Consider the following 57,671-nt stretch of genomic DNA (forward strand, 5'->3'; position numbering starts at 1 on the left):
ATCCGGGGCAGGTTGTTTACGCGTTACGCACCCGTTTGCCACTGGCATTGCTGCCCGTTCGACTTGCATGTATTAGGCCTGCCGCTAGCGTTCATCCTGAGCCAGGATCAAACTCTCCATTGTAAATTAGTGTGCCTTCAGTAAACTGAAAGCTGTCTTATTAGCCTATTTAGTGCTATCCTTATGATGTCAATATGTCAAAGAACAGGCTCCCTTTCGGGATGGTGGTCAACCGTTGTTGACCCGTTTTATTGATTTGGGACTGCAAAGGTAGTAGGTTGAAAAACTAATTGCAAGTCCTGTTTCAAATTTTTTTAGTCGGTTTGTAAAAAAGGGTACTCGTAGCGAATGGGTGGCACAAACGTTTCTTTTATCGTTCTGGCCGATACCCAACGCAGCAAGTTCAGCAACGAACCGGCCTTATCATTAGTTCCTGATGCGCGCGCTCCACCAAAAGGCTGCTGACCAACCACTGCACCAGTTGGTTTATCGTTAATGTAGAAATTGCCGGCCGCGTTACTGAGCTTCCTGGTGGTTGATTCAATAACGTACCTATCCTTTGCAAAAATTGACCCTGTCAGGGCATAGGGAGAGGTCTGGTTCACTACCAACAAGATGTCTTCATAAGCCGATGGTTCATACATATAGACAGATAAAACCGGACCGAAAATTTCTTCGCACATTGTTCGGTAAGACGGGTCTTTCACCAATAGTATGGTTGGTTCGATGAAGTAACCTTTAGTTTTGTCGTAGTTCCCGCCAATGATCACCTCTGCTGCATCGCTTTTTTTAGCTTCGTCGATGTAAGCCGTTATTTTATCAAAGGCCCTTTCGTCGATCACGGCGTTTACAAAATTTCCAAAATCTTCTGTTCCTCCCATTTTGATTTCAGCGAGATCGGCTCTGAGTTTTTCCTCAACTGACGGCCATACTGTTGACGGTATGTATGCTCTGGAAGCGGCTGAACATTTTTGACCCTGGTATTCGAACGCTCCTCGAACTAATGCAGTAGCTACCTCTTCTGCATTAGCTGATTCGTGCACAACAACAAAATCTTTTCCACCTGTTTCGCCCACAATACGTGGATAACTTTTGTACTTGTGGATATTTTCCCCAATCGTTCTCCAAATTTCCTGAAAGACTTTTGTGCTTCCTGTGAAATGAATTCCGCCAAAGTCGGGGTGACTGAAAATACGGTCGCCTGCTATAGGGCCATCAACGTAGATCAGGTTTATCACGCCATCTGGCAACCCTGCTTCTTTTAGTACTTTCATGATTACGTTAGCTGAAAGCACCTGCGTATATGCTGGTTTCCAGATTACCGTATTTCCCGTCATTGCCGGCGCTGTTGGTAAGTTGCCAGCAATTGCGGTGAAGTTGAACGGTGTAAGCGCAAATACAAATCCTTCTAATGGTCGATATTCCTGCCTGTTCCATACGCCGGGAGCTGAGTTTGGCTGTTGCTGATAGATTTCGGTCATGAAATGCACATTGAACCGCAAGAAATCAATCAGCTCGCAAGCAGAGTCAATTTCAGCCTGATAAGCATTTTTAGATTGACCCAGCATGGTAGCAGCGTTGATTTGTGCTCTATAAGGACCGGCAATCAAGTCGGCAGCTTTGAGAAATATACTGGCACGGTGTTCCCACTGCATACTTGCCCATGCTTCTTTTGCTTCAAGAGCTGCCTCTATTGCCAGATCAACATGCTGAGCGTTTCCTTCATGAAAATAACCTAATGTATGCTGGTGATCGTGTGGAGGAGCTATTCGAATTTTTTGTTCGGTTCTTACTTCCTGACTGCCGATATACATTGGTATGTCGGTCTGTGTCGATCGGAAGTCGGCCAACGCCTGTTTTACTGCTGCTCGCTCGGGTGAGCCGGTTCGGTATTCTTTAACCGGTTCGTTGACTGGCGTTGGTACGCTGAAAAAGCCAAATGACATAATGAAGTGTTTAGTTCATGCAAATTTACGGATTGCCAATTTTATCCACTAATCCACATTAGTTTTCCACATTTCAGTTGATTTTCTACAGTATACCCATTTGATTTTCCGTACTTTGTGTCTCTATCTTTTCGTTTATGCGCTTTTACAGTACCAATAATCCACAGGTAACCGTATCGGCTGAAGAGGCTTTGTTTCATAGCATGCCGGCGGACAAAGGGCTTTACATGCCATCCTCTTTACCTTTTCTAGGTCCTTCCTTTTTTGATTCAATAGCAAATCAGTCGTTGGCTGATATAGGCTTTGCTGTAAGCCATGCTCTTTTCAACGGTGCGATTCCAAAACCGGCTCTGGAACAACTCATTCATCAAGCCTTTCCATTTGAAACACCCGTTGTTGAACTGGATGCCGGCCGATTAGGTGTTCTTGAGTTATTCCACGGCCCTTCACTGGCGTTTAAAGATGTTGGCGCCCGGTACATGGCCGCTCTGATGTCGTACTTTGCACGCAATACGGACAAAGAAGTAAACATATTGGTAGCAACCTCTGGGGATACTGGCGGAGCCGTTGCCATGGGGTTTCATAATGTACCGGGAATTCGCGTATCAATCTTGTATCCAAGGGGTCGTGTAAGCGATTTGCAGGAAAAACAGCTGACTACGCTGGGTGGCAATGTTCAGGCTTTTGAAGTTGAGGGTTCTTTTGACGATTGTCAGTCTCTGGTAAAGCAAGCGTTCGTGGATGCAGAGTTGAACCAGCACTTATCCCTTTCTTCGGCTAATTCGATCAATATCTTCCGATTAATTCCGCAGAGCTTCTATTACGTGAGCGCGTATGGTCAGGTACGTTCGTATGGAAAACCCATCGTTTTTTCCACACCAAGTGGAAATTTTGGCAATTTGAGTGCCGGCGTATTGGCTCAGCAGATGGGATTACCTATCGAGCATTTTGTTGCTGCTACCAACCTGAATCATATTGTTCCCACTTATCTGCAAACTGGCCTTTTTGATCCGAAGGCATCCGTTGCTACCATTTCCAACGCAATGGATGTAGGTAATCCAAGCAATTTTGTACGCCTTACCCATTTGTTTCAAAATTCCTTAGATCGGCTAAAGCAACACGTATCGGGCTACTATTTCGACGATGAGGAAACACGAATTGGTATGCAAGAAGTGTTTAGACAGTACAACTACGTTACCTGTCCTCATACAGCCATTGGCGTTCTTGGGCTGCAGGCATATATCAATACCTCGGATCAGGACATAGTTGGATTAGCTTTAGCTACGGCTCATCCTTCGAAATTCAAGCCGTTGGTTGAAGAGGTGATTGGACAACCAATTGAGGTTCCGGACCGGCTGGCTATGTTAGCTTCGCGGCAAAAGCACAGTATCGTTATTCCCGCAACTTATTCCGCATTCAAGGAATCTTTACTTCAGACCGTCTTATAAGCAAAAAACCAGCATTAACGCTGGTTTTTTGCTTATAAGACGGTTGTATTTACTTTAATTAACCGTATCTCCTCTGAGCGTTCTGAACCGTTTGCGTGCTTCAGCTCCATAAATACTTCCTGGATACTGAGTTAACACTTTCTGATAGGCATCCATCGCGGCAGCCTTATCTTTCAAACGCTCCTCGTAAATTTTTCCCTGGGTAAACTGAGCATCGTCTCCGAGAATATCATACGGATACGTTGCCGTTATCTTTTTTAAATCTTCAAGTGCTTCGTCGTTTTTGCCTTGTTTCAAAAACGTATTTGCGCGCAGCCACAGAATCTCATCTGCCAAACTGTGGCCTTCAAACGTTTTCAACATTTGATTCAACTTATCCACAGCCTCATCGGTCTTGTTCTGGAAAAGCAGCAAATCTATGGATGCATATTCACGCATGGCTGCTTCGGTACTATCCATGCCTGTGTTATCCACAATCAACAGGCTTAATGATTCAGCGTCGTTGGCAATTTCCCGGGACGTAGCGAGCTTTAGAATATCAAGCAACTCCTTGGACAGGGTAAACTCACCTTTGTAGTAGTGAAGTTTAGCATTTTTCAGTTTTGCTTCGTAGCCCAGAAACTCTTCCTTTTGAGACTTCTCGACCTGCGAATACAGCAACGTAGATTCCCAGGGTTCGCCCTTCAGGAGATAGATATCACCTTTATCCAGTTTACACCGATCGACAAAATTCTTGTCGGTCTTACCCAGATCCACAGCAAGATCCAGAACCGTTAGCGCTGTATCCTTGCTGTCGAGGTAATAGGCGTACAGGTTTGCCGTACTACGTAAGGCCTCCAAAGTTTTGTTATTGGTGCCAATTTCCTGTAGCATTTTCTGGTAGTCGCTGATCAGCTTCCGGATTTCAAGCTTATCGACAGGAAATGTGTTTTTAACCTGCTCCTCCCGGGCGTTGATTACCAGCCGTCGGGCAAAAGGATATAGTTGTCCTTGTGGATAAGTCGTGACAATGTATTCAAAAGCTTCGGCCGCGGTCTTGTATTCTTTATTATTCAATGCTACCATGCCCAGATCATACACTCTCCCACCATTCAGTTTTAATCGTTTGTCGGTGGCTTTCTCCTGTAGCAACGCCCGGCTGAATTTTTGCTTCTGGATAAAATACCAGATCAACAGTTCGTTGTAAGCCAGTTCCCCGGGCTCTGCCTGAATTTTGGTGTACAACGCTTTTTCTATCAGTGGTTCGTCTTTCGTATTCAGATACCCTTGAAGTGCTGCCAGTACCGTTTCTTTTTTGTCAGACTGCTTACTGGTGTTGATTGCTTCGTCGATTGCTTTTTCTGTCTGGCCGGTGGCTTTGTACAACGTCATTAATTCGCTGCTGTACGATCCGGATTCTTTGCTGACCTCCCGTGCCATTTCAAGCGATCGGATCGCCCAGCGGTTCTCCCCTAGCTCTACAAAGGCATCAGAAATTTTTTCCAGCTTTGGTATAGACGATTTGGCGGATTGCAGTGCCTGTGTGTATTGGCTCTTCGCCAGTGTGGTGTCGCCCTGCTGGCTGGCCAGCTGTCCAGACAACAGGGCATAGTACGCCCGGTTCGCTTCATCGGCCTTTTCCTGTTTACGCAGGAACTTGACTGCCTCATCGGCTTTGTTGCTTTTCTGCAAACTGTACATGTAGCGTGAGAGCCGCAGCCAGTTGACCTCCGTTTTTAACAGCTTGCTGTATTCGTTCGCCGACTTTTCAAATTCGCCCGCCTTGAAATACTCGTCAGCCAGGGTTGCCCCACTTTGCGCGATACTCTGCCCCACAAACGTTAGCCACGTTAACAGAGTAATGATCGTTGCTCTATTAATCATTTTATAATTAATGTCTTTAAAAGAAACGTTATTATAATCATTATGGGTGTGGAAATGTGAACAAATATGTTGTCCACTTATTTTCCAACCCTATGTGGACAATTCTCAAGTCTTATCAACAGCCCCGTTCACGGTTATCCACGCGTAATTTATTATCGATTAGCTAATTAACACTTTTTCCACAGTTTTGTGTTGATCTCTCTGTGGGTTTGTGCGTAATTATTTCCCACAGCTAACACTATGGAAATTGTGTTACAATTTTATTCATAACGTCCAGTTTATTCTACAGCTGCCGGCCTTATATTGGCCATTGTTAATAACCTATTAAGTAGTCAACATTGGTGCTGGACGTTGTTCACCTGTTTTCCACTTAATCTTACTACTTATTCACAGGGTTATTCACACAATTATTTCACTTTTTTAATTTAGGATTGACCTTTTTCCTATTCTTCAAAAAAGCCTCCCTTTTCAGGCTTTTTACCCATCTCAGTTATTGGAAAATATAGATCAGGCTTGAGTAGTCGCCCGACTGCCTTGCTTTGCTGTTCGACTGCAAGCCAATCCGAACGCTTTTGAGGTAATCTGTAGTGCCGGTTTGATAACGTGTACTTAAAAGGCCAATGTAGAATGCGTCGAAGAGCATCGGTTTTTTTTCGACCAGTTTTAAACCATGCTTTTTGAAAAGAGCCTCAATGGTTCTTGGGGTGAAGTGGTACAAATGTCTGGGAAGGTCATAAGCTGCCCAAAATTGATTGAAGTACTTAGCGTCGAACGAGTCGGAGTTTGGTACTGCTATCACAATGGTGCCTTTATCAGCAAGCAGCGATTTAAGAACCTCTATTGTGTGGTTAAGTTCGGAGACATGTTCGAGAACATGCCACATTGTGATAATGTCGAACGTTGTTTGGTTTGCCAGTACATCCAGCGACGGCTTTATTTCATCCCCTAACTTCTGGACTGCAATGGCTCGTGCGTCTTTATCGGGTTCGGTGCCACTTACCGACCAGTCACCCTTTTTGCACGTTTCAAGAAAAGCGCCGGTTCCACACCCAACATCAAGAATACGGCCTGGTTTTTTATTCAGCCTATTTACCAGGGAAAGCTTAGTACCAAGCGTGTAATTTCTAACCAGTCGATAACCCGAATTAATTAAACCGGCTCCTGAATCATTGTGGGAGACGTAATCAGCCGATTTGTAATAGTTTCCAATGACGTCAGCTTCCGGCCGCGGATTCGTGAATCTAAACCCACATTGCTTACATTGCTGGATATTGAATGGTTCTTCGCTGACCAGATAATCTGTACAGGTAATAAATGACTCGAATTGCCCACTTTCACAAATCGGGCATTGCGTTAGTGTCTCCAAAACTATTGCGCTAAAATTTTGGGTCGGTATGAACTACCGACCCATATAGACGAGTAAAATTGAAATATCAGATGGGCTTACCCCACTGATTCGTGAAGCTTGACCTATTGTTGCCGGTTTCAAGCGTTTTAGCTTTTCCCGGCCCTCGTATGATAATGCCTTTAGGCGGTCATAGTCAAAAGCCTGATTGATCTCCAGCTCTTCCAGCCGATTCAGCTTTTCAGCGTTTAATTTTTCACGGCTGATATAATCTTCGTACTTAATTTCAATGACAGCCTGCTCAAGAATTTCTTCGCTCACGTTAAACGAAGAGTCCTCCCCTAGCAAAAAGCGGACGTCATTCTGATCGATCTCAGGCCGTTTTACTATTGTGTACAAACTGGTTTTTTCCCGAAGTAGCGCACTACCTTTTTCTAAAAGCCACGGATTGACAGCCTCTGGCTTATGCTTCACTGCTTTTATGGTATTCAGTAGTGAAGCAATACCTTCGCGCTTTTCTTTCATTTTTTCATAGCGTTCGGACGATGCCAATCCGATGGCATACCCTTTTTCCGTGAGTCTAAGATCGGCATTATCCTGACGTAGTAAGGTCCGGTATTCAGCGCGCGAGGTAAACATCCGGTATGGCTCCTCGGTCCCTTTCGTAATTAAATCATCGACAAGAACACCCATGTATGCCTCTGATCGCTTGATTACAAAATTTTCCTGTTCGTTAATTACGCGATGAGCGTTTATGCCCGCCAGCAAGCCCTGGCAGGCTGCTTCTTCGTAGCCTGTAGTTCCATTGATTTGACCGGCAAAGAACAGGTTACTCACTAATTGGGTCTCAAGGGTATGGTTTAGCTGGGTTGGTGGGAAGTAGTCATACTCCACGGCATACCCTGGCCTGAACATTCGAACATTTTCGAAACCCGGGATTCGTTTCAGCGCATTGTATTGTACGTCTTCCGGCAATGACGTTGAAAATCCATTTACATACACTTCGACGGTGTCCCACCCTTCTGGTTCGACAAAGATTTGATGCCGATCCTTATCAGCAAACCGATTGATTTTATCTTCAATGGAAGGGCAGTATCGCGGACCGAGACCTTTGATTCGGCCTGTGAACATAGGCGATTTTTCAAAGCCGGTTCGAAGCACATCGTGTACGTCGTCGCTTGTATAGGTTATCCAGCAGCTACGTTGTTTCGATAGAGCTTGGGTATTGAGGTACGAAAAACGGCCTGGATTTTCATCACCCGGCTGTTCTTCCATGGCGTCGTAGTTTAGGCTGCGACCATCCACACGCGGTGGCGTACCTGTTTTCATTCGACCCGCTTCAAACCCAAGTGAAACTAACTGTTCTGTTAGACCGGTTGACGCTCGCTCAGCGGTTCGTCCGCCACCGAATACTTTATCGCCGATAAACATCTGGCCGTTCAAAAACGTACCGTTTGTCAGTACGACTGCTTTGGCAGTGAAGCTTATTCCCAACGCGGTTTTAACACCTACTGCTCTTTTATCAGCAATAAGTACTTCTTGCACCGTGTCTTGCCAAAAATCAATATTTGAATTTTGCTCGAGCGTTTTACGCCATTCCCATGCGAAGAGGTTTCGATCGCTCTGGCACCGTGGGCTCCACATAGCTGGGCCTTTTGAGCGATTCAGCATACGAAACTGAATCATGCTCTTATCGCTAATGATGCCCGACATTCCGCCTAATGCATCGATTTCGCGAACGATCTGCCCTTTGGCTACCCCACCCATAGCCGGATTGCAGGACATCTGGGCTATGGTTTGCATATTCATTGTAATGAGCAGGACCTTTGAACCCATTGTTGCGGCCGCGTGTGCAGCTTCACAACCGGCATGTCCTGCCCCTACTATTATCACGTCGTAACTCAAATGCATTTTTGTATTTTTTATAAAATGTTTCACGTGGAAACTTTTACAAAAATGCTGAAAGTCGCTGAAAAGTTCAGATGGTCAGCCGTATCATTTGCTGACTTTCTGAAGATACTGATTAGCTTCTTTCTTATAAAAGAGATTATAGTTAGGACTCACTGACCGCAGAACTTCGACTTGTTTTACTTTTTGCTGCGTACCAACAGAATCAAAAAATGAAGGGGTACTGCGTTTTGTTGTCTTTGCAGTTTCGGCCTGACGTTTTGGATCTTCTTCTTGCTGCTTCAAAGCTTTCTCGGATTCAAGCAGGCGCGTAAGAATTTCGTTCTGACGATTAATGGTGTTTTGATTGACCCGTTTATTTACGAGATCCGTTTCAGTCTCATCCATTTTCTCCATCAAATCCTGAATTTGCTTTTCCTGTTGTTTGCCAACTTCAGTACCTTTTGCATTTTCCTGAAGCTTTTTCAACATGTTACGAATCATAGCCTGCTCAGACGCTAATCGGGATAACTCCTCAGAAAGTCCCCTACCCGACTTACCGCTTTGCTGAAGCTGTTTCATCTGGCCATTGAGCTGCTTCTGCATCTCACCCATGCCCTCAGATTGTTTGCCCTTACTTCCACCTTTTCCAGCACCGGGCATTGCCATGGCATTCATCTGCTGCTGCATTTGCTTCAACACATCGCTCAACATAAGTGCCAGGTTATTGATAGAAGTCATAGCAAACTGTTGCTTCGAAGCAGCCATGCTTAACCGACGTTCCTTAAGTTGCTGAACACTTTCATCCATATACGATTTCATGTTCGTCAGTTCACGTGTCACAAACGATTGAATCTGTACCACACGGCTGGCTAAAGCATTTAAGCTATCTTCAATTACTTTGGCGTCATCCTGAAGTTTCAGCTGGTCCTGAGAGAGTTTAGTAACGCGTGGATCCTGCAGACTCATGCCTTTAAACTCTTTCATCACGCGCTCCTGGCCAAATGAAAGCGTAATCAGATTTTCGAGCAGATTGCGAAGGTCGTCCATGTTCTCCTGCATTTCCTGCATTTCCGCAGACTGCATAGATTCTTTCAACGCCTTGCTCATGCTACGCATAGATTTGGCAGTTTTGCTTTGCGATGAAGACGCTTTCTTGTTCTGCTTCTGTTTCATTTGCTGCATAGCCTGCTCCATCTGCTGTTCAATCTCTTTTTGAAGATCCTCCTGATTATCGGGCTTACTCAGTTCTTCTTTCTCAGCTTGCTGTTCGAGTTCTTTGAGTTGCTCCTGTGTGTTCTTAAAATCTTCCTGAGCTTTTTCCTGCTGCTTTTGCTGCTCTTCAGAATTAACATCTTTGCTGTTGTTCTTCTCGGCCTGCTCTTCTTGTTGCTGAGCCTGCTTTTCCAGATTTTCGGCAACGTTATTAACTTTCTGCTCCAGCTGCATCTGCTTGAATAGCTTTAAAGCACGCTCCAGATCACGTTCCAGATTGCGTTCTTTGCGACTCAGCTTATTGAGCAACTCAGACGCTTTCTCGTCTTGTTTGCGCTCTAGCATCTGCTTGAGCTGTTCGTAAAGCTGCTTCGATTCAGGGTCCATCAACTCGTTGAAAAGCTTCTGGAGTTGCTCAAGTTTTTCCTGAACGGCCTGGTTCTGCTCAGCAAATCGCTGTTGCGTATCGTTCGTTTTCTGGAATTGCTCCTGAAGCTTCTGAACTTCTTTCAACAGCTCATCCCGTTTTTGCAGGAGATCCTGAAGCTGTTTCTTATCCTGGAAATCGGACGATTTTTTGGTACGAAGGCGATTTTCCATCGCGTTCAATTCCTTCTTGATCGCCTGGGTTTTATTGAGTGCGTTATCAATTTGTTGTTCGGTTTGCTCAGCCGATTTGTCAACCTGTTCCTGAATTTCCTTATTTGACGGAATCACGAAGTTCAATTGATTAGACCGGCTCGACTTAGGGCCACTGACGCCATCGTTGTCCCAAACCTGAACGTAATACTCCAGCCGATCTTCCTGCCCCAACTTCAGGCTGTCAAGGGACCAGTTATACACAAAGTTCTGCGACGTAGTGGTTCGATTTATGGCTATGTCGCGGGAGTACAAAGGCGACTGCTTACCATTGCGATTTACCCGATAGTTCAGTTTCATGCGGGTGAAACCGTAATCGTCGGAGACAAGACCGGACAGCGAGATATAATTATACGTAACGGTGTCCTGAACCCGATCCACCGAAATCTGCGGGTAACGATCTGGAATAACCTGTGCATTGTATTGAATAGACGATGGCGAAGCCACCTGACCGTTCTTGAGCGATACGGTATACGTAGCGTTCTGCATCAACCGACGATTCACCGCGAAACTGTTCTCTTCAACCTGCCGGGCCAGGACCGGAGCCGGGTCATTGTTGAAACGAAGCGAAAGCGAATCTGTATGATCAGCAATAAATTTCCAGTGAACAACCGTTCCCTGAGGTACCAGGAGGTTGCCGACATTAGACAGCTCCTCGGATGGTTTGTTGAGGTAAGCGGGATAATCCAGCCGCACATCGAAGGAAAGTACCGCCGGCCGGTCAATCAGGCTGACGCGATAAGACGACGACTGAAAACCGGACGCTTCCAGATAGAAGTCCATATCACGCTGAAGGTTGTCAAACGTGTACTGAAATTTGTCGCCAACCTGATCCAGTTTAAAGCGTGTCCCGTTGGCAACGACGTAGACGGCCTGAGGAATTGCCTCGCCTGTCAGTTTTACAGCAAGGGGGAAATCTTCGTTACGGAAGGCTTTCATAGCCTTATTCTGAACGACAAACTGAAAAGGAGCCTCCTCTACAAAATCCTGGTTATAATTAACAATACGGGTCGACGACTTTGTAAAAAAAGCAGGGTTGATAATCAGGATGACGAGAATCAACACCAGAGGAGGAATGGCGTATTTCAATAACTGGCGGTTGCGACTGATCTGAATTGCGTTAGCGAACCGATTGATCAGAAGCTGCTGCGACCGCTGGTTTAAGCTGGCCTGTAACAAATCACTCTGTTGGGCCGTAATCCGCTGCAGCTGCAGAGTGTTTAACAACTTATCCCCTACCTCCGGGAAAAAGGTACCAATTTGTCGAGCTGCCTCATCGTTTGTAAGCGGACGGCTGAGCCCATAAAGGCTGAAGAGAGGCCGAAAAACGAGGAGGTATAAGCCGGTCAGGAGGGTGAGCACGAAGCCAAAAAAGAGCGCTCCCCGACCAACCGAGTTGAAGCGGCCGACAAACTCGGCCGTATTGATAAGCAAGTAAAGGCTGCCAGCCAGGGCGATAAAGAACAAACTACCTTTCACCAATTGATTCAGGTAGTACCGTTTCTTATATTCTTCAATGCGTTGCAGCAAGACGTCGTATGAGTTCTGCGAATGCATAAAATCAGTTAGTTTCAGTTTGAATGATTATACCAATTCAGATTCAAAATAGCGAATGATGTGTTCCTTCAGTAAGTCTTCCTGCCCCAGCAAATCGTCGTGTGGAATTGGTTTGGCAAGTGTCCATTGTGGCCATCCGTCTTTGTCATAGCCCTCAAACATATAGTAGCCCGATTGACTAAGAACGCGACAAACGGCCAGATGCATCAAGTCCTGCTTTTGTTCCTTACTGAAGCGTTTGGGGCCTTTGCCTAGCTCCTGTACACCGATCAGAAAGAGAACCGCATTTAAATCTCCGGGGCGTTTTCCGACCAGGGTTTGGAGCCGGTCAAGCAGTTGATCCCAGGCTTCGTCAGTTGATTTTTCCTCCACGCGCTACAACCCATTTATCTTCTCTCTAAATTACAAACTTTTATCTTTAAACGAACGACCTGCATGTTTCGGTTTATCCGATCTGTCATAGCAGATTTTGCCGATCTGCTTTTTCCAACGTTATGCCTTAGCTGTAATAGCGCGCTACAGGAAAACGAACAAATATTATGTACGGATTGCCGAATAAGCCTGCCGGAAACGGGTCAGCATCATGAACCTAACCCCCAAGCTCTGAATAAGTTTGCCGGGAAAGTGCCGATTCAGTTTGCCGCTTCGTATCTGTACTATACCAAAGGAGGAACAGTTCAAAAATTAATCCACCACATCAAGTACAAAGGCAAAAAAGAAGCAGCAAGGGAAATAGCCGGCTGGTACGGTTACCAGCTTAAAGACACGAGTAATTGGCTAAACGTTGCAGACCTGATCATTGGTGTTCCGCTTCACAAAAACCGCCAGCGCCAGAGAGGCTATAATCAGGCCGACTGGATTGCCGAAGGATTATCAGAATCGCTGGGTATACCTTTCCGGACCGACGTACTGATTCGTACTAAATTTCTTAGTTCACAAACCCGTAAGAATCGAATTGAGCGGTGGGAAAATGTAAGCTCCGTGTTTGCCGTTCAGAATGCAGACGTAGTAAAAGACAGAAACATCGTTGTCGTAGACGATGTCTTAACGACCGGGGCTACGGTAGAAGCCTGTGCTGCTGAATTACTGAAAGCTGGGTGTAAGTCGGTAGGTATACTAACAATAGCGGCCACCCATCGCTGAGTGGCCGCTATCGTCGGCAATGTTACCTGAAAAGATTACCGGTTCCGGCCAACGCCGATCATGGCGCAACGGAAACCGATCATGGCCGTAGCAGAGTCCTGATCCAGGAACCGGCGCGTACCAGGTGCGAGCCAGTAGGATACGTCATTCCACGAACCACCTTTGTATACACGCAGCCGGTCGTCGATCAGTGACTGGTTGCTCTTCTTGTCGTAATTTTTGGCATCGTCCAGATAACCATTCCGGCGAATTGGGTTCAGATCGTTTACGTCCTGATAAGACAGAGGACGATACACGTCATACACCCATTCGTTTACGTTACCCGCCATGTTATACAAACCAAAGTCATTGGCCGGGTATTTATAAATTTCCGTTGTGATGATGGCGCCATCGTTCGACCGGCCGGCAATACCAGCGTAGTCACCGCGACCCCGCTTGAAGTTTGCAAGCATCTGGCCTTGCTTACGGCCTTTACGCGGGTTACGTACCGATGAGCCATCCCAAGGGTAAATCCGCTGGTTGATCTGGTTTTCGTCCATGTATTGCGTTCCGATCAGGGCTTTAGCCGCATATTCCCACTCGGCTTCTGTCGGCAAACGGTAATCGGGCAGCACCAGTCCGCTTTCCAGGCTTGGGCGCGGGGGAGCAGCCGATGCAACCGGATTACCGGCCGAATCGGTAGCGGCTGCTTCGGCAAGCGCAGGCTCCTCTTGTTTCGACTTACGCTTCAATGAGAAGCCACCTCCTTTTTTCTTGCCCTCTGAGCCACCTTTGCGAGCCAGTTCGTTGTTTACGGCGTTGGTCCGCCAGATAGCATAATCATTGGCCTGCACCCACGATACGCCAACCACCGGATAATACCGGAAAGCCGGGTAACGAAGATACTGAGTTACGTATGAATCGTTGAACGACAGTGGATTAGCCCATACGGTTGTGTCAGGTAAAGCTGCCCGCACTACTTCCTCCGACGAATCGCGCTGGATGGCATTCAAGTATTCGAGGTAGTGGATGTTGGCAATTTCAGTTTCGTCCATGTAGAACGATTGAATACTAACCGTCCGCTCCCGGTTATCGCGGGTGTTCATCACATCCTCTTCCAGCGCTCCCATCGTGAACCGACCGCCTTCAATGAAAACGAGGTTCGGACCACCATTCTGCCCCGCAAACTTCTTTACTTGATAACCGTCTTTCTGGTTGTAAGCAATACCCGTCGCCGTACTCTTCTTACCTGGCTTCACGCTGGTTGGGTGCTTGGACTTACAGGATGCCAGAGCCGCCACCGCCAGCAACACATAAGCCGCTCGTTGCAGGTGATTCTTTTTAATCATTGCGCTATTTGTGTAAATCGTAGTAACAAAGTTGGTTTAATCAGTTAAAGCGCCCAAAACATCATTCAGCTCGTCAACCGTCGTCACCTCATTATGCGTGAAAACGGGCCGGTTCTTCGATTCTTTTAACGAACATTTAGACGGGTTTCGCTTGATATAGTCAATTACCTTGCCAAACTGGTCGGATGTAAAGAACGCGTCGTTCCCGTTAGAAACGAAGTATCCTTTCAGGATATTATTCTTTAGCGTCAGTTTTTCAAGGTATAATCGCTCAGCTTTCCACCGGACGTTGACCATCTTGATCAGGTTTTCGACTTCTTCGGGCATGGGGCCAAAGCGGTCGAGTACTTCCTGCCTAAACGCCTGAAGCTCTTCGTTGTTCTGAATACTGTCTAATCGGGTGTACAAAGCTAATCGCTCCGAAATGCTCGATACGTATTTTTCCGGAATCAGGACCGGTAGATCGGTTTCGATCTGGGTATCGGGCAAAGCCAGTTTCAGATCGCCGGTTTTGGGTTCGAACAGATCTTTAAATTCATTCTCCCTGAGTTCCTGGACGGCTTCGTCAAGCACTTTGTGGTACATCTCGAAACCAAGGTCGTTGATAAAACCGCTCTGTTCAGCACCCAGCAGGTTACCTGCCCCCCGAATATCGAGGTCACGCATGGCAATCTTGAATCCTTCGCCCAGATCAGAGAAATCTTCAAGGGTTTGCAGTCGCTTTCGGGCGTCAGCTGTCAATACCGACGGCGGAGGAGTCAGTAAATAGCAAAACGCTTTCCGGTTCGAACGCCCTACCCTACCCCGCATCTGGTGCAGGTCAGACAGACCAAAGAAATGCGCCTGATTGATAATAATGGTATTGGCATTCGGAATGTCCAACCCCGACTCGATGATGTTCGTTGACACCAATACGTCGTAGTCGCCTTCAATAAACCGGGTCATTACGCGCTCCAGCTTTTCGCCTTCCATCTGGCCGTGTGCTACGCCAATTCGTGCTTCAGGGACCAGGCGCATGATCAGGTTGCCGATGGATTCAATATCATTAACGCGGTTGTGTACAAAGAATACCTGACCGCCCCGACGGATCTCGAAACTGATAGCATCACGAACGACAGCTTCATTAAACGCGTGCACCTCTGTCGTTACCGGCTGGCGGTTGGGCGGGGGCGTTGCAATGACTGACAAGTCGCGCGCACCCATGAGCGAAAAATGCAGGGTTCGGGGAATCGGTGTCGCAGTCAGCGTTAATACGTCCACCTCCACACGCATTTCTTTAAGCCGATCCTTTGTTTTTACGCCGAATTTCTGCTCTTCGTCAATAATCAATAAACCCAAATCCTTGAATTTGACGTCTTTGTTGACGATCCGGTGGGTACCGATCAGGATATTAACTTCGCCCGACGTAACACCTTTCAGCGTATCTCTGATCTGTGCCGTAGACCGGAATCGGTTGATGTACTCAATACGAACCGGAAAGTCGGCCATACGTTCTTTAAACGTATTGTAGTGCTGCATGGCCAGAATCGTGGTCGGGACGAGCACGGCTACCTGTTTGTTATCCGTAACGGCCTTGAAAGCCGCCCGAATGGCAATTTCAGTCTTGCCAAAACCAACGTCGCCACAAACGAGCCGATCCATAGGGTGCGGCCGCTCCATGTCGTCTTTAACATCGTTGGTCGCTTTTGCCTGATCGGGCGTATCTTCGTAAAGAAACGATGATTCCAGCTCGGCCTGCAGGAACGAATCGCGGCTATACGCAAAACCCGGTGCATTCCGACGCTTGGCGTAGAGAGCAATCAGCTCGCGGGCGATGTCTTTTACCTGCTTGCGGATCTTCGACTTTTTCTGTTCCCACTCCTGCGAACCGAGTTTGCTCATAGTCGGCGGACCGCCTTCCTTGCCGCTGTACTTCGCGATCTTGTGCAGGCTGTGGATACTGACGAGCAGGATGTCGTTATCGCGGTAGATCAACCGGATGGCCTCCTGTTCATTGCCACCTACCTCTACCTTTTCCAGCCCCGCAAACCGACCGATTCCATGATCAATGTGCGTGACGTAGTCGCCCGGCTGGAGTGTCTTCAACTCACGTAGTGTGAGGGCTTTTGACTTGGAAAATTTGTCCTGAACACGGTACTTGAAGTAGCGGTCAAAGATCTGGTGGTCGGTGAAGCAGGCAATTTTCAGTGCATCATCGATGAAGCCTTCCCGCAGGCCAATGTTCATCGGCTGAAACTTCACGAACGGGTCAAGCTCTTCAAAAATAGTCCGTAGCCGCTCGAGTTGTTTGAAGGATTCAGCCGCAATAATGTTTGTAAAGCCTTTCGACTGGTTTTCGCCTAATGTATCGACCAGTCGCTTAAAATCCTTGTTGAACGATGGCTGTGGTTTGGAATTATACTGCTGGCGACCTTCGGTTTTGAAATAAAATTTACGGCCGAATTCAACCGTTCGGAACTCCTTAAGCCGGTTCAGAAACGACCGCCGGGTTTCAAACAAGTCGTTTGGGTCAGAAACGACTTGGATACCCCCGCTGCCGGCCAGTACGGACGCAAAGCTCTGCTCAGCTTTCTCGAAGCATTTTTCGATGATCTCCAACGAAAAATCAGTATCCTTCAGCCAGATGGTTGTGCTATTGGGCAGAAAATCCAGAAAGGGCTCCCGGGTCTCTTCGATGAGCTTGGTCTGAATATTTGGAATGATGTTAATGAAATCGACCGGATCGGTTGAAAGCTGAGATTCAGGATTGAATTTCCGGATACTTTCTACCTCATCGCCGAACAGATCGATCCGGAACGGAAACTCGCTGGCAAACGAAAAGACGTCGATGATCCCCCCCCTAACCGAAAACTGACCCGCTTCATAGACAAAGTCAGTTTTCTCAAAATCGTAATTCTGAAGCAGTTCGGAAACGAAGTTGGTATCAAGCCGATCGCCCACCCGAACAGTCAACGTATTGGCTTGCAGCGATCGTTTGTTGATTACTTTCTCTGACAGCGCTTCCGGATACGTTACCATCAAAAGGCCGTCTTTAGGCGCCGGATTCAGTTTATTGAGTACTTCGGCCCGCATCAGTACGTTGGCGTTCTCTATTTCTTCGTACTGATACGGTTTTTTGTACGACATCGGAAACAGCAGTACCTCACGACCCATCAGGTTCTGGAGGTCGTTGAAGAAATAAGCCGCTTCTTCGCGGTCGGTCATCACGTAGAGGTGGTTTCCTCCCACCGACCTGAAAATAGCAGAGGCCAGCACGGCATCCAGGCTACCAGCCAATCCCTTGATTTGCAGGCGCTGCGGCTCGGCTGATTGCCGGCTAAACGGTTCAGCCAGTAATTTTATGAAGCTATCGTCGGCGTAAAGACCGATTAATTCGTCTGGTTTCAAGCAAGATCAGGTTGTAAAACGTAAACACGAAAAGCCGCTGAGAGGGTTTCTCAACGGCACGATGAAGTAACAGCGGGTGAAGGAAATTTGTTGCAACGTAGCGGTGGCTTCGACCCGTAATTACTGAACGGAAACGATAGGGTTCAACCAAACGCCTTCTGGCCCGGATTATAATCAGAGTTCAGCAAAATCAATGTTCTCTTTTTCGAGCAGCGTTCTGATTCGGGCGCTGTCTTCAAACACAAGCACCAGTTCTTTTTTATCGACAAGATCGTCGTCGTCGGCCCACTTCCAGTCTTCTGCCGTGGCATCCAGAATATTCAGCACACTGCTGAGTTTGGCCGGGTCGCGCTCTTTGCTGATCAGATCCGTAGTGTTCGTGAAGTAGAGCACAATCCGGTCGTCTTCGAGCCATTGAAGGTCGTTGAGCGCATCGTTGAGCGCGTCGAGGTTGAAGCCAAAGGTTGGAAACTCCAGCAGATCGGCAATTTCCTCATAAAACTGTCGAAGCGTAACGGTCTTCTGGCCGTCGATGTGGGCGATGAAGTAATCGGCAAAACCTGCTTCAAGCTGGCTTTCAGACGTTGATAGAAATACGTTTGGCATCAGTCGATTTCAATGAAAGTGTTGTAATGATCGCGCGTGAAGTAGGCCCGGCCGTCGGAACCCGTAACCAGCCGTTCGGCCCCACGATTGCGGCCCTGTATCTTCGGGTTCACATCCCATTCCTGGTAGTCAATTCGTCGGCCCGATAGATCCTGTCGGGGCAGATGACCTTCAAAATTACCAAATCGTCGACCACCTACGTACCCACTCGGGGCGCGGCCGTACTGACGAACGTAAGTCAATACATCATATACCTTTTTCGGAATTCGGGGCGATTGGGCTTTGGGCCGAAGTTTCTGCTGGCGGGAGTCATATCGGTCCGACCGTTGACTCTGGCGATTGGGTTGCGGAGTCTGACTGACTTCCTGCGACGATCGGCGATCGTCGTTGCTGCGGCAGGTACTGCCGGTAAGCAGGGCGGTCAGGAAAAGAAACAGGTACCCAAAACGGCGAAAGAAAGGTGCAGCCATAGCGATTGACGTTCAATGGCCAAAAATACGGAAAGGCATATCCAACAAAAAAGCCCCGCGAACGAGGCTTACTTGCTTAATTTAACGAAAAGAGCGGAATCCGCGCAGCAACCATATTGTGGAACATGAGTTCGGTAATAGACGGACTCAGGTAGTTGATCAGCGGAAACTCCGAAATAGCTTCCATTACCTCAAGTTCAGAATCGGCTTTGCAGATACACCAAAGCTTCTGCCGATCAATTGAGAGCGAATATGATAGAATGATTCCTTTCTCCATAAGTTCCTCCACTTTAAGCCGCTGGGCCGGAATCCGGTTTGCAAACCCTTCGTCCATTGTGGCTGGGAGGTCAAATTCAACCATGTATTGGCTCATAAGCGATGTTGTTAGGCTTGAACCGGATACGCTATTTGTTCTGTGGCGTACCGGCTATCAGCAAGTTAACAACGTTTAGCTCATCTTCGTTGATTGAATGCGGGAAATTTGGATAGAGTTTAGCCGTTACGTCGGCACCCATTGACCGAAAGACCTGCTCTGATTCCAGAACCCGTTCTTTCGGTACGTGGGAGTCAACATCGCTACAGCCCAGGAAAACCGGGGTGTTACTAAACGAACCTTCGTAATTGCGGGGCGTATTGGGCGGACCGATTAAGCCCCCACTGAGTCCGAAAATACCACCATATTCCATGGCATTCCGGGCAACGAATTCCAGCATCAGGCAGGCGCCCTGCGAAAACCCAAGCCAGTAGATCTGGGGCAGTTTAAAATTGTAGTCCGACTGCAACCGTCCCCGAAGGCTGGTTAGAACCTGCAAAGCTGACGACAGATACGGCTCGTTCTCCTGCATCGGCCGGAGAAACGAATACGGATACCAGGTGTTATTCTGAGCCTCAGGCGCTACGAAGGCAAAATCGCTGTCGTTGATGTACTCGGAGAGCGACAGTATATCGCGGGCTGATCCTCCTCTACCATGGACCATTACCATCACTTTGGTAGCTTCTTCTAGGGGCTTCCCGGCCGTTACTATGTTGTTCGGGTTGTGTATCATAACGGTTTAAACGCAGAGGGCGCAAAGGATTCGCAAAGAGCGCAGAATTTACTCTTTGTTCCTCTACAAATCCTTTGTGTCCTCTGCGTTGACATTTATTTAACAGTTATTACTGGCAAATCGGCTTCAATTTTGGCCCGGCGAGGTTCATACCATTCGGGTAATTTCAGGTGCGTTCCTAATTCTGAAACCGGCTCATCGACCGCAAAACCCGGAGGATTGGTCGCTACTTCGAACAAGATGCCACCCGGTTCGCGGAAGTAAATGCTGTGGAAGTAATTCCGATCTTGGACCGGTGTTACGTGATAGCCAGCTTCAAGCAGTTTCTCCTGAATGGAAATCTGGGTTTCGTCGGTATCGGTTGAGAAAGCGACGTGGTGTACGGAACCCGCGCCCTGCAACGACCGAACATTGTCAGGCGAATGCAACACGTCAACAAAGTTACCGGGTCCACCTTTTCCGGCTTTGAACCGGAAGCGTCCTTCTTCTTCAGCTACCAGCGTATGGTCCATCAATTCGGTCAGTAACTTCACGGTACGCTCTGGATTTGACTCATTCAGCGTTACTGTGTGGAATCCCCGAACGGCGTAATCGACCGGAATTTTCCCGTTATCCCAGGCCGAACGCTGATCGTCTTCATTAAAGACCAGTTCAATACCCATGCCATCGAAATCCTCGAAACGCAGATAGGTTTCGTTGTACCGTTTGTATGGACCGGCGTACGGAATGTTGTATTGATGCAACCGGTCCATCCAGTAACTTAAAGCGGCTGTAGGCACTGAAAATGCCGTATACGTCAACTGCCCCGGCCCTTTGCGCCCCCGTGGCAGTTGGCCGTAGGGGAAAAACGTCAGGATGGTACCAGGGGAGCCGGTTTCGTCGCCATAGTAGAGGTGATAGACATCAGGAGCGTCAAAATTGATCGTCTTTTTGACCAGACGAAGCCCTAAAATGTCAGTATAATAGTCAACGTTGCGTTGGGCATCGCCAGCTAATGTAGTAACGTGGTGCAGTCCATTAATCAGGGTTTCCATGTCTTTTTAAATCGAAATGAAGGTGAAAAGTTTTAATTGTTATTACATTTAATGTATATACAATTAAATTTCAGAGTTAGTTCAAAAATAAATGCCCGAGGAGTCAACCCCGGGCATTTGCTAGTATGCTGTGCTGCGTAACGCTATTCCGTAAGATACGGATAATCTTTCTGGACGTACACATCTTTAAACGCTTCGTCGGGCGAAGGATACGGCGACTCCTCCGCAAACTTCACGGACTCATCGATAATACCTTTTATCTTCTGGTCAATGGCACTCAGTTCATCTTCTGAAGCAATACCCTGCTCAAGGATGCGTGCTTTAACCTGCTCGACCGGGTCGCGCTGCTTATACTGCTCAACCTCTTCTTTCGTACGGTATTTCTGCGGATCGGACATGGAGTGACCGCGGTAACGATACGTACGGAACTCCAGATACGTTGGTCCTTCGCCGGCCCGGGCCCGCTCAGCAGCCCGGCTAACGGCTTCGTAAACCGCTTCAACGTCCATAGCATCAACCGGCTCCGAAGGCATATCATACGCTTCGCCGAGGGTGTACAGATCCGTTACGTTCGACGTACGGGCCACCGATGTACCCATGGCATACCCGTTGTTTTCTACCACAAAGATTACGGGCAGTTTCCACAGCATCGCCATGTTGAAGGCTTCGTGGAAAGCACCCTGCCGTACGGCTCCATCGCCCATGAAGCAGATGCACAGGTTCTGCGTCTTGTTATACTTTTCGGCGAAGGCAATACCGGCACCCAGCGGAATCTGACCGCCCACAATGCCGTGGCCGCCCATGAAGTTTACGGACTTATCAAAGATGTGCATGGAGCCGCCTTTACCCTTCGACGAGCCGGTTTGCTTGGCAAACAACTCAGCCATTACGGCTTTCGGGTCAGAGCCCAGAGCAAGCGGGATACCGTGGTCGCGGTAAGCTGTAATCCATTTGTCATCTTTGGTCAGGGCAGAGCAGGCACCTGATGAAGCAGCTTCCTGACCGATGTATAAGTGGCAGAAGCCACGAATTTTTTGTTGTCCGTAAAGCTGGCCGGCTTTTTCCTCAAACTTCCGCTGCAACTGCATGGACTCGTACCAGTACATGTACCGCTCTTTAGGATGCTGGGTTTTAGCGGCTGCGGGCTTGTTATTAGTTTGTTTTGCTTTCTCTTTGACGCTTGCCATGAGGAGTGAGTTCTGTAAAATCAGCAATCGTTTTCGTCGGTCTACTAACCTAACAAACCGACCGTATCTTTGTTGCCAACTGAAACAGTTTGTAGTTCGTAGTTTAAGGTTTGTAATTAACTAAGCCCAAACACAGACGTTTAATCGACTATAAACCACAAACGTTGAACGATAAACCATATTGACGGCCGCGAAATTACGCAATATCGCGTTAAGCACCACACGTATGCACCTTGAAAAGCTGAGCCTTACCAATTTTAAGAATTACGAAGATGGGCGGTTTACGTTCGGGCGGCAGGTTAACGTGATTGTAGGGCCAAATGGTAGCGGTAAAACGAACCTGCTCGACGCGGTTTACTTTCTGTCGCTGAGCAAGAGTGCGTTTCAGACACAGGATGCTCTCAGTATTCAGCACGAGTCAGATTACTTCATCATAGACGGTGTTTTCGACGAAAACGAAGGCTCAGACCATGAGCGGCACGTTCAGATCACGATTAGTCTGCAACGGGGCCAGCGTAAGGTCCTGATGGCGGATAAGAAGCCGTACGAACGCGTGAGTGAGCATATCGGGCGCTTTCCGGTCGTGCTGGTAGCCCCGAACGATACGGATCTGGTCCGGGAGCATAGTGAAGATCGCCGGCAGTTCTTCGATGGGGTACTGTCGCAGCTGGACGCTGATTATCTGCGCGATTACCTGATGTATCAGCAGGTTTTGAAGCAGCGAAACAGTGTTCTTAAACTCTTTACCGAACGGAGGCATGTGGATCATGAACTACTGGATACGTATGATGAACCACTGCTGGCCATCGGACAACGCATTTATGAGCGCCGGCAACGGTTCGTAACCGAGTTTCTGCCGCAGTTTCAAAACCACTACACGTACCTGAGCGATGCCCGCGAAGCTGTGACGATACAGTACGACTCGGATGTAGGCAAGCTGGGATTCTCGGATATGTTTCAGCAGAATCGATCGCGGGATGTGCTGCTGCAACGCACAACGATGGGCGTTCACCGCGATGATTTTGAATTCCAGATCGACGGCGTTGCGTTGAAGCGCTTCGGTTCACAAGGCCAGCAAAAAACGTTTGTAATCGCCCTCAAGCTGGGTCAGTTTGAGCAGATTCTGGCCGAGAAGGGAATTAAACCCATTCTTTTGCTGGACGATATTTTTGATAAGCTCGACGACCGCCGGATTGGCAAGCTGGTGGAGCTGATGGAGCGTCAGACCTTCGGTCAGACGTTTATCACCGATGCCCGTCCGGAGCGTACGGAAGAGCTGCTCAGGGCAATTAATGCCGACGTCCAATTTTTCCGGATTGGCGAGTGATCAGTCAGGCACCCCAATCGTCTGACCGAAGGTCTGACGATACGCAACAGTCAGCAAGAGATTGCGTCAGACCTTCGGTCAGACGGCCGGATCGAGCTGGAAGCTTCGAAACACCTCAAATATCGGGTAGATTTCTTCCTCGTTGAGTAATCCCCGCGGGCCATGCGTCTCGAAGTAAGTGACGGAAGCAGCCCCAGCCCGGCTTAGTACGTCGAGGCTCTGGCGTGTCCATTCGGCGTTGAATTCGGTTTTGTGCCGTGAATCGGTGGGTGGTATTCCGCGCCCTGCTCCTGACGTAGCGCTGGAGTTGAAACGTGGAAGTAACGTAATAGCTGAAATGTGCACAGGTTTGCCACCCGACACCTGTTGGGCCGAACGTACGGCATCGGCCTGGGCCGCTACGTTTTCCATCAGTGTCTGATCGTCGATGGCATGAACTTGTGGATTGACGGCGAACGTCACGAAGTCAACCTGACTGTAGTCGAAGCGATTACGATTAAATTCGGCGAAGTTGGCATCTGTGCCGCCCCCCAGCCTAACGTCGGGCAGATGATCGCGAAAAACCGGAATAACCTGGGCCAGAAGCTTATCTGACGTCGTCCATGTCCCTGATTCAAACAACAAGGCTGACAAAACGGGTGCGCTTTGATCCTGCAAAAAAGCGACGAGCTGCTGTACATTAATCGCGGGTTCTGAGCCGAAAAACAAAGCTAATTCCAGGGGTGTTCCCAATGCCTTTGCATCCAGCAGGGCAGTGGTAAGGTTCAGTGGCCATTGATCATCGGTAAAAAATACGTCTACCCGCAGGTGGGACAGATTCAGTGGTTGCAACTGCTCCACTTCAATCGATGACAAAGGAGCGCCATCAGCGCGATACCCCAGACCAATGCGTGGTTTTAAGGCAGACGGCCCAGTTGTCAGGTCAGGCTGAGAGGTAACGGCCTGGAACGATGTTGCGGCATTTAATTCGACCGGTCGGAACGTAACCCGCTGACGAATCTCTGTACCTGCCTGCACTTCGGCGGGAAACGGGCGTTCGAGCGGGGTGGAGTAGGTTTTATACGAAGCATCCGTCCAATTGCGCTGATCCTCGGTTTCAAACACGTCGCCTTCAAATTCAAGCTGCAACCAATGCCCGGTTGTTGTTGCCCAGGTCATTGCTCTGATGTTGAGGAACGGCTGATGCGGGCTGATCTGGTCCGGAAAAGTTGATTCGGTTTGCTGCTCGTGCGGACTGTCGATCAGGCAGGGTTGCCCGGCTACGCCCTCAATCGGATGCAGTACGCAGATGCCGACCCGGTTGCGCCAGAACGTATTCAGCGCTTTGCCGTAAAAATCGAACGTAACGCGGCCGTCGGTATGCCCGTCGATCTGGACGTTCCCCGCCATCTGAATGCCCAGATCATTGACCTGCCAGTTGTATCGAATGCCGAACGAATCGTTTTCGTTAACGATGGTCTGGTCCGACAAAAGGATCTGGGCTGTTTGCCAGTCGCGGTCGCGAAGAGCGAAGTACACCATTCGCAGAACCTCCTGGCCTCTGGCCGTTAGCGTACGTAGGAAACCGTTTTGGTACATTACCTGAATAGGACCGGCAGTCAGCAGCATAGCTAAAGGGTATTGAACGGACAAAGATTACAACGATCGGGCGTTAATGAGTAGCCAGAGCCATAATTTGTTCTTCTGTGGCTTCAGAACCGTTCAGTTCGCCACTCAGCTGCCCCTCCCGAACAACCAGAATCCGGTCCGAAAGCGCGAGCAATTCGGGTAGTTCGCTGGAGATGAGCAGAACGCCTTTGCCCTGCGCGGCTACGTTTCGGAGCAGGTCATAAATCTCGGCTTTGGCTCCCACATCGACGCCGTGCGTTGGCTCATCCACAATGAGCACGTCGGGGTTGGTCCGGAGCCAGCGAGCCAGCACAACTTTCTGCTGATTTCCCCCGCTGAGGTTAGCCATTTTCTCAGAAACGGATGGTGTTCGGATGTTCAGCTTCTGGCGGTATTCCTCGGCATTGATTCGGCCGGCTTGGACATCATACCAGCCGGTTTTGCTCGTTGGCGGGTCGGAAGCCAGCAGATTATCCGCTACGGAGCGATCAGCGAAAATGCCTAGCGTTTTACGTTCTTCCGGCAGATAGCCAATGCCGAGTTTGAAGGCGTCGGCGGGGTGTTCTACGTGTATCGATTCGCCTTTCAGCCGAACAGTGCCGCTGTGAGTCCGATCAGCCCCGAAGATCGCGCGGGCAATTTCCGTGCGTCCCGCACCAACCAGACCCGCTAAGCCCAGTATTTCACCCCGGCGAAGCTGAAAACTAATATCAGTAAAGCCGACGCCCGACAAGTTTTCGACGGCGAGCAGCACCTCATCCGTTGCCGAAGAGCGGGTTCGCGTGGTGGTTATATCACGGCCAACCATGTGCCGGATGAGTTGCTCCGACGTAATGTCGGACACGGGCCACGTTCCCTGATACCGACCGTCTTTCAGCACCGAGACACGGTCAGCAATAGCGAAGATTTCGTTCAGTCGGTGCGAAATGTAAACGATCGCTTTCCCCCCCGCTTTCAGTTGGCGAATCAGTTGAAACAGCGTCTGGGTTTCGCGCTCGGTGATCGAGGCCGTCGGTTCGTCCAGCAGTAAAATGTCGGGGTTCTGCGATAACGCTTTGGCAATTTCGACCATCTGCTTTTGCCCCGGTGATAGCCGACCTACTGCCGTCTCGGGTTGTATGTCGGTTACGTTCAACTGCTGCAAAAGATCCCGCGCTAAATCGTTCAGCGTCCGGTAATCAACCAAACCCCAGCGATTATGCGGTTGCCGGTTGGCAAATATGTTTTCGGCCACCGATAGTCCATCGATCAGGCTCAACTGCTGGTAAACGATGGCTAACCCAAGCCTGGTCGCGTGAGCTGGGCCCGTTATAGTTACAGCCTCGCCGTTCAGGTTGATACTACCGCCGTCTGGCTGAAGGTTTCCCGTCAGAATATTAAGTAGAGTGCTTTTACCGGCACCGTTCTCACCACACAGCGCGTGAACTTCGCCCGGCCGAACGTCAAATGATACACCATCCAGCGCTTTCACACCGGGAAACTGCTTGCTGATGTCGACGAGTTGAAGCATACCTTAAAAGTGAATCACCCTGTTTTGAGCCGCTGAATCATACGCTGCATAAACCAGTTCGACCGTCTTCAGATTATCGTCGCCGGTTGTTTCGGCTTTGCCATCGCCTTGTAAATCGTTCAGGATATTACGATTACAGTCGACAATAGACGAGTGAACAACGGCATAAGCCGGGTCTGCCCAGGCGTAAGCCGGCGGATTGGCGATCCGCTGTTCGGTCTTGCGCTGTCCGTCTGCCCCACGAGTAGTCGTTTTGATCACAAAGTCGTTGGTCAGCAGCACGGAGCCGAGCTCACCCTCTACGCTGACCAACGTTTGTGGAAACGCTTCCTTTTCGAGCAGGGATGCATACGACATCTCGGCGTAACAGGTAACGCCGGTGCTCATTTTCAGTAAGACATTGGCCACATCTTCGCCTTTTATTCCGGGATTAACCCGCGCTGTCTGGCAATACAATGATTGAGCCTCACCGAACAGAAAACGACAGATGTCCAGAATGTGGGAGCCAATGTCGGTAAGAATAAACTTATCCAGTTCGGCCAGAAACGGCTGGTTGTCGAACACCGGAAACGCCGAACAAAACGAAACCCGCGCTTTGAATGGTCGGCCGATAATCCCAGCATCCAGCACAGCTTTCAGGTGACGAATGGGCGTTTGCCACCGGAAATTTTCGTGAACATAGAAGCGCACGCCCGCATCCTGGCAGGTCTTGACCATCTGGCGGGCCGCATCACGGTTGGGGCCCATCGGCTTCTGGCAGATTACGTCGAGGCCCCGTTTAGCCGCTTTTTCTGTAAAGAGAGAGTGGGTGTCTACGTCGGTGATGATGTCTACAAAATCAAGTTCGTCAGCGTGGCGATCCAGCAGCTCGTCAACGTCGTCGTAGACATGAGGAATGCCAAACTGCTGCGCTACGGATTCGGCTCGTTGCCGGGTCCGGTTATAGGAGGCTATGAGTTCAATGCCGTGCAGTTCGCGCCAGGCGGCTATCTGATACGTTGACCAAAAGCCCGTACCAATTACAGCAAACTTTAATTTTTGCATCTTCTTGCTAAATAAATACTAAAAGTCGTAGCTTCGCAAAACTCTACTCTACTCTACTGTACCGCACTTAACAAATGTACTGATTTTTGAATTTGTGATACAGATTGACACGATAACAAACACGCCTAAGTACCGACAAATTATTGATGCGGTCGTTAACGCCATTGAAAGTGGAGCGATGGTGCACGGCCAGCAGCTGCCATCCATTACGGAGCTATCTGACAGTCAGCAGATCGCGCGGGTGACAGTCGCCAAGGCCTATGAGGAACTGCGGCAGCGGGGCGTTATCATAGCCCAGCATGGGAAGGGTTTCTACGTAGCCTCTACCGAGGTGCGAACCGCGCTGAATGTATTCGTGCTGTTCGATACGTTGAACGCTTATAAAGAAACACTGTATTACGCGTTCAAAGCGTCGCTGCCGGCGGATACAGCGTTCAGCGTTTTCTTTCATCATTACAACCGGGAGGTTTTCGACAGCCTGATTCGTAACAATACCGGGCGATATAACTACTACGTCGTGATGCCCCATTTCAATGAAGATGTATCGGAAACGGTGGGCCTGATACCGGCCGATAAGCTGCTGATCATCGACCAGAACATTCCAATGCTGAAGGGGGAATACGCGGCTGTTTATCAACCGTTCGAGCAGGATGTTTATACCGCGTTGGTGGCTGGCCTGGATCGCATCCGGCATTACCATCGCTTGACCCTGGTGCTGGCCGAGGGTCAGTTTCAGTATGTTCCAAGAGGGATCATTACGGGTTTCAAGCGGTTTGGTCGCGACCACAATATGCCGTGTAGTGTGGTAGAAAGTTACTCGGACGAATTGGTCTGGCCGGGCGAAGCGTACCTGTTATTTGCCGATCTGGACTTAGTCCGGTTTGTCCGGCAGGTGAACCAGCGCGGCTGGAAACTGGGCGAAGACATCGGGCTTATTTCATACGATGATACACCGATGAAGGAGATTCTGGAAGGTGGCATCACGGTAATCTCAACGGACTTTGCGGAGATGGGTCGAACCGCCGGCCGACTCATCTCCGAACGGCTGAGGATGCAGATTGAGAATCCGGGGGGCTTGATTTTACGAAAATCGCTATGAGTGGACGTATGCAGTTAGGGATCAGCACATACACCTACGGCTGGGCGGTCGGTACACCCGCTAACCGCCCGGCTGCCCATCTGAACGAGCAGGCGCTTCTTGACCGGGCCAAAGCGTTTGGTATCGGGCTGGTTCAGTTTGGGGATAATCTGCCCTTGCATGACTTGTCGACAGAGCAACTGGAAGCCTTGTACCAACGGGCGCTGGAGGCAAAAATTGATCTGGAAGTAGGTGCCCGCGGCTTAACCGTCGAACACCTGGAGCGGTACGTTGAGATTGCCCTTCGGGTAGATGCGCACCTGCTTCGGTTCGTAATTGACAGGGCCGACTATGAACCACCGGTTGATGACGTAGTGAGCCTGCTGAAAGAGGCCTCTCCCCTACTCCACCGCCACCGGATCACCCTGGCGCTTGAAAACCACGACCGGCTAAAAGCCCGGGAGTTTGCCCGGATTATAGAACGCGTCGGTAGCGACAACGTTGGCATCTGTCTGGACTCGGTCAATTCCATGGGGGCTGGCGAAGGGCTGGAGGAGGTCGTGGAAACACTGGCACCCTACACGGTTAACCTGCACCTGAAAGACTTCGGCATCGAGCGACTGCCGCATCAGATGGGCTTTCAGATCGACGGCCGACCCGCCGGGCAAGGTATGCTGAACGTACCGTGGCTGGTTGAGCAGGTTGGACAGTACGGCCGTTGTCAGACGGCTATTCTGGAGCAGTGGGTCGTTCCGGAAGAAGACATCAGAGAAACGATACCGAAGGAGCAGCGCTGGGCTGAGGAAAGCCTGGCGTACTTACGAACCCTGACACTTTTCACCGATAATTCTTTAACCTTACATACATGACAAAAATCGCATTGGTTGGGGCGGGTGGCAAAATGGGCTGCCGCCTGACCGACAACTTTCTGAAAATACCGGCCTATGACCTGGCATATCTGGAGGTGAGTCAGCAGGGCATTGAGAATCTTCGGCAACGGGGTGTTTCGGTAAGTCAGCAGGCCGAATCCGTGGCCGATGCTGACGTCGTGATTCTGGCGGTTCCTGACGTAGCGATCGGCAGAATTTCGGAAGAGATCATTCCGCAGATGAAACCAGACGCGCTGGTTATGACTCTCGACCCGGCGGCTCCCCTCGATGGCGTCATTGCTCACCGCGACGATCTGGGCTACGTTATTGCCCACCCCTGCCACCCATCGGTATTCAACTGGGAACCGACCGAGCAGGCCTTCCGCGATTTTTACGGCGGCATTTCGGCTAAACAATCGATCGTGGTAGCGTTGATGCACGGCACGGAGGATCATTACGCTCTAGGTGAGAAAGTGGCGCAGGACATGTACGCTCCCATTAAAGACACCCACCGGATCACCCTCGAACAGATGGCCATTCTGGAACCGGCGATGGTCGAAACGCTGGCCCAGACCTGCATGGAAGTGGTGAAGGAAGGCTACGACCGTATTGTTGAGCTGGGTGTTCCCGAAGCAGCCGCCCGCGATTTTGTGTTGGGGCATCTGCGCATTCAGATTGCGGTGCTGTTTAAGGAGGTGAACGGTACGTTCTCCGATGCGGCTTACAAGATCAGTAAGCGGGCCAAGCCAATTCTCTTCAGGGACAACTGGAAAGGCATCTTCGAGATGGACGACATTCGCGAGCAGGTGAAAGATATTACGACGAAGTAATTCGCTACCGGCGGGTTGTTTAACAGACCTTTGTTTCAATCGCCCGCCGGTAAAAACTGACCCTTACCCATGAAAAAATACATCCTCCTAGCCGGACTTCTTGCCTTGCAGGGACTGGCCATGGCTCAGAAGCCGTTTGCGCACGGGCCCCTGAAAGTATCTGATAACAAACGCTATCTGGTGCATCAGGACGGTACGCCGTTCTTTTACCTGGGCGACACGGCCTGGGAGCTTTTCCACCGCACGAACCGCGAACAAGCCGATCGGTACCTCAAGCGCCGGGCAGAGCAAGGCTTCACCGTTGTTCAGGCCGTGGCATTGGCCGAGCTGGATGGGCTTAATGATCCAAATTCCAATGGCGATAAGCCTCTGCTCAACAACGACCCGACGACACCCAACGAAGCGTACTTCAAACACGTCGACTACATCATTGATAAAGCCGCTGAATACGGCCTGGTCATCGGTTTGTTGCCCACCTGGGGAGACAAAGTATTCAAAGATCGCTGGGGCAAAGGCCCGGAAATTTTCACGACGCAAACCGCCCGGACGTACGGCCATTACATGGGCAACCGATACAAGGATCGTCAAAACATTATCTGGGTGCTGGGGGGAGACCGTAACCCGCGGGAAGGTTCGCAGGACGTAGCTGTATGGCGGGCCATGGCAGAAGGCATTCAGGAAGGCGTTGGCGGAGCCGATAAAGCGCTGATGACGTTCCATCCCCAGCCAAACTCTGTACAGGATGGTGGTGCGTCGAAGTGGTTTGGTCAGGATAGCTGGCTCGATTTCAACATGCACCAGAATGGGCACTGCCGCGATACGCCCGTGTACGACCACATCACGACCTCGTACAACCGTCAGCCGACTAAACCGACCATGGACGCTGAGCCGATCTACGAAGATCACCCGGTCTGTTTCAATGCCAGGGAATTAGGCACATCGAACACACTGGACGTACGGAAAGCGGCATACCTCGATTTGTTTGCCGGTGCGCACGGTCATACCTATGGTTGCCATGACATCTGGCAGATGTACGCACCCGGCCGCGAGCCGATCAACGGACCGCACATGGCCTGGTACGACGCGCTGGAGTTGCCGGGTGCCAACCAGATGAAGTTCGTCCGAAAGCTGATGGAGTCTCGCCCAATGCTGGATCGGGTGCCGGATCAGTCGCTGCTGGTAGAAAACAACTACCCGCCTGCGGAGCGCATCCAGGCCACCCGGGGTAAAGACTACGCGTTCGTGTATTCGTCGGCCGGTAAGCCGTTTACGGTCAACATGGGTAAGATCTTGGGCGGTCAGGTAATTGCCTACTGGTTTGATCCACGCAAAGGCGAGGTAAAGCAGGCCGGTTCGTTTTCGAATAAAGGACAGCAGAAGTTTGCACCGCCATCGGCCGGATATGGTCAGGACTGGGTACTCATCCTCGACGATGCCGCTAAACAGTATCCAATGCTTACGATGAATCCGTAACATGGCTAAGCTCTTACAAGATCGGGTATACACCCTTGCCCTGACGATTGTGCTCGTTGGAATTGGTGCTGCGGTTATTTTTCCGCAAACCTTCCCCACATTCGGTAACATGAGTCAGGTGGTGCTGAACCTGTCCATCGACAGCATCGTGGCGGTTGGCATGATGCTGCTCCTGGTCACGGGCGTGTTTGATCTGTCGGTTGGCTCGGTGGTGGCGTTCTCGGGCGGTCTGGCGGCTTACCTGATGTTCTTCCTGAATTGGCCGGTACCGCTGGCTATTCTGTCGGCGTTAGGGGCATCTACGCTCATCGGTGCTGTCAACGGTTACCTGATTGCCTACCAGGGGATCAACCCCATGATTCAGACGCTGGCCATGATGGGGATTGTTCGTGGAGGAGCGCTCATGGTGAGCGGCTCCGGTATTCAGAACCTCCCCTACTGGTTCGGCGCTATCGGACAATCGCGGTTATTGGGGGTGCAAATGCCGGTCTGGTATATGCTGCTGGTTGTAGCGGTGTTTTCGTTCCTGATGGATAAGTCGGTGTTCTTCCGGCGTTATTATTACATCGGCGGCAACGAACGGGCGGCCGATCTGTCGGGTATTCGCGTCAAACGGATGAAGATGTACGGTTTCATGCTTACCTCCACGCTGGCCGGTATCGCGGGTATACTGCTCGCATCCCGATTAGGTGCGGCTTTGTCAACATCCGGGCGGGGGTTGGAACTACGGGTCATCACGGCCGCAATTCTGGGGGGAGCCAGCCTGACCGGTGGTCAGGGACGTATCATCGGTGCGTTGCTGGGAGCCGTGTTCATGGGGCTTGTCAGCAACATCATGATCCTGGCGCGGGTATCGGGCTACTGGCAGGAAATCATCCTCGGCCTGATCCTGATCACTGCCGTCTGGACGGATCTGCTGGTGCAAAGACGGAGTTCTATAAAGCGGTCCAATCACGGAGGGTCAAAGAACATGGAGCAGGGCACAAAAAAAGTCACTTCTGTATGAGCAGCTCTGGATTCTTGACGTTTCGTGGGGTTAACAACTCGTTAGCATGAAAAAGATAACGCTTGCCTTTCTGCTGCTTGCTACCGCCTGCGAACTACCACCCCGGCAGGCGCAGACGAACGCAGCTTTGCGCACGGCCGAAGCAACCGCTGCCGAAGGCCGTACGGACGAAGAGTACGTGATGATTACCACGGCCGTGACCATGCCGATGTACGTTAACCACGACCAGGCAACGTTCCGGCGGTGGGGTCAGGCACGAGGGGTCAGGGTATCAATCCTTGGCCCGGCAGAGTGGGATGTTCCTGCCCAGATTAACACCATCGAAGAAGTGATTGGAACCCGGCCGGCTGGTCTGCTCATCAACGGCACTGATCCGGCTATTGCGCCCGTGATCAACAAAGCGGTGGCCGCCGGTATTCCGACGGTCGTGTATGATTCGGATATCCCGAACTCAAACCGCCACGCCTTTCTGGGAACCGACTGGTATGAGATCGGTAAGATGCAGGGCGAAGAAATGGCCCGGCTCATCAATGGAAAAGGTAAGGTCGCTTATATGGGTATACTAGGCCTGACCAACATGGAAGATGGTTTTCGGGGGTTACTCGACGTATTCAAAAAGTACCCTCGCATCGAAGTGGTTGGTAAGTACGACGACAAGGCGAACGTTGAGGAAGCCGCTCGCATTACGTCCGATTTGCTGGCTGCCCACCCCGACCTCGCCGGCCTTTGCGGCTTTGATTCCAACTCCGGGCCGGGCATGGCGCTGGCGGTGCGGGAAGCAGGCAAGGCAGGTAAGGTCAAGATCACCACCGTCGACTGGGAGCCGGAGCATCTGCAATTGGTTAGAGACGGCGTCATTCAAATGCTGGCCGGTCAGAAACGCGAACTCTTTACCTGGTACGGAGCGCAGTTTCTGTATGATATGGTCCACCAGACAAATAAGTTGTCGGCCAACGATGCCAAAGCCGGACTGACGAACGTACCGTATGAAATTAACACTGGCCTGATCAGAATTACAAAGGATAATGTGAACGAATTTTTGATCAGGAAATAATTGTACCTACCGTATGGATTACAGCCCGACACCCCTGGCGGTTCGTCGGGTTTTTTTGTGGGTTCGCACCTGAATTCAGGCCGTTCGTCATTTAACAGAAAATAAACAGGAAACTCAGAACTATCTTTGAGTTTCCAGAGTTCACCTTGTAAAAGTTCTATTTCCTGATAAATGAAAGAGCGTATACTGGCTGAGGCTGAACAATTATTCTGGAAGTACGGAGTACGATCGGTAACGATGGAAGACATCGCCCGGCGGTTAGGGATCTCAAAAAAGACGATCTATCAGCACTTCAGCGATAAGCAAGAAATTCTTCAGCAGGTAATCAGCGGAAAAATCACTGACAGCGAGACAAAAGCCGATTGCCTGACTGTTCATGCGACAAACCCGGTCGAAGAAATTTTAATGGTGCTTGACATGATGCGGAAAAACAGTGGTCAGGTAAGTCCTAACTTTCTGATTGATATTCAGCGGCACTATCCCGACGCGTTTGCTCTGTACAAACAGCACAAAGAGAATTACATCATGCGCTCAATTCTTGAAAATATACAAAAAGGTATTGATCAAGGTCTATACAGGAGCGATATAAACCCACCTATCTTAGCCCGTCTGCGTGCCGAACAAATTGAATGGGCGTTTAACAATGACTTCTTTCCTACCAACAAGTACGATATGCTCGAAGTGCAGCGCGAGCTGATGCATCACTTCGTACGGGGGATACTCACCGAAAAAGGCTTTGCAGTTTACAACCAATACCTCAATCAATTCAAACACGAAGTAGAACGAGTACAACCTAACGCATGAAAACAACTCGTACATTCCAGATTGCCGCGCTTTGGCTGTTGTCTGGCTGGCTGGGTGTGTGGGCACAGGTGCCTACGCAACCGTCCGTTGGCCAGCAACCAACCGGAGCCGCGGCCAGCGGTCAGCAACCCGGCGCTCAGCAGCCCGCCGGAACAGGGTCGGTAGTGGCCCAGCCCGGCACAACGCCCGGTACCGGTGTCAACGTACCGTCGCAGCCGGGTGCCAACGTAACGACTGGCTCACCGGGTCTATCGTCGCCCGACGGGCCGGTTAATCTCCAACCGGGCGTAATCTCGACGTTTAATTCAGGACTGGGACCGGCACCAACCGGATTAAAGCCAACGAATCAGGCGGGAACCGGCAAGCGGTTTACGCTTCAGGAAGCGATTGACTTCGCTGTCGAAACGAACGTAAACGTGCGAAACGGCAAGCTTGATGCCGTAAGTGCCGAAGCTCGCATTCGTGAGATCAAGGCGTCGGCGTTGCCCCAGGTTGCGGGTAGTGCGTCGCTTACGGATAACCTGATCATTCAACGGGCGTTTCTGCCGGCAGTTTTTTTTGATCAGAACGCACCCGCCGATGCGCCGGCTATACCGGTTCAGTTCGGGGTGAATTATTCAGGCAACGCGACCATCAACCTGAACCAAGTGCTGTATAGCGCCAGTCTGAACGTCGGTTTACGGGCGGCTGCTACGTATCGCGAACTGGCCCAGCGCAACCTTCAGGCCACCAAGGTAACGGTAGCCGAGCAGGTCGCCAAAGCCTATTACAGTGTGCTTGTATCCCTGGAGCGAGCCAAACTACTGGACTATAACATCAACCGGATCGATACGCTGTTGATCGAAACCCGGGCACTTAACAACCAGGGGTTCGTTGAAAAGCTGGACGTGCAGCGGCTGGAAGTACAGGCCAACAACCTGAAAGCCGAGCGACAGAACGTACAGAACCTGATCGAGTTGAGTTATGCTCTGCTGAAGTTTCAGATGGGACTGGGTGTTAATGACGAGATCACCCTGGCCGAACAACTCCAGGACCGAACCGCTGATGACCTGCGGCCGTTGATTTCGCCGGACCCGACGTTTCAGTACGGCTCGCGTATTGAATATTCGACGCTGGAAACCCAGATTAAACTGGCCGAACAGGATATAGAGGTTACGCAAAAGGGGTACTACCCTACCCTGGCTGCCTTTGCCAACTACGGCTACAATACCGGGCGCAACAAAATCGATCAGTTGGTTACGACACCCTGGTTCAATTTCTCGACGCTGGGTATTAGCCTTCAGGTTCCCATTTTCGACGGATTCCAGAAGAAGAACCAGATCGCTCAGAAGCGCATCACGTTGCAGAAAGCCCAGAACAGTGGCGAACTGCTCCGGAACTCCATCGATCTGCAAATCCGCCAGGCCAGCATTACGCTCCGGAACGGTTTGCAAACGCTTCAGACCCAGCAACGCAACCGCGATCTGGCCGAAGAGATTGTGCGCGTAACCCGGATCAAATACAAAGAAGGCGTAGGGTCGAGCATTGAAGTATTGAATGCCGAAGCCTCCCTGCGCGAAGCCCAGACAAACTATTTCGCATCCTTATACGACTTCCTGATTGCCAAGGTTGATCAGGACAAAGCGCTGGGACGGCTATACACCGGCGTAAACTAAACACTCTGAAAACTACGGTCAATGAAAGCATACTACGCTATAGCAATGTCAGCCCTGCTGGCTGCCTGCTCACAGGAAAAGAAATCTCCGAAGGAAGAACTGGCTGAACTGAAAAAGCAGCAGTCGGAACTAACGGCAAAAATTAAGACGATGGAAGCCGAGGTGGCTAAGTCGGAACCACAGCAAACTCAGCAGGCCCGGGTAAAAGACGTATCGGTGTCACCCCTGAATCCGGACACATTCCGGCGGTTTGTGGAAGTACAGGGTACGATCGATGCCAAAAACAACGTACTGGTTAGTCCTAAATCGGGCGGTGTCGTAACGGCCGTGTACGTCAAGGAGGGCGATAACGTACGGGCAGGGTCACCAATCGCCAAGATCGACGATCAGATTCTGCGCGAATCAATTGCTGAGGTTGAAACCCAGCTTTCGCTGGCGAACACGGTTTTCGAAAAGCAGGCCAGCCTCTGGAAACAACAAATTGGTACGGAGATCCAGTACCTGCAGGCCAAGAATAATAAAGAGTCGCTGGAGCGTCGACTCGGTACATTGAAAGCGCAACTGAGCCAATCGACCGTAACGGCACCGATCAGCGGGGTGGTCGATCAGGTCAGCGTAAAAATTGGTCAATCGGCCGCGCCGGGTGTTGGGCTGGTACGTATCGTAAACCTGTCGCAGCTGAAAGCAGTGGCTAAAGTGGCCGATACGTATTCGGGTAGCGTTCGCAAAGGGGATGAGGTCGTTGTGCGGTTACCGGACCTGAATCGTGAGCTGCGGACGCGCATCAATTTTGTGTCGACAACCGTTGACCCGCTCAGCCGGACGTTTACCATCGAAGCGCCGTTGCCGTCGGATAACAGCCTGAAACCAAATATGCTGGCGCAGGTCAAGATTAACGATCTGACGAAGCCGAATGCGCTGGTGATCAACCAGAACCTGATCCAGAATACGGAAGATGGGCAACTGGTGTACGTGGCCGTAAACGAAGGCGGCAAGAAGGTAGCAAAAGCCCGGCCAGTGAAAACCGGACAGGCTTACGGAGGCAAGATCGAAATCACGCAGGGCCTGCAGGCTGGTGATCAGTTGGTGACGGTCGGGTATCAGGACCTGGTAGATGGACAACCGATTCAATTTTAGTTTAACAGTTTGTGGTTTGTAGCCTGAATGAACCGCCCTGCGGCCAGTGACCTCGGACTACAAGCCACAAACCACAAACTACGTCAACATGAAATTTGAACAGTATAAAACCCTCGGCTTTACCAACTGGTGCGTTGAGAACCGGACGGCGATCTACATCTTCACCGTCCTGATTACGCTGGGTGGTTTGTTGGTCTACAACAACCTGCCCAAGGAGCAGTTTCCCGACATCAAGGTGCCGCAGGTGTATATCAATACGGTATACGTCGGTACAGCGCCCGCCGATATCGAAAACACGATCAACAAGCAGATCGAGAAGCAGCTCAAGTCCATTTCGGGTGTGAAACGAATCAAGTCAAACGCCCTGCAGGACGTATCGGTCATTCTGGTTGAGTTTAATCCGGACGTACAGACGGCTGAGGCACTACAGCGGGTACGGGACGCGATCGACAAAGCTAAGCCTGATCTGCCGCAGAAACTGGATGCCGGCCCAACGGCCCAGGACGTGAACTTCTCGGAGTTTCCGATCATGAACATCAATATGGCCGGCAACTTCTCGCTGAAGCAATTAAAGGAGTATGCCGAAGATTTGCAGGATGCCATCGAAGCGATGCCCGAAATACGGCGTGTTGACATCGTCGGTGCCCTGACCCGCGAAATTCAGATCAACGTTGACCTGCCCCGCATGCAGTCGGCCGGGCTGGCGTTTTCGGACATTCAGCAGGCTGTTCAGGGAGAAAACATCAACGTATCGGGCGGTGAGCTGAATGTTGATGGCGTACGCCGGACGGTACGGGTGAAGGGCGAATTCTCCGATGTGAATCAGCTCCAGAACTTACAGATCCGCACGGCCACGGGAGCTACGATTCGTCTGGGCGACATCGCCGAGGTGCAGGACAGCTTCGAAGAGCAACAGGATTTTGCGCGGCTGGACAACAAATCGGTAGTGACGCTGAACGTAATCAAGAGGGCGGGTGCTAACCTGATTTCAGCATCCGACCGGATTGAAGAAACGATTAAAGAATACAAACAGGATCGCTTTCCGCAGGGGCTGGACGTAAAAGTAACGGCCGACCAGTCGGAGCGGACTCGTGCCGATCTGCACGATCTGGTCAATACGGTTGTGCTTGGCTTTATCTTCGTGGTACTCGTGCTTATGTTCTTCATGGGCGTGCGCGATGCCATCTTTGTCGGCTTGTCAGTACCCCTGTCGGCGCTGGTTGCGTTTGTGCTGATGCCGGTCGTTGGGCCGGTGGTCGGTACGGCCTTTACGCTGAACACGATCGTACTGTTTGCTTTCCTGCTGGGGCTTGGCCTGGTGGTGGATGATGCCATTGTGGTAATCGAAAACACGCACCGTCTTTTCAACGAGAACAGGAACTGGAACATCAAGCAGGCGGTGAAAGCAGCTGCCGGTGAGGTTTTCGTGCCGGTATTGTCTGGTACGCTGACGACCATCGCGCCGTTCTTTCCGCTGCTGTTCTGGCCGGGCATCGTGGGTGAGTTCATGAAGTTCCTGCCGCTCACGCTCATTCTGACTCTGTTCTCGTCGCTGTTTGTGGCGTACGTTATCAACCCGGTGTTTGCCGTGTCGTTCATGAAACGCCACGACGAAAGCGGACATCACGAGAAGCCGACGTTTAAGGAAATTCAGCGTCCGCTCGTTATTATGACGGTGCTGGCCGGTATCGGCTACGTTATCGACCGGGGCATTGGCAACCTGTTTGTTTTCTTTGCCGTCCTCTACGCGCTGAATCACTACGTCGTGACCCCGAAGCTGATCGTTCCCTTCCAGGAATCGCTGCTGCCGAAACTGAAGAATGGATACCGGAGCGTAATCTCCTTCCTGCTGGTAGGCTGGCGGCCGGTATGGGCAATTGCCGGGATGTTTGGGTTGTTCATTTTTACGATCTTCCTGCTGGGTGTTTCGCAGCCAAAAGTCATTTTCTTCCCAAGTGGTGAGCCTGACTACGTGTACGTGTACAACGTCATGCCGGTGGGCACTGATGCCCGCGTAACCGACTCGGTAACGAAGGTGATCGAGAAACGGGTCTTTAACGTACTGAAAGAAAACAAAGCCGAAGACATTGTTAACTCGGTAATCTCGAACGTTGGTAAAAACGCCGGTGACCCGTCCAACCCGGATCGGTCGGCAACTCCGCATAAGTCGAAAGTGACGGTAGCCTTCGTGAAGGGTGAAGAACGGCATGGCATCTCGACCGACTCAATCCTGAGCAAAGTACGGGCCTCTATGCAGGGAATACCGGGAACGGAAATTTCGATTGAACGCGAAGCCAACGGTCCGCCGACGGGTAAGCCAATTGCCATCGAAATTGCCGGGGATGACTTTAAAGTGCTCAGTGACCTGGAGAAGCAGATTCGGCAGCGGATCACACAGGCCGGCATTCTGGGTATCGACCAGCTGAAATCCGACCTGATTACGAACAAGCCCGAAATCGTCATCGATATTGACCGTGAAAAAGCCGAACGCGAAGGTATTTCGTCCGGACAGATAGCGATGACCATCCGGACCGCCTTGTTTGGTCTCGAAGTGTCGAAGTTCCGCGATCCGAAAGATGAATACCCAATTATGGTACGTCTTAAACCGGACGACCGCAGCCAGATTGACCGGCTGCTGAGTCTGAACGTAGTGTATCGCGACATGAATTCGGGTGGTCAGTTGCGGCAGGTACCGATTACGTCCATTGCGAACATCAGCTACTCGACTACGTTCAGCCAGATTAACCGCAAAAATCAGGAACGGCTTGTGACGCTGAGTTCCGACGTTGTTCCGGGCTACAACGCCAACGAAATCAACCAGCAGATTCAGCAGGAGGTGATCAACCAGATGGAAATCCCGAATGGGTATCAGGTCCGATTAGGGGGTGAGCAGGAAGATCAGCAGGAATCGTTTATGTTCCTGGTCAGCGCGCTGGGTGTGGCTGCGCTGTTAATCTACCTGATTCTGGCAACGCAGTTCAACTCGGTGGTGAAACCGATCATCATCTTCGTAACGATCATCCTGTCGTTCATTGGGGTGTTACTGGGCTTTATCATCTTCGATAAAACGTTCTCGATCATCATGTCCGGGGTTGGGATCATTGCCCTGGCTGGTATCGTGGTAAAAAACGGTATCCTGCTGATTGAGTTTATCGAAGAACTGCGGGGCCGTGGCGTTCCGCTCCGCGAAGCCATTATCGAAGCGGGCGGTATTCGTCTGACGCCGGTATTGCTGACCGCTTCGGCGGCCGTACTGGGTCTGATTCCGCTGGCTCTTGGTCTGACGGTCGATTTTGTTGGCCTGTTCCGCGATTTCGATCCGCATATCATCATTGGTGGCGACAGTGCTGTGTTCTGGAATATCCTGGCCTGGACTATCATCTTCGGTCTGACGTTCTCGACCGTACTGACACTGGTCATCGTGCCGTGCATGTACTGGGTCAACGAGCGCATTCGGATGAAGTGGTTCGGCAAGAAAGACCCGGCCCTGGAACCTAAAAAACAGCCAGAAGAGGAACTGGTATAGTGTTTAAACGCAGAGTAAGAGAGAATGCACAGAGGGCGCGGAGCTTCATCCCGGCTTTCTGTGTATTCTTTGTTTAATGGTTTCTGTAGTCAGATTATTCGTATACCGGTGGCAAAAGACCGGTTTCATGAGGTTATAAAACTGCTCTGCAAAAAGATGGCTGGCAAATCACGCATGATCCGTATTACCTCAAAGCACCGAGAACGGACAGTCAAATTGATTCAGGTGCCGAAAAATTGATTGGGGCGCAGCGCGATAAAGAATATATTGCTGTTGAGGTTAAGAGCGTCATCGGCCCATCGTGTGTCGTGCGTGTCCCGCTAAGCCAACAACTAGAGAACAAAACAGCACCTGCTCCGTTAATCACCTACCCACAGCAAACGACATGAATCGTACTGCCTTTTTTTTAATCGTTCCGGCAATCTTCCTGCTGATTGACACGTACGTGTATCAGGCCATCAAAGCGCTGACCAGAAACGCGACAGAAAGCACTCAACGTACTGTTGCATTGATCTACTGGGGTTTCACGGCCCTGTCCATTCTGACGTACGTAGTAATGCAGGTAATCCCGCCGGACTCGATCAGCCGCAATACCCGCACGTTTATCTGGGCCAGCCTGGTCATCCCCTACTTTTCCAAAGTCTTTGCGGTACTGGTTATTCTCATTGATGACATTGGCCGTTTTTTCCGCTGGGTTGTTTCCCTGTTCTACCGCCCCGAAGTACGGGAGGCTGCCCTGGATAATACCCGCCCCGACGTACCTAAAACGGATGTGATTCCGCGCTCGGAGTTTCTGATGAAAACAGCGTTAGTAGCGAGTGCGGTACCGCTCGTTGCGTTTACGTGGGGCATTGTTTCCGGAGCACACGATTACCGGATCCGGCGGGTTCGGCTGGCGCTGAAAAACCTGCCGTCGGGTTTTGACGGACTCCGAATCGCTCAGATTTCGGATATTCATTCCGGAAGTTTCTTCAACAAAACGGCCGTCAAGGGCGGAGTTGAGATGTTGCTGGGCCAGAAACCTGACCTTGTCTTTTTCACCGGCGATCTGGTTAACAGCACGGCCGATGAGGTTAACGGATACATCGACATCTTCTCCAAAGTAAAAGCACCGCTGGGGGTATATTCGACGCTGGGTAATCACGACTACGGTACGTACGTTCAATGGCCTAGCGAACAGGCCCGGCGGCAGAACCTCCAGAACCTGATTGCCGCGCATCGCCAGATGGGCTGGAACATCATGCTCGACGAGAATAAAATTCTGGAGCAGAACGGCGACCGTATCGCCGTGATCGGGGTTCAGAACCTCGGTTTTGGACCGGCCGCGCTCCGGGTCGGTAATCTGGCCAAAGCCTACCAGGGTACTCAGGAGTATCCGGTTAAACTGCTGCTCTCCCACGATCCTACCCACTGGGATGCCGAAGTCCGGCCGAAATACCCGGATATTGACGTGGTGTTTTCCGGTCACACCCACGGCGCTCAGTTTGGGGTTGATATTGGTACCGTTCAATGGAGTCCGGCTCAGTACTTTTACAAACAATGGGCAGGCTTATACGAGGATGGTGATCAAAAGCTGTATGTAAACCGCGGCTATGGCTACATCGGCTATCCGGGGCGGGTTGGTATCCTGCCGGAAATCACCATTTTTGAACTAAAGAAGGCGTAGACAGTGGGGTTACTCAGCTTATTTGATACCTTCAACGGTAGTCAAAAAGCAAACCCATGAAACAAACCCTTAGCCTGCTATTTGTTAGCACAATAATCCTGGCCTGTCAACCCGAAACCTCGCAAAACTCCGCCCAATCTGCCGGAAACCCGCTCATAGGCACCTGGCGGTTAGTGAAAGGAACGTTGATCGAGAAAGGCGATACGCTCGTAACCGATTACACCAAACAACGCTCCTTTATTAAGGTCATCAACGAAACCCACTTCGCGTTTTTGCTCCATGACCTAGCCAAGGGGCAGGATTCAACGGCCGTTTTTACAGCCGGTGGCGGCCCTTACTCACTCAAAGACAAAGAATATACTGAACACCTGGAATACTGTAGTGATCGGGGCTGGGAAGGGCATGATTTCCCGTTTACCATTACAATCAGCCAGGATACCCTTGTTCAGCAGGGTGTAGAAAAGGTGGAAAAAGCCGGCATAGACCGGATTAACATTGAGCAGTACGTCAAGGTGAAAAAATGAGGGCGTTGTAGCCTGTCGGTGGTCAACCAATTTCAGACGTAAGGAGCCTCGGTTCTAACATTTTGCTCAATCAACCAGTTACCCGATACGGAATCCGATTCTAACCATCAATTCACTATGAAAATTGTTCTTATCACGGGGCTATCACTGTTTTTGTCCCTCTTTACGTTTTTAATCCCCAGGAAGCAGGAAGCAACGTCAATTCCGGTTTGTCACACACCCGCTAACGACATGGCCATGATGGCAGCTGATCCGGCTTTTGCGGCATTGCACGCCAACCCCCGCGTATTCACCTACACTGGTGCGGGCGACATGGTTAAATTCTCGACCCCCGACGGTAAATCAGCCAACGGCTTTCTGCTGAAGGCCAAGACTAATTCTGACAAATGGCTGCTGGTTTATCAGGAGTGGTGGGGCCTGAACGACAACATCAGGAAGGAAGCCGAGACGTTCTACAACGATCTGAAAGACGTTAACGTACTGGCGCTGGATATGTACGACGGCGAAGTAGCCACCACCCGCGAAGAAGCTATGAAACTGATGTCGTCGGCAAAGCAGGATCGTTTGGAAAGTATCATGAAAGGGGCAATTGCCTATGCCGGCCCGAAAGCACAGATTGCCAGCGTAGGCTGGTGCTTTGGCGGTATGCTGTCGCTGAAGTCAGCAATACTGGAAGGTAAGCAGGCAAAGGGCTGCGTTATGTACTACGGCCGGCCGGAACAGGATGTAGATAAACTGAAAACGCTGAATACCGACGTATTGGGCATTTTCGGTAGTAAAGACAAAGGCATTCCACCAACCATGGTGAAGCAGTTTGAAGAAAACATGCAGAAAGCCGGCGAAAAAGTAACGGTCAAAATGTATGATGCCGACCATGCCTTTGCCAATCCGAGCAATCCGGTCTATGACAAAGCGGCTGCTGAGGACGCCTATAAACTGGCTTTGAATTATTTAAAAAGCCGTCTGAAAGCGTAACTGCTCCGTTCAGACCGGTCAACCCACTCTGTTGAAAACGAAGCCCAGGGCACTATATGCCGCTGGGTTTTGTTTTTTTACAGTGCGATTAAACCATTTGTGGGCCGGATGGTCTAATAACAAACGGTTGATCTTAAATGAACTTGGCTATGAAAACGTTCAAAATACTGCCGGTAGCCACAGCCCTGCTGTTAGTTGTCCTGATGGCCAGTTGTGGTCCGTCCTATGTTGGGACACGGGTAGATTACGGTCCTGGCTACCGCCCTTATTATGGATATCGTCCATATGGCTATTATCGTCCGGCACCGCCGGTAATCGTAACGCGACCGCCGGTGATTGTGCGCCGACCTCGTTACGTAGCCCCTCGCTATAAAAATTATGACCGGCGCTATTCAAGCCCGAATGCACGGTCGGGAGCACCCTCCTACCGGAATAATAGCGGAGCCTTTCGTTCACGGGGGCCCCGGTAAACAATGAAGCTGGCAAAAAAAGCGATCTACCTAGATCGCTTTTTTTGTTCTATAGCAATGGCGCAACCGCAGTCAGATCTCCCGCTCAAACCCATTGATGATTTTCGGCCCGGCGATACGTTCCGGAACCGGATTGAATTGTCTTTGAGTGGTTTACATCGCCCCCGGCGGGCCGGTATCAGTGGCACAGGAAAAACGGGAGCCAACTCAATTATTCTGGCCGGCATGTACGAAGATGATGTAGATTTGGGTGATGTAATCTATTACGCTGGTCATGGCGGGCGGGATCAGAAAACGGGTCGTCAGGTGGCCGACCAGGTGCTCGATACGTATAATCTGGCCCTGCTGCGTAGTTTGGAAACGGAGCGTCCGGTTCGGCTGATCCGGGGCGCTACGTTGAGAAATGAGTTTGCACCAGCCGAAGGGTATCGCTATGAAGGGTTGTATCGGGTAGAGGAGGTTGAACGGATACGGGGTAAAGCCGGCTTTTGGATCTGGCTATTTAAACTTGTTCAAATCGTATGACAAATCTGCTACGGACTACATGGCTGCTTGTTGCGTTATTTTGCGTTATTAAATCAGCCAGTGCTATGCCAACCGATTCTCTCGATCAGGAAAACGTAACGCCCGACCGAGCCACGCTGCTCCGTAAATTGCAGGCTTTGCCCTGCGGTATTCGGGCTGCCGATTCAAAAGCTGCCGTACTGCAAAAGATAGAATCCTACCTGGCCGGCTACCAACCCGACCCCGCCTTTCCGGAAGACGCCTATGCAAAAGCCGCTGTTGAACAGGCTTTGAAAGGAGCAAAAACCGGCGGCTATGGCATCGGAGCCGTGCTGGTCGATAGCCGGGGGAAAATTCTTCACGGTGCTTACAACGAGCAACTGCAAACCGGCCGATCCGACCTGCACGCCGAAATGGCCGTTCTGACCCAGTTTGAAACGCTGCCACGGTTTAAGAAGTACCAGTCAAAGGGAAATTTTACCGGTGAGGGAAATACGATTTACACGGAACAATTAACGCTATACACCTCGGCCGAACCCTGTCCTATGTGCTTCATTCGGGTGGCCATTGCGGGAGTGGAAACACGCTACGTCACCACCGGCCCTGATGATGGCATGAACGCCCGGGCCTCGTGTCTGCCGCCGTTCTGGTATCAGTTGAGCCAGAAACACAAGGTGCAGGCAGCCCAGTCAGCACCGGTTCTTCAGAAGATGGCACACTGTTTGTTTTATTCGTTTTTGCTGGATTAACCAAATGTTGATGAGTGCACCGATGAAGCAGCCGGGTTTTCGAGAATGCACAGGAAAAAATGCGTTGAACCGGTCGGGGAGCCGGTTCCGGTAATTTTTTTAGAATTCTACACACAACTTGGCTAATTCTGCGTTTAAAGGAAAACGGTATCGCAATGAAAAGGACAAAGATACTCTTGCTGGTAGCGGCATCGCTGATATTGATTGAGGTTCCGGTAGAAACGATGGCGTCGGTGAAGGCCGCCAAGGAGGTGACCGTAATTGGCGGACGGAAGCGCAAAGCAAAAGGCTATCGCCCCAAACGCGGAGGGTTGTTTAATACGGGTCTTTTCCGGAAGAAGAACCCCTGCGGCTGCCCCAATCATTAAGCGATTGTTAAGAAATTGTACTTCTATCAGAGTAAGGCCCCTTCCAGGGGCTTTTTTCATTTCATGACTTGTAAATTTCTGTGTTTCAGCTTAAAATTTATTATCTTTGCGCACCATTTGTCAGAACCCGGGCTAGATAGATTATGTTGAGTTTATACACAAGTCCGCAAAACTGACCGGTCTATTCTATACCGCGGCAGCGGTTTACTCATTTGTATGCAATCAATTCGCAACATAGCAATCATTGCTCACGTTGACCACGGCAAAACAACGCTGGTTGACAAGATTATTCACGCATCCAAGATCTTCCGGGAGAATCAGGAGTTTGGTGACCTGATCCTGGATAACAACGATCTGGAGCGTGAGCGGGGCATTACCATCGTATCGAAAAACGTATCGGTGCGTTACAAGGACGTTAAAATCAACATTATCGATACACCGGGCCACTCCGATTTTGGCGGTGAAGTGGAACGGGTGTTGAAAATGGCCGATGGCGTTTGCCTTTTGGTCGATGCCTTCGAAGGACCAATGCCGCAGACGCGTTTTGTGTTGAGCAAAGCGCTGTCGCTCGGGTTGAAGCCGGTGGTAATCATCAACAAAGTCGACAAGGAAAACTGTCGGCCGGACGAGGTACACGAGCAGGTGTTCGATTTGATGTTCAACCTCGGTGCTACTGAAGAACAGCTCGACTTCCCAACTGTATACGGGTCGTCGAAGCAAGGCTGGATGGGCCCGGACTGGAAAACCCCAACCGACAACATCACGTATCTGCTCGATACGATCGTTGAGCATATTCCGGCGGCTCCGACTAATGATGGAGCGCCCCAAATGCAAATCACATCGCTTGATTACTCGGCCTTTGTAGGTCGGATTGCGATTGGCCGCGTTCACCGGGGTACCCTGCGCGAAAGTGCCAACATGGCGCTGGTGAAAGCGGATGGATCAATCAAAAAGGTTCGAATCAAAGAACTACACGTTTTTGAAGGACTCGGTAAGCAGAAAGTAACCGACGTAAGCTCTGGTGAAATCTGTGCCGTGACCGGTATAGAAGACTTTGAAATTGGCGATACGTTGACTGACGCAGAAAATCCCGAGGCTTTGCCCCGGATTTCGGTCGACGAACCGACAATGAACATGTTGTTCACGATTAACAACTCGCCGTTCTTCGGTAAGGAAGGTAAATTCGTGACGTCCCGCCACCTTCGGGATCGGTTGTTTAAAGAAACTGAAAAGAATCTGGCGCTGCGCGTCGAGCCAACCGATAGTGAAGATCGCTTCCTGGTGTTTGGCCGGGGCATTCTGCACTTGTCGGTTCTGATCGAAACCATGCGTCGCGAAGGCTACGAGCTGCAGGTAGGCCAGCCGCAGGTGCTGTACAAAGAAGACGAAAACGGACAGCGGCTGGAGCCGATCGAAACACTCGTGGTGGACGTACCGGAAGAAACGGCCGGTAAGGTTATCGAACTGGCTACCCAGCGCAAAGGCGAACTGCTGATTATGGAGCCGAAAGGCGACCTCCAGCACCTTGAGTTCGAAATTCCGTCGCGGGGCCTGATCGGGCTGCGTTCCAACGTCCTGACCGCTACGTTTGGCGAAGCCGTGATGAGTCACCGGTTCAAGAACTATCAGGCGTATAAAGGACCTATTCAGGAGCGGATCAACGGTTCATTGATTTCTATGAACAGCGGGGCGGCAACTGCCTACTCCATTGATAAACTTCAGGATCGGGGAGTTTTCTTCGTCGATCCGGGTGAGGAGATCTACACCGGACAGGTTATTGGGGAGCACAATCGTCAGAACGATATTGTAGTGAACCTGCAAACTGCCAAGAAGCTGACCAACATGCGGGCTTCCGGCTCCGACGATAACGTAAAGATTGCACCGAAGCTTAACTTTTCGCTGGAAGAAGCGATGGAGTACATCCAGAAGGACGAGTACCTCGAAGTGACGCCGAAGAGCATCCGGATGCGTAAGATTTTCCTGGATGAGAACGAACGCAAGCGGAATGAAAATAAAATGGCCATGGCCTAAGCCATGTGTTCTCTCTTGAAATACAAAGCCCCGATCAGTGATCGGGGCTTTCTTTGTTATCGCCAGGTCGCTACCTGATAGTAAGAAGAGGACTCTGATTCGGTCTGGTTGGATTCGGGAGGTGAAGCAACCGGAGGGGTCACTTCGGCGGCCGCTGACTGTGAGGCCATGTAGTCGAGCTGCTTCCGGGAGTGGTAGTAGCTGATCACAAAGAGCGCGATACCGATAATGAACATCAATCCTTTCTTCATAACGTGTACGTTTTTATTCAAGCTGTAGTCGATTTTAGTATAAGAATGTGCTTCCTGTACGTAGTCTGCGTTCATGGTTGGTTCTGCACCAGTCAGAGTCAAAGAATAAGCCCCGACAGTTTCATTAGGTTGTTGTTGTAACATGAGAGTGTAGAGTGAACGTAGAAACTGGTTAATTAACATGAAACAAAAAAGGTTGTTCAGAAAGCAACACCCATTCTGAATGTAATTCGGTTGTAAATTCGGTTTTCATCACGTTTGAGATAAAAATTGTCTAGAGGTTTCACTACTGCGCTTTCCTGCCGTTTATACGCCACTGATAAAACAAAATTGCCTCTGCCGGGCTGCCCAAGCCGTAAACCAACGCCCGGCGATACGTAGAGCCCACCGCTGGTTTTATAGTTAGGCAGGTCACGATGCAGCCAGGCCAGCCCATAACCGGCATCCAGGCTGGTGAAAAGGCCGACCCCTTTTTTTGATTGAACGGCTACATCATATCGGACTCCTGCACTGACCGGCATCAGTAACGAAGCCAGGTACCAGTCGATGCCGACCGTACCCCCAACCGCCAGCCTTGGCCAGATCCGAACCCCATTGAAGGTCTGCGCCGTAAATGAAGTCCGGTTCTGCGTAGTCTGCGCCCATTGGCTGCCGGAGGTAACCCGGCCCAGCGAAAGCCCTACCTCTGTCATGTTCATGAACGTCGGCCTGAATGCGGGTGCCTGAGCTTCAACGTTGGACGCGGGGCAAAAGTACAGGAACAGCAGGCCCGTTAACCAACCATTCTTATTGAAAGGTTTCATATTAGTTAGAACGGTCGGTTTACGGCGATTTTGCTAAGCAACTGCAGCTGTTGCGGGTTGGTATAATCGTATTGGTACAACCCATCCTTACCAATCATCAGCAATTGTTTCCGCCCCGCAGCAGCGCCCATCGGAATTACGTCGTAGGCATTCATACCGGCGAGGTGTTCGAGTTGTTTAACATCGAGCGCATTCCGGGCGTCCAGTGATTTCAGCCCCGACTGCCCTTCGCAGATGAACAGGTTAGGAAAATCGACACCCAATCCGTGCGGATTCTGCATCGGATAGCTTTTCAGCAACTTGGGGTTGTACAGGTCTTTGATATCGACTACGTCCAGTTGGTTCAGATTCCCCCCGCAGTTTGTACCCGATCGGAGTGTTACGTAGGCGATGTTGTCGTGAACAACCACCGGATCACAGACGCGGGCGTGCTGAAAAACCGACATCCGGACTGGTTTGGCGGGGTTGGTGTTGTCGTAAATCAGCATACCGGTCGTGGAACCGATAAATAGTTTGTCTTTGTACGGAAAAATGGTTTCAATGCCCCCGCCGAGGTTTATGCGTTCGCCCCGGCGCGGTTCGGCCGGAACCTGGATGTTGAACAACTGCATATCCTGCTGCCCAACCGTGTAGAGGTACGTATCGTAAAGCGTAAACCGGGCCATTGAACCCCCTACACCGTTTGTGTTCGGGGCTGGAGCTGCCGACACAAACCGATTGGCAAAATCGGTAGACATGCAGTTTGGGCACGCGTTCTGACGCGCTATCATGCCGTCTTCGCAGTTAGTTTCAACCGTTTCGGTTACGTAGTTGACCCGCTGATCGCTCAGCATCAGCGTATTTGCGTTGAACGACCACCAGCCCCCTTCAAACTGACCGTTCGGAAATACGTTCTGAACCCGGTTCACTTCTTTAATGTCGGTTAGCTTACTGATGTCGAGTGCCACCAGATCCATGTAGCTGTCGGCGTACAGGATGTTGTTCCGGATGGCCATGTCACCGTTTCCGGGGATGCGGATAAATGCTACAGGCCGGGGATTGGCCGGGTCGCGGTTGTCGATCAGGTGAATTCCCTCCTTGACCTCATTGATGAGCAGGTACCCATCTTTCGTGTATATCTTGCCGGGGTTCACCAGCGACCGGGGCGCTTCCTGTTTCACCCCGTTCCGAATCTGTTCGGCCGTGAACGTAACGGGCGTAAACTGCCGGAAGGTGCGGGTTTCCCGACAAGTATCATTGCAGGCCGTCAGGCAGACCAGTGGCAATAGCAGCAGAACAAGTAAAACGTTAGATTTCATACTGGTATGGTTAGTGGTTTGGCCAAAAGACCCGGTTGTGGCTGAAAGCGTTGGAAATAGATAAAAAAATTACCCGGCCGTAAAAAACAGCCGGGTAATCTGGGTCATACACAAAAAGTCAGCAATTACCTTCCACTTCTACTGTTTTTGATAGGCATACGTAGCGCCGTCGGCAATGTCAGTACCGTGCGGACTACGCTCCGATAGATACAGTACGTTGTCGGAACGAATCTCGAATGACTGCCAGGTTTTATCGTTGAGATATAAGACGATCCCTTTCGTGTTGCCACCGTTTGGAAAGCTCAGGGAGAAGTTGCCCGTTTCCACTTCGTTGCCGTTGCGTAGGCGCTTAAACGTGCCGGCTTCTACAAGTCCGTCGTACGATATGGTTTCTGTATAACCGGCTTCAGATGCTGTTACTCGTTTCTGGGTCAGACCGTACGTAATGCTCGTCAACGCCCAAACGCCATTTACGGGGGCAGGAGGGGACACGCAGCCGCACACGGGCCGCTCGCAGCTTAGTGCGATCAGGACCAGAAACGTAGTAAGAGCCGCTAATTTGGGCCGGTTCGTCTTCATTTATCGCGTTCGTAAATCAGTACATTCGCTCCGTTGTCGCCATAATACAGGCGAAGGCGGTTTTGATTGGTCAGCTCGTAGCGGGTAACGGTCCTTAGGTTACTGAAGTACGTTTGCTCAAATTGCATGGCGTCGGCTGGTCCCGCTTTTTTTGTAGCGCCAATAACGCCCATGGTCATAGTACCGTCCGCCGAAGCTGTTAACAACGTGAAGTAGTTGTTCACTGCCGATTGTCCCGTAGCGTCGAACGGCGTTACACCCGGCGTCGTACTGGCCGTAACATTTACCGCTAGTTGCAGCGTAATGGCATAGGGCGACGTAGGTGCCACGAGCCGCCAGGTTCCTGTCAATTGAGATGGTTTGGCGGGATTAATCAGCTCCTCCCGTTCGCAGCCTGTAAATGACATCAGGGCGAACATAAAGAGGCACATCATGATCTGTTTCATACTCATGTCATTACTTTCGTTCGTATACGTAGACGCCATCGGGCGCTCCCCGGTAGTAGAGCCGGAGTCGGTTCTGGTTGGTTAATTCATAGCGATAAGCTGCCCGGAGGTTGACAAAGTAGCTTTGTTCAAACTGCATGGCATCCGCCGGACCGGCTATTTCAGTGTTCGCCAGGTCCCTGACTCGAAACGGATATAACTCACTCGTGAAAATAAGCCCCGGGTCAGCCACCGATCCGGAGTAGGTATTGACCGGTGCACTGCCGGACAGGGCAAATCCCCGCTCATTCCGTTCGCCGATTCGAAGCGTAACCACGTAGGGTGACGATGGCTCGACCAATTGCCAGTTGCCGATCAGGCTGTCGATGTAGGCCGGCACAGCCTCTTCCTGCTTGGTTTCGCAGGCCAGAGAAGCCAGTGCCAGCGCTATCATCGCTATAATCCGTATCATAGGTTCGTCTGCGGATCAACGATCTTACCAACAAATAGTACGGTGTTCGAGCTTTTCTCGTGAATTACGAAAACAAACGGCCGGTCGCAGAGCAGCGGCATTGGTGCCGACGTGACCGAAATACCACCGGTCGTAACGGCCGCGGCTTCGGTGCCTTTTTCATCGACGGCAACGAACGTGTTCTGCTTGACGAAGCTGAGCGTAAGTCCACCGTTTGCATTAATACGGGTGAAATTAGCTGCGTCAGTAAACGCCGTCGGCATACCCATGGCTTTCAGCACATCGTTCAGCTTGATTTCGTAGTTCAGCGTGAATTTGGGGAGACCAATATCGATCTTGCTGGTTCTGAGTTCCGTCTGCAGCTGCTTCCAGTCGGCATCGGTCAGGCTGTTGAGCACGGCATCGGCGTTTGAGTTTTGCGCCGGCAACAGCACCGTCATCGCAAACTTGTCGTTCCCGTACGGAAGTTCGAAGGCGGAGTACGTAGGCCGCGAAGCCCGGCGCAGGTCCGTATTCAAACGCATCATTCGTACCGTTTTCTGCTGACCCGACGCCAGCGTGAAGGGCGCGTCGATGGTCTGGCCAGGGTTGAACTGGGTTTTCCAGTCGCCTTTGAAGTACAGCGCGTTCATCAGGAACATCACGTTTTCCGGCTGAATCTGATCCAGAACTTTCGGGATTTTGCCGTTGGTTTTCTGGCTGGCCCAACCGTTGATCTTACCCAACGTAGCCGGATCGTTGAAGTCCTGCGCCGATACTTCGGCGTTAAACGTTTCCTTCAGCAAATTCTGAAACGACTGCTCAACGGTGAACGTATTGCGGTACCAGACCGAATTAGCCAGGGCCAGCGTTACCTTCGGGTCAACCGAGGGCAGGTTCTGCATCAGATTTTTGTACGTCGTGTTGGCCTCAGCAAGCGTCTGGGCGTCGAGCTTCAGAGTTTTCTGAATTTCGCCCGCCGTCTGGCCGTTGGCTCCATTCATGATCATCCCCAACGCCATGTGTAAGCTCAGCGGAGAAATAAATACGTTCTTATTTTTCTCCTGCTCGCCGACCTGACGGGCAAAATCAAAAGCGAATTCGGTTGTTTGATCAGCAAAAGGTGCCGAAATGCGAAGATCAGCACCGGTACCCGGCTGATCTGGGCCGGGCGTCGTGTTGGTGTCCTTGCAACTGACGGCCGTCAGCATCAATCCGGCAACCGCTATGGCGACAGTGCCAAACATGGTGTTGTTCATAAAGTATTCGATTTGTTGTTGTTCACCAGGTATTCAACAGGAGACCGTTCGTTTATTTGCAGTCGGCAAAGGCATTGCGCTGCTGCCGTACGGCGGTAACGAGGTCTTCGAACCCCGGAATTGTTTTGTTGTATTCAAACGTGACGCGGTGACGGCTGTCGTTGAGTTGAATTTCTACGTATTCAGCACCACCATCCGCGCAGTCGGGGCAACCCAGGGTTTCGGGTATTTTCTGGAAAGCGTCGAAATTGACTTTAGTAGCGATCTCATTCCACGTACCACTATCGGTCTGCTTCTCGCAGGTAACCGGCGGGTTTTTATCGGCTTCCCGGCTGGTTTTGGTAAACACCGTGTTTTTATTGTCAATCACAACCTCTTGCCGGCAGTAACCTACGCACATACCAAAACTGGTACCCGACCGTACGGTCAGCGAGCTTCCGTTGGTTCCGGGGTTGAAATCCTGCTGGCAGCTAACCAGTCCCGCCAGCATCAGGGCACTCAAAATCATCTTCTTCATCGTCAAGCACATTAAAAATGATAACCTAATCCAAAACTCATTCCAGTCGCGGTCGGGCGGTTCGAGATCCCCGCTTCCGGTCGGGTGCCGGTTTGAAGCGAGGGCTGATACATGCCCGCCAGAGAGGCTGACCACCGCTGCGTCGGCCGATACCGGAACCGTAGGCCCATCGTAGCCGCCAGCGAAATAGGCCGGTAAACGCCATCCCGCGCCTTGATCGTCAACTCGTCGGCAACGGTATTCCGCACAAATAAGTTGGTCAGCATACCACCCAGTACGGCGAAACTCAGGCGGCTGCGGGGGCGGATCTGATAGCCGACCTGCACCGGTACCTGAACGTATATGTAGTCGCTGGCCGTGACCTGTCGTGTTTGCTCGTCGTAGACATTGGCTGCTACATTTCGGCCTGGCAGCATGGTATTGCTGACAAAACTGCCTTTGTTGTCCATGTAAGCGTTCGCTGTATTGCTGGTGTTCGCGGCTACACTATTGCGCAGGGCGTCTACGTACAGGTTCGACGTAGACGCCGAGTATGCCTGCAATTCGGTGGTCCGGACAACGAATGACGACGACAACTGGGCCGGACTCTCAACCGTTGAACGCCCCTGCAGATAGCCTACGCCGGTTTCGAGCGTCCAGTGCTCAGTCATCTGCACACCCGCCGAAGCCTGATACGCTACCGATAAATTAGCCCGGCTGCTGACCGTCGAGCGGTCATAAACCGGCGTGTTCTGCACAAAAGCGTTGCTGTTCATGGACGCCAGCGACGGGGCCGGCACGGCCTGACGTACGGATACGGAGGGATTAAACGCTCCCGGCATCACACTCACCGAGGCCCACAGTTCCCGCGAACGGTTTTTAGGCTGTTCCGACTCGGGACTGATCGCCGGCTCTGGGGCGCGGAACCAGATAATTCGCTGTGTACCGTACAATTGCCGGAACTGTACCGGACGAATGGCGAGTCGTTCCAGGTTCATACCCGACGTTTCCTTCAGACCTGTCGGCTCCAGCGGAGCGCTGCCAGCCGCTACTCGGTTCGTCGTTTCATCCAAAGCGGTGGCGTTCATCTGCCCCGCTGCCCGTTGACCGGTGTCAACCGTTGACGGCGCTACGGTTGCCGCCGACCGTGGGCGGCCCGTTGAGCCAGCCAGCAGGTCGCGGTTCGTAATCTGCCCGCGTCGCCCCGCATACCGATCCACCGGCAGCTGGTATCCCGGCTTTAGGTTGGCTGGAGCGGCCGACGGGCGTTGGGTGGGTAGTTGCTTCGGCGTACGTATCGATTCGGTTGCGCCCTGGTTGCGGGCGGCCGCTTCGGTCGGATCGATTTGCGCAACCGCAGGCATCGATGGTTCGTCGGGGGCGGTGGCTACCTGGCCGGGTGTCTGACCTGCCGTGGCCGGCTCCGTTTCGGTTGTGGCCACCGTTGACTCCGTGTCTTGTGGTGCCGGAACGGTTTGCTGCGCAACCGGCTGTTCGCCAAGGCCAGGCTGCTGGAACGTAGCCCACCAGCCCACCAGCAGCAAAACTACCGCAGCGGCAATGCCTACGCCCCAGACGACGGGCCGGGATGCGCTCCCGCCTAACCCCCAGAGCGGTATGATTTTCGGGTTTTCCGACTCGTCTAACTGGCGTTCGATCGCATCCCACACGCGGGTTGGGGGCGTTTCGGCCGCTTCGTCGAACGCATTCCGCCAGGCTGAACCAAAGTCTGACGAATCGTCGGGTGTATGTTCTTCAAATTGACTCATCTCTTACGCGTTGTTCATTTCTTAGTTTCTGCTGCAATAGGGTTCGCGCCCGGGCATATTGCGATTTAGATGTTCCTTCCGCAATATCAAGCATCTCGGCAATCTCCGGGTGGTTATACCCTTCGATCGCGTACAGGTTGAAAACCGTCCGGCAGCCGGGCGGCAGCTCCTGTATCAGTTGAAGCAGATACTGGTAGTTCAGCGACGGTAAACTTTCGTCGGCCTGCGGCAGGATGGGGGCCATTTCCTGCACGTCGGCAGTGTGCTCCCAGGGTTTTTCCTTGCGCAGGTGTTTCAGCGCCGTGTTAATGACCACACGCTTCAACCAGGCTTCCAGTGGGCATTCGAACCGGAACGATCCGATATGCCGGTAAATTTTTACGAAGGAATCCTGCAGGACGTCTTCTGCTTCATCGGGGTCTTTGACGTAGCGTTTGCAAACCACAAAGAGCTTCCCGGCAAACCGCTCATAGAGCTGTCGCTGTACAGTTCGATCCTGACGTCGGCATCCTTCGACTAGTGCGTATTCATCCAGCATATCAACGTTGATAACGCAAAGACCCAGGGTTTTAGCAAACCGTTGGAAGTAGAATAAAAAAAGTTTAGTACTTTAAGCAGAGAAGATTGAACATTGTATCTCATCTTCACCGAGTTACGGGCAAACCTTACCTTTTTAGCCATTTTTTGCAACGACATTCATCATGAATCGTAGAAATGCACTACGTTATTCGGCAGGAATCGGGTTTTTATCGTTACTGGAGCCCCGATTTTCGTTCGGTTCTTTACCCGGCAGCCGGTTCCGCATTGGTGCCTGCGACTGGTCCATCGGCAAGTCGTCGGACGTAGGAGCCTTCGACCTGGCCAAACAGATTGGCCTCGATGGATTGCAGGTCAACATGGGCTCCGAAGCCAACAACATGCACCTTCGGCAAAAAGAGGTGCAGGCCGCTTACAAAGCGGCCGTTCAGCGGACCGGGGTGCAGATCGGCGGCCTGGCGCTCGGAGCGCTCAACGACGTACCGTACAAGTCAGACCCCCGCACGGAACAATGGGTGCAGGACAGCGTGGACGTCGCCAACGCGCTGGGAGCCAAAAACATTCTGCTCGCTTTCTTCAACAAAAACGACCTGCGCAACGACCCGAAAGGGCAACAGGTGGTCATTGAACGACTAAAAGCCGTAGCCCCCAAAGCCGAAAAAGCTGGTATTGTCCTGGGTATCGAGTCGTGGCTGACGGCACCGGAGCATCTGACCATCATCAACGCCGTCGGCTCCCCGGCCGTCAAAGTCTACTACGATGTCTGCAATTCATCGGTCATGGGCTACGACATATTTAAGGAAATCCGTGACCTGGGTAAGGAAATGATCTGCGAATTTCACCTGAAAGAAAACGGCTCCCTGCTCGGAAAAGGCATGGTTGACCTGACCAAAGTGCGGCAGACGATTGACGACATAGGCTATACCGGCTGGCTGCACATTGAAGGCGCTATTCCAAAGGGTAAACCGATACTCGATAGTTACGTCGAAAACAACCGGACCGTCCGGTCGCTGTTCAGCTAACCACCACTACCTGATCCTATACGCTATGAAAACAACGGTACCGGCGCTTTACAGCCCACTTTACGTGCTCGTAACGATTGGCCTGCTGTACGTAACAGGCCAGACTCTACGGCAGCCGCAGCCTATGAAACCTCTGCCGGAGCGGGCTGGACTGCACGGCGTTGTGGTCGACGATGATTCGAACCGGTTGTATGTGCCCGACGACCTGGAGGCTACTCTCTGGGCTCAGGCGCCGATGTTCCATAACCCTACGAACATGGATATCGATGCCAGAGGCCGGGTCTGGATTACCGAGGCTGTAAACTACCGGAAGTTTAACAACAAGCCCGAAGCACGACTGGACCACCCCGAAGGCGAACGGGTGGTTATTCTGGAGGACACGGATCAGGACGGGAAAGCGGATAAATCCACCGTGTTTGTGCAGGATAAAGAGTTGGTTTCTCCGCTTGGAATCGCCGTTATCGGCAAAAAG

The 57,671-nt window shown here is 51.1% G+C and carries 50 protein-coding genes and 1 rRNA gene (1 of these 51 running past the window's edge); 23 read left to right on the top strand and 28 right to left on the bottom strand.

Features of this window, described 5'->3' with window-relative positions; genetic code table 11:
• Both DYU11_RS28680 and pruA read right to left on the bottom strand, forming a co-directional pair.
• Positions 1 to 123, bottom strand: a 16S ribosomal RNA gene (locus DYU11_RS28680); the annotation flags it as partial.
• 191 nt (positions 124 to 314) lie between these two features.
• Complete coding sequence (pruA, locus tag DYU11_RS28685) at positions 315 to 1,946, bottom strand: L-glutamate gamma-semialdehyde dehydrogenase (RefSeq protein WP_119671185.1); 1,632 nt, start codon at positions 1,944 to 1,946, stop codon at positions 315 to 317.
• Between the two features lie 137 nt (positions 1,947 to 2,083).
• Between pruA and thrC the strand changes: the two genes are divergently transcribed.
• Positions 2,084 to 3,394 carry a threonine synthase gene (gene thrC / locus DYU11_RS28690; RefSeq protein WP_119671186.1) on the top strand — a complete coding sequence of 437 codons (1,311 nt, stop codon included), beginning with the start codon at positions 2,084 to 2,086 and terminating at the stop codon, positions 3,392 to 3,394.
• A 54-nt stretch (positions 3,395 to 3,448) separates the two neighbouring features.
• Here the strand turns inward: thrC and DYU11_RS28695 are convergent, their stop codons facing one another.
• The 5 genes from DYU11_RS28695 to DYU11_RS28715 all read right to left on the bottom strand — a co-directional run bounded on the left by DYU11_RS28695 (position 3,449) and on the right by DYU11_RS28715 (position 12,272).
• The gene (locus tag DYU11_RS28695; RefSeq protein ID WP_199736822.1) at positions 3,449 to 5,257 is read right to left on the bottom strand and encodes a tetratricopeptide repeat protein; all 1,809 of its coding nucleotides are present in this window, start codon (positions 5,255 to 5,257) and stop codon (positions 3,449 to 3,451) included.
• Positions 5,258 to 5,747: 490 nt separating this feature from the next.
• The gene (locus tag DYU11_RS28700) at positions 5,748 to 6,623 is read right to left on the bottom strand and encodes a class I SAM-dependent methyltransferase (protein ID WP_119671188.1); all 876 of its coding nucleotides are present in this window, start codon (positions 6,621 to 6,623) and stop codon (positions 5,748 to 5,750) included.
• A 33-nt stretch (positions 6,624 to 6,656) separates the two neighbouring features.
• Entirely contained in the window at positions 6,657 to 8,513 is a 1,857-nt protein-coding gene (mnmG, locus tag DYU11_RS28705; RefSeq protein WP_119671189.1) for a tRNA uridine-5-carboxymethylaminomethyl(34) synthesis enzyme MnmG, read from the bottom strand.
• Between the two features lie 84 nt (positions 8,514 to 8,597).
• Positions 8,598 to 11,900, bottom strand: coding sequence for a coiled-coil domain-containing protein (locus DYU11_RS28710; protein ID WP_119671190.1), 3,303 nt, complete (start codon positions 11,898 to 11,900; stop codon positions 8,598 to 8,600).
• Positions 11,901 to 11,927: 27 nt separating this feature from the next.
• The gene (locus DYU11_RS28715) at positions 11,928 to 12,272 is read right to left on the bottom strand and encodes a hypothetical protein (protein ID WP_119671191.1); all 345 of its coding nucleotides are present in this window, start codon (positions 12,270 to 12,272) and stop codon (positions 11,928 to 11,930) included.
• Positions 12,273 to 12,524: 252 nt separating this feature from the next.
• Here DYU11_RS28715 and DYU11_RS28720 point away from each other — a divergent pair, with 252 nt between their 5' ends.
• Positions 12,525 to 13,043: a ComF family protein gene (locus DYU11_RS28720; RefSeq protein ID WP_229366100.1), complete on the top strand. Its 519-nt coding sequence runs from the start codon at positions 12,525 to 12,527 to the stop codon at positions 13,041 to 13,043.
• Between the two features lie 35 nt (positions 13,044 to 13,078).
• On the opposite strand, the gene DYU11_RS28725 is transcribed toward DYU11_RS28720, so the two are convergent.
• The 8 genes from DYU11_RS28725 to pdhA all read right to left on the bottom strand — a co-directional run bounded on the left by DYU11_RS28725 (position 13,079) and on the right by pdhA (position 22,101).
• Entirely contained in the window at positions 13,079 to 14,371 is a 1,293-nt protein-coding gene (locus DYU11_RS28725; RefSeq protein WP_119671193.1) for an SUMF1/EgtB/PvdO family nonheme iron enzyme, read from the bottom strand.
• A 36-nt stretch (positions 14,372 to 14,407) separates the two neighbouring features.
• Complete coding sequence (mfd, locus tag DYU11_RS28730; RefSeq protein ID WP_119671194.1) at positions 14,408 to 17,758, bottom strand: transcription-repair coupling factor; 3,351 nt, start codon at positions 17,756 to 17,758, stop codon at positions 14,408 to 14,410.
• Positions 17,759 to 17,932: 174 nt separating this feature from the next.
• On the bottom strand, positions 17,933 to 18,364 hold the full coding sequence (locus tag DYU11_RS28735) for a barstar family protein (RefSeq protein ID WP_119671195.1): 432 nt from the start codon (positions 18,362 to 18,364) through the stop codon (positions 17,933 to 17,935).
• Positions 18,364 to 18,834, bottom strand: a complete 471-nt coding sequence (locus tag DYU11_RS28740) for a guanyl-specific ribonuclease (RefSeq protein ID WP_119671196.1) — start codon at positions 18,832 to 18,834, stop codon at positions 18,364 to 18,366. Before DYU11_RS28740 ends, DYU11_RS28735 begins: the two co-directional genes overlap by 1 nt.
• A gap of 76 nt (positions 18,835 to 18,910) precedes the next feature.
• A complete protein-coding gene (locus DYU11_RS28745) occupies positions 18,911 to 19,207 on the bottom strand; it encodes a muconolactone Delta-isomerase family protein (protein ID WP_119671197.1) in 297 nt (98 codons plus the stop codon).
• Positions 19,208 to 19,238: 31 nt separating this feature from the next.
• On the bottom strand, positions 19,239 to 19,880 hold the full coding sequence (locus DYU11_RS28750) for an alpha/beta hydrolase (RefSeq protein ID WP_119671198.1): 642 nt from the start codon (positions 19,878 to 19,880) through the stop codon (positions 19,239 to 19,241).
• A 95-nt stretch (positions 19,881 to 19,975) separates the two neighbouring features.
• Entirely contained in the window at positions 19,976 to 20,914 is a 939-nt protein-coding gene (locus tag DYU11_RS28755) for a ring-cleaving dioxygenase (RefSeq protein WP_119671199.1), read from the bottom strand.
• A 143-nt stretch (positions 20,915 to 21,057) separates the two neighbouring features.
• Positions 21,058 to 22,101 (bottom strand): pyruvate dehydrogenase (acetyl-transferring) E1 component subunit alpha, encoded by a 1,044-nt coding sequence (gene pdhA / locus DYU11_RS28760; RefSeq protein WP_119671200.1) that lies wholly within the window; start codon positions 22,099 to 22,101, stop codon positions 21,058 to 21,060.
• Positions 22,102 to 22,327: 226 nt separating this feature from the next.
• Between pdhA and recF the strand changes: the two genes are divergently transcribed.
• A complete protein-coding gene (recF, locus tag DYU11_RS28765; protein WP_119671201.1) occupies positions 22,328 to 23,428 on the top strand; it encodes a DNA replication/repair protein RecF in 1,101 nt (366 codons plus the stop codon).
• A gap of 78 nt (positions 23,429 to 23,506) precedes the next feature.
• Here the strand turns inward: recF and DYU11_RS28770 are convergent, their stop codons facing one another.
• From DYU11_RS28770 to DYU11_RS28780, 3 genes are read right to left on the bottom strand one after another with little or no spacing between them, the layout of a single operon-like run.
• Positions 23,507 to 25,036 carry a D-apionate lactonase family protein gene (locus tag DYU11_RS28770; protein ID WP_119671202.1) on the bottom strand — a complete coding sequence of 510 codons (1,530 nt, stop codon included), beginning with the start codon at positions 25,034 to 25,036 and terminating at the stop codon, positions 23,507 to 23,509.
• Positions 25,037 to 25,079: 43 nt separating this feature from the next.
• Positions 25,080 to 26,546 (bottom strand): sugar ABC transporter ATP-binding protein, encoded by a 1,467-nt coding sequence (locus tag DYU11_RS28775; RefSeq protein WP_119671203.1) that lies wholly within the window; start codon positions 26,544 to 26,546, stop codon positions 25,080 to 25,082.
• Positions 26,547 to 26,549: 3 nt separating this feature from the next.
• On the bottom strand, positions 26,550 to 27,590 hold the full coding sequence (locus tag DYU11_RS28780; RefSeq protein ID WP_119671204.1) for a Gfo/Idh/MocA family protein: 1,041 nt from the start codon (positions 27,588 to 27,590) through the stop codon (positions 26,550 to 26,552).
• Between the two features lie 94 nt (positions 27,591 to 27,684).
• Between DYU11_RS28780 and DYU11_RS28785 the strand changes: the two genes are divergently transcribed.
• The 18 genes from DYU11_RS28785 to typA all read left to right on the top strand — a co-directional run bounded on the left by DYU11_RS28785 (position 27,685) and on the right by typA (position 48,309).
• Positions 27,685 to 28,689, top strand: coding sequence for a GntR family transcriptional regulator (locus DYU11_RS28785; RefSeq protein ID WP_119671205.1), 1,005 nt, complete (start codon positions 27,685 to 27,687; stop codon positions 28,687 to 28,689).
• On the top strand, positions 28,686 to 29,537 hold the full coding sequence (locus DYU11_RS28790; RefSeq protein WP_119671206.1) for a sugar phosphate isomerase/epimerase family protein: 852 nt from the start codon (positions 28,686 to 28,688) through the stop codon (positions 29,535 to 29,537). Before DYU11_RS28785 ends, DYU11_RS28790 begins: the two co-directional genes overlap by 4 nt.
• Positions 29,534 to 30,367 carry a phosphogluconate dehydrogenase C-terminal domain-containing protein gene (locus DYU11_RS28795; protein WP_119671207.1) on the top strand — a complete coding sequence of 278 codons (834 nt, stop codon included), beginning with the start codon at positions 29,534 to 29,536 and terminating at the stop codon, positions 30,365 to 30,367. The genes DYU11_RS28790 and DYU11_RS28795 overlap by 4 nt, the downstream gene beginning before the upstream one ends.
• A gap of 69 nt (positions 30,368 to 30,436) precedes the next feature.
• Entirely contained in the window at positions 30,437 to 31,840 is a 1,404-nt protein-coding gene (locus DYU11_RS28800; protein WP_119671208.1) for a glycoside hydrolase family 140 protein, read from the top strand.
• A 1-nt stretch (position 31,841) separates the two neighbouring features.
• The gene (locus DYU11_RS28805; RefSeq protein WP_229366102.1) at positions 31,842 to 32,846 is read left to right on the top strand and encodes an ABC transporter permease; all 1,005 of its coding nucleotides are present in this window, start codon (positions 31,842 to 31,844) and stop codon (positions 32,844 to 32,846) included.
• Between the two features lie 46 nt (positions 32,847 to 32,892).
• A complete protein-coding gene (locus tag DYU11_RS28810; protein WP_119671209.1) occupies positions 32,893 to 33,900 on the top strand; it encodes a substrate-binding domain-containing protein in 1,008 nt (335 codons plus the stop codon).
• 171 nt (positions 33,901 to 34,071) lie between these two features.
• A complete protein-coding gene (locus tag DYU11_RS28815; protein ID WP_119671210.1) occupies positions 34,072 to 34,704 on the top strand; it encodes a TetR/AcrR family transcriptional regulator in 633 nt (210 codons plus the stop codon).
• Positions 34,701 to 36,359: a TolC family protein gene (locus DYU11_RS28820; protein WP_119671211.1), complete on the top strand. Its 1,659-nt coding sequence runs from the start codon at positions 34,701 to 34,703 to the stop codon at positions 36,357 to 36,359. The genes DYU11_RS28815 and DYU11_RS28820 overlap by 4 nt, the downstream gene beginning before the upstream one ends.
• Before the next feature lie 21 nt (positions 36,360 to 36,380).
• Positions 36,381 to 37,496 carry an efflux RND transporter periplasmic adaptor subunit gene (locus DYU11_RS28825; RefSeq protein ID WP_119671212.1) on the top strand — a complete coding sequence of 372 codons (1,116 nt, stop codon included), beginning with the start codon at positions 36,381 to 36,383 and terminating at the stop codon, positions 37,494 to 37,496.
• Between the two features lie 88 nt (positions 37,497 to 37,584).
• Positions 37,585 to 41,022, top strand: a complete 3,438-nt coding sequence (locus DYU11_RS28830) for an efflux RND transporter permease subunit (RefSeq protein ID WP_119671213.1) — start codon at positions 37,585 to 37,587, stop codon at positions 41,020 to 41,022.
• A gap of 146 nt (positions 41,023 to 41,168) precedes the next feature.
• The gene (locus DYU11_RS34035; RefSeq protein ID WP_199736824.1) at positions 41,169 to 41,411 is read left to right on the top strand and encodes an element excision factor XisH family protein; all 243 of its coding nucleotides are present in this window, start codon (positions 41,169 to 41,171) and stop codon (positions 41,409 to 41,411) included.
• The gene (locus tag DYU11_RS28840; RefSeq protein ID WP_119671214.1) at positions 41,408 to 42,688 is read left to right on the top strand and encodes a metallophosphoesterase; all 1,281 of its coding nucleotides are present in this window, start codon (positions 41,408 to 41,410) and stop codon (positions 42,686 to 42,688) included. Before DYU11_RS34035 ends, DYU11_RS28840 begins: the two co-directional genes overlap by 4 nt.
• Positions 42,689 to 42,744: 56 nt before the next feature.
• Complete coding sequence (locus DYU11_RS28845; RefSeq protein WP_119671215.1) at positions 42,745 to 43,212, top strand: hypothetical protein; 468 nt, start codon at positions 42,745 to 42,747, stop codon at positions 43,210 to 43,212.
• 117 nt (positions 43,213 to 43,329) lie between these two features.
• Positions 43,330 to 44,187 (top strand): dienelactone hydrolase family protein, encoded by an 858-nt coding sequence (locus tag DYU11_RS28850; RefSeq protein ID WP_119671216.1) that lies wholly within the window; start codon positions 43,330 to 43,332, stop codon positions 44,185 to 44,187.
• A gap of 527 nt (positions 44,188 to 44,714) precedes the next feature.
• On the top strand, positions 44,715 to 45,182 hold the full coding sequence (locus tag DYU11_RS28855; protein WP_119671217.1) for a YDG/SRA domain-containing protein: 468 nt from the start codon (positions 44,715 to 44,717) through the stop codon (positions 45,180 to 45,182).
• Positions 45,183 to 45,247: 65 nt separating this feature from the next.
• Positions 45,248 to 45,910 (top strand): nucleoside deaminase, encoded by a 663-nt coding sequence (locus DYU11_RS28860; protein WP_158600384.1) that lies wholly within the window; start codon positions 45,248 to 45,250, stop codon positions 45,908 to 45,910.
• A gap of 155 nt (positions 45,911 to 46,065) precedes the next feature.
• Positions 46,066 to 46,278: a hypothetical protein gene (locus DYU11_RS28865; RefSeq protein WP_119671219.1), complete on the top strand. Its 213-nt coding sequence runs from the start codon at positions 46,066 to 46,068 to the stop codon at positions 46,276 to 46,278.
• A 216-nt stretch (positions 46,279 to 46,494) separates the two neighbouring features.
• The gene (gene typA / locus DYU11_RS28870) at positions 46,495 to 48,309 is read left to right on the top strand and encodes a translational GTPase TypA (RefSeq protein WP_119671220.1); all 1,815 of its coding nucleotides are present in this window, start codon (positions 46,495 to 46,497) and stop codon (positions 48,307 to 48,309) included.
• 56 nt (positions 48,310 to 48,365) lie between these two features.
• Here the strand turns inward: typA and DYU11_RS33085 are convergent, their stop codons facing one another.
• The 10 genes from DYU11_RS33085 to DYU11_RS28920 form a co-directional block, all read right to left on the bottom strand.
• Positions 48,366 to 48,560, bottom strand: coding sequence for a hypothetical protein (locus tag DYU11_RS33085; RefSeq protein ID WP_147368065.1), 195 nt, complete (start codon positions 48,558 to 48,560; stop codon positions 48,366 to 48,368).
• 200 nt (positions 48,561 to 48,760) lie between these two features.
• The gene (locus tag DYU11_RS28880; protein WP_119671222.1) at positions 48,761 to 49,363 is read right to left on the bottom strand and encodes a hypothetical protein; all 603 of its coding nucleotides are present in this window, start codon (positions 49,361 to 49,363) and stop codon (positions 48,761 to 48,763) included.
• Positions 49,364 to 49,368: 5 nt separating this feature from the next.
• A complete protein-coding gene (locus DYU11_RS28885) occupies positions 49,369 to 50,661 on the bottom strand; it encodes an LVIVD repeat-containing protein (protein WP_119671223.1) in 1,293 nt (430 codons plus the stop codon).
• A 138-nt stretch (positions 50,662 to 50,799) separates the two neighbouring features.
• Positions 50,800 to 51,240 carry a hypothetical protein gene (locus DYU11_RS28890; RefSeq protein WP_119671224.1) on the bottom strand — a complete coding sequence of 147 codons (441 nt, stop codon included), beginning with the start codon at positions 51,238 to 51,240 and terminating at the stop codon, positions 50,800 to 50,802.
• Positions 51,237 to 51,686, bottom strand: coding sequence for an META domain-containing protein (locus tag DYU11_RS28895; RefSeq protein ID WP_158600385.1), 450 nt, complete (start codon positions 51,684 to 51,686; stop codon positions 51,237 to 51,239). Before DYU11_RS28895 ends, DYU11_RS28890 begins: the two co-directional genes overlap by 4 nt.
• 10 nt (positions 51,687 to 51,696) lie before the next feature.
• A complete protein-coding gene (locus tag DYU11_RS28900; protein ID WP_119671226.1) occupies positions 51,697 to 52,137 on the bottom strand; it encodes an META domain-containing protein in 441 nt (146 codons plus the stop codon).
• Positions 52,134 to 53,375 (bottom strand): serpin family protein, encoded by a 1,242-nt coding sequence (locus DYU11_RS28905; RefSeq protein ID WP_119671227.1) that lies wholly within the window; start codon positions 53,373 to 53,375, stop codon positions 52,134 to 52,136. The genes DYU11_RS28900 and DYU11_RS28905 overlap by 4 nt, the downstream gene beginning before the upstream one ends.
• Before the next feature lie 52 nt (positions 53,376 to 53,427).
• The gene (locus tag DYU11_RS28910) at positions 53,428 to 53,892 is read right to left on the bottom strand and encodes a hypothetical protein (RefSeq protein WP_119671228.1); all 465 of its coding nucleotides are present in this window, start codon (positions 53,890 to 53,892) and stop codon (positions 53,428 to 53,430) included.
• 11 nt (positions 53,893 to 53,903) lie between these two features.
• Positions 53,904 to 55,640, bottom strand: coding sequence for a hypothetical protein (locus DYU11_RS28915; RefSeq protein WP_119671229.1), 1,737 nt, complete (start codon positions 55,638 to 55,640; stop codon positions 53,904 to 53,906).
• Positions 55,627 to 56,178 (bottom strand): RNA polymerase sigma factor, encoded by a 552-nt coding sequence (locus DYU11_RS28920; protein ID WP_119671230.1) that lies wholly within the window; start codon positions 56,176 to 56,178, stop codon positions 55,627 to 55,629. The genes DYU11_RS28915 and DYU11_RS28920 overlap by 14 nt, the downstream gene beginning before the upstream one ends.
• A gap of 163 nt (positions 56,179 to 56,341) precedes the next feature.
• Between DYU11_RS28920 and DYU11_RS28925 the strand changes: the two genes are divergently transcribed.
• Together DYU11_RS28925 and DYU11_RS28930 are read left to right on the top strand one after the other, a co-directional pair.
• The gene (locus DYU11_RS28925) at positions 56,342 to 57,199 is read left to right on the top strand and encodes a sugar phosphate isomerase/epimerase family protein (RefSeq protein WP_119671231.1); all 858 of its coding nucleotides are present in this window, start codon (positions 56,342 to 56,344) and stop codon (positions 57,197 to 57,199) included.
• A gap of 25 nt (positions 57,200 to 57,224) precedes the next feature.
• Positions 57,225 to 57,671: the 5' end (the start) of a PVC-type heme-binding CxxCH protein gene (locus tag DYU11_RS28930; protein WP_119671232.1), read on the top strand. 2,547 nt of this gene lie beyond the right edge of the window; 447 of the gene's 2,994 nt are visible here — the first part of the coding sequence; the start codon lies at positions 57,225 to 57,227; its stop codon lies off the right edge, out of view.

It is taken from the genome of Fibrisoma montanum (assembly GCF_003583365.1).
Classification (GTDB): domain Bacteria; phylum Bacteroidota; class Bacteroidia; order Cytophagales; family Spirosomataceae; genus Fibrisoma; species Fibrisoma montanum.

What these genes read in the sequence shown, in the direction of transcription:
- pruA (WP_119671185.1), bottom strand. Translation starts at nt 1,946, where the DNA reads ATGTCATTTGGCTTTTTCAGCGTACCAACGCCAGTCAACGAACCGGTT.
- thrC (WP_119671186.1), top strand. Translation starts at nt 2,084, where the DNA reads ATGCGCTTTTACAGTACCAATAATCCACAGGTAACCGTATCGGCTGAA.
- DYU11_RS28695 (WP_199736822.1), bottom strand. Translation starts at nt 5,257, where the DNA reads ATGATTAATAGAGCAACGATCATTACTCTGTTAACGTGGCTAACGTTT.
- mnmG (WP_119671189.1), bottom strand. Translation starts at nt 8,513, where the DNA reads ATGCATTTGAGTTACGACGTGATAATAGTAGGGGCAGGACATGCCGGT.
- DYU11_RS28710 (WP_119671190.1), bottom strand. Translation starts at nt 11,900, where the DNA reads ATGCATTCGCAGAACTCATACGACGTCTTGCTGCAACGCATTGAAGAA.
- DYU11_RS28725 (WP_119671193.1), bottom strand. Translation starts at nt 14,371, where the DNA reads ATGATTAAAAAGAATCACCTGCAACGAGCGGCTTATGTGTTGCTGGCG.
- DYU11_RS28735 (WP_119671195.1), bottom strand. Translation starts at nt 18,364, where the DNA reads ATGCCAAACGTATTTCTATCAACGTCTGAAAGCCAGCTTGAAGCAGGT.
- DYU11_RS28740 (WP_119671196.1), bottom strand. Translation starts at nt 18,834, where the DNA reads ATGGCTGCACCTTTCTTTCGCCGTTTTGGGTACCTGTTTCTTTTCCTG.
- DYU11_RS28745 (WP_119671197.1), bottom strand. Translation starts at nt 19,207, where the DNA reads ATGAGCCAATACATGGTTGAATTTGACCTCCCAGCCACAATGGACGAA.
- DYU11_RS28750 (WP_119671198.1), bottom strand. Translation starts at nt 19,880, where the DNA reads ATGATACACAACCCGAACAACATAGTAACGGCCGGGAAGCCCCTAGAA.
- DYU11_RS28755 (WP_119671199.1), bottom strand. Translation starts at nt 20,914, where the DNA reads ATGGAAACCCTGATTAATGGACTGCACCACGTTACTACATTAGCTGGC.
- pdhA (WP_119671200.1), bottom strand. Translation starts at nt 22,101, where the DNA reads ATGGCAAGCGTCAAAGAGAAAGCAAAACAAACTAATAACAAGCCCGCA.
- recF (WP_119671201.1), top strand. Translation starts at nt 22,328, where the DNA reads ATGCACCTTGAAAAGCTGAGCCTTACCAATTTTAAGAATTACGAAGAT.
- DYU11_RS28770 (WP_119671202.1), bottom strand. Translation starts at nt 25,036, where the DNA reads ATGCTGCTGACTGCCGGTCCTATTCAGGTAATGTACCAAAACGGTTTC.
- DYU11_RS28775 (WP_119671203.1), bottom strand. Translation starts at nt 26,546, where the DNA reads ATGCTTCAACTCGTCGACATCAGCAAGCAGTTTCCCGGTGTGAAAGCG.
- DYU11_RS28780 (WP_119671204.1), bottom strand. Translation starts at nt 27,590, where the DNA reads ATGCAAAAATTAAAGTTTGCTGTAATTGGTACGGGCTTTTGGTCAACG.
- DYU11_RS28790 (WP_119671206.1), top strand. Translation starts at nt 28,686, where the DNA reads ATGAGTGGACGTATGCAGTTAGGGATCAGCACATACACCTACGGCTGG.
- DYU11_RS28795 (WP_119671207.1), top strand. Translation starts at nt 29,534, where the DNA reads ATGACAAAAATCGCATTGGTTGGGGCGGGTGGCAAAATGGGCTGCCGC.
- DYU11_RS28800 (WP_119671208.1), top strand. Translation starts at nt 30,437, where the DNA reads ATGAAAAAATACATCCTCCTAGCCGGACTTCTTGCCTTGCAGGGACTG.
- DYU11_RS28805 (WP_229366102.1), top strand. Translation starts at nt 31,842, where the DNA reads ATGGCTAAGCTCTTACAAGATCGGGTATACACCCTTGCCCTGACGATT.
- DYU11_RS28810 (WP_119671209.1), top strand. Translation starts at nt 32,893, where the DNA reads ATGAAAAAGATAACGCTTGCCTTTCTGCTGCTTGCTACCGCCTGCGAA.
- DYU11_RS28815 (WP_119671210.1), top strand. Translation starts at nt 34,072, where the DNA reads ATGAAAGAGCGTATACTGGCTGAGGCTGAACAATTATTCTGGAAGTAC.
- DYU11_RS28820 (WP_119671211.1), top strand. Translation starts at nt 34,701, where the DNA reads ATGAAAACAACTCGTACATTCCAGATTGCCGCGCTTTGGCTGTTGTCT.
- DYU11_RS28825 (WP_119671212.1), top strand. Translation starts at nt 36,381, where the DNA reads ATGAAAGCATACTACGCTATAGCAATGTCAGCCCTGCTGGCTGCCTGC.
- DYU11_RS28830 (WP_119671213.1), top strand. Translation starts at nt 37,585, where the DNA reads ATGAAATTTGAACAGTATAAAACCCTCGGCTTTACCAACTGGTGCGTT.
- DYU11_RS28840 (WP_119671214.1), top strand. Translation starts at nt 41,408, where the DNA reads ATGAATCGTACTGCCTTTTTTTTAATCGTTCCGGCAATCTTCCTGCTG.
- DYU11_RS28845 (WP_119671215.1), top strand. Translation starts at nt 42,745, where the DNA reads ATGAAACAAACCCTTAGCCTGCTATTTGTTAGCACAATAATCCTGGCC.
- DYU11_RS28850 (WP_119671216.1), top strand. Translation starts at nt 43,330, where the DNA reads ATGAAAATTGTTCTTATCACGGGGCTATCACTGTTTTTGTCCCTCTTT.
- DYU11_RS28855 (WP_119671217.1), top strand. Translation starts at nt 44,715, where the DNA reads ATGGCGCAACCGCAGTCAGATCTCCCGCTCAAACCCATTGATGATTTT.
- DYU11_RS28860 (WP_158600384.1), top strand. Translation starts at nt 45,248, where the DNA reads ATGCCAACCGATTCTCTCGATCAGGAAAACGTAACGCCCGACCGAGCC.
- DYU11_RS28865 (WP_119671219.1), top strand. Translation starts at nt 46,066, where the DNA reads ATGAAAAGGACAAAGATACTCTTGCTGGTAGCGGCATCGCTGATATTG.
- typA (WP_119671220.1), top strand. Translation starts at nt 46,495, where the DNA reads ATGCAATCAATTCGCAACATAGCAATCATTGCTCACGTTGACCACGGC.
- DYU11_RS33085 (WP_147368065.1), bottom strand. Translation starts at nt 48,560, where the DNA reads ATGAAGAAAGGATTGATGTTCATTATCGGTATCGCGCTCTTTGTGATC.
- DYU11_RS28880 (WP_119671222.1), bottom strand. Translation starts at nt 49,363, where the DNA reads ATGAAACCTTTCAATAAGAATGGTTGGTTAACGGGCCTGCTGTTCCTG.
- DYU11_RS28885 (WP_119671223.1), bottom strand. Translation starts at nt 50,661, where the DNA reads ATGAAATCTAACGTTTTACTTGTTCTGCTGCTATTGCCACTGGTCTGC.
- DYU11_RS28890 (WP_119671224.1), bottom strand. Translation starts at nt 51,240, where the DNA reads ATGAAGACGAACCGGCCCAAATTAGCGGCTCTTACTACGTTTCTGGTC.
- DYU11_RS28895 (WP_158600385.1), bottom strand. Translation starts at nt 51,686, where the DNA reads ATGAAACAGATCATGATGTGCCTCTTTATGTTCGCCCTGATGTCATTT.
- DYU11_RS28900 (WP_119671226.1), bottom strand. Translation starts at nt 52,137, where the DNA reads ATGATACGGATTATAGCGATGATAGCGCTGGCACTGGCTTCTCTGGCC.
- DYU11_RS28905 (WP_119671227.1), bottom strand. Translation starts at nt 53,375, where the DNA reads ATGAACAACACCATGTTTGGCACTGTCGCCATAGCGGTTGCCGGATTG.
- DYU11_RS28910 (WP_119671228.1), bottom strand. Translation starts at nt 53,892, where the DNA reads ATGAAGAAGATGATTTTGAGTGCCCTGATGCTGGCGGGACTGGTTAGC.
- DYU11_RS28915 (WP_119671229.1), bottom strand. Translation starts at nt 55,640, where the DNA reads ATGAGTCAATTTGAAGAACATACACCCGACGATTCGTCAGACTTTGGT.
- DYU11_RS28920 (WP_119671230.1), bottom strand. Translation starts at nt 56,178, where the DNA reads ATGCTGGATGAATACGCACTAGTCGAAGGATGCCGACGTCAGGATCGA.
- DYU11_RS28925 (WP_119671231.1), top strand. Translation starts at nt 56,342, where the DNA reads ATGAATCGTAGAAATGCACTACGTTATTCGGCAGGAATCGGGTTTTTA.